Genomic DNA, 56,275 nt, shown 5'->3' on the forward strand with positions numbered 1-56,275 from the left:
TAGTTTAACTCTCAGAGGGAAAAGGTGTTTTAAAGTCTCAAAATTTTGATAGGTTGGAGAAAATATCTAACCATGTTCAAAAACTATAACGTCTTAGTTTAACTCTCAGAGGGAAAAGGTGTTTTAAAGTCTCAAAATTTTGATAGGTTGGAGAAAATATCTAACCATGTTCAAAAACTATAACGTCTTAGTTTATAGCTAATCTTTAAAACCGAAAGGTCTTGTAACTATTCGCTCAAAATTCTTGTTTGAGAATTTTAAAGACCAAGCTTTGGAATTATCTACCTTCTAATCTTGATAACTCCCGAGTTTGTTGAGCGTACATTTCTCGCAAAATCAAACCAGGGTCTACCCAACGTCCCCCATATTTCAAACCCCAATGCAGATGAGGACCACTGGTTCTACCAGTCATTCCTACTCTAGCTATTCTACTCCCGGCAGGCAACACTTGACCCTGTAGTAGCATAATCCCACCACCACGGTCTACTAAATAACGACGTCCGTTACGAGTTTCTACTTTTCCTTGAACGTGACAGTAGACGTGTTCCCAATAACCTGACTGAATTACAATGCCAGTACCACACCGACCATCTTCCCAAACCTCGACAACTTTGCCAGACCACCAATTTCGGATATAGCTTCCTAGGGGAGCTGCTAAGTCTAATCCATAATGAAACCCTCCACCACGAGGGCCAAAGGGTGATGTGTATCCTTGAAAGTTTTCTACAGGGAAGGAGGCGTTTTGCCAGTTGTTGACGTAGGCTATTTGTTGATTAGTAATTTTGGTTTCTTGTGCTTTGACTAATTCTTGCTTTATTCCTAAAGTTACTATACCAAGTGCTAGAAATCCTAGTAGTAATAATTTTTTTTGAGGGTGACGTAAAGTTTGTTTTAAGAGTGTAGATAATGTAGATAAGGAATTTTTTCTAGGAATTGACATATTTTTTTACTTTTAAATCATTGATAGTAATTGATAATTTGATGCACCTGAATATTATGGAAATATGGAAAGGAAATTTAGTAGTTTTGTTATTAGTAAATATGAGTGATGAATTGTCAATTGAAAATTATAGCATTCCTAAATATGTTGTGATCAATCAAAGAGTAAATAAAAAAACTGAAACTCCCACCTGTTGCCTGTTGCCTAAAAAGCAGTAAGATTTTTGACACGAATAAAATAGGATTCCTATATATTATTAGGTGGTATTGAGAAGAAAACATTAGGTGGATAGTAGTTATTTCATTTATCAGTTGTCAGTTGTCAAGACGAGAAAATTATTTAATACCGGGTGTATTATACAGTAAGAAGTAACTTTTTGATAAAAATGATAAATATTGTAGAATAGAGCGACTAGACTAAGAAAATAAAAATAAAAAAATAAAAAACATAAGGAATATATAAGCTCTTGAATATTGATAGTGCTTTTCAGGTAGATGAAGCAAACACTCAAAATCACAATACTTGTAGTAATGTTTTATAGAACATTTCTACTCTACTGTGTTCTACTAAAATTAAAATTGATAAATATTTTTATAGCATTTCTCAACATAAATGAAGTAGACAAGTTTTTGATTTTAGGAAACAGGAAACAGAGAGTAGTTAATGAAGTCAGAAGTCAGAATTCAGAAGTTATTTTTGTAACAGGGATTAGAGCAATGCTCCAAAAATATTGTGCCTTAAAAGGCGGGGTTTTAGACCCATATTATTTTTATAAAAGAGAAAAAATAGAAAATAAAGCAAAAATCTTGTATCTCATTAATATCAGAAACCCAATATTTAGATAACGAAAAAAATTAAATTGGTATTTCAATCGCAAATTCGGCTCCTTTTTCGGGAGAGGAAATACAATTAATTTTTCCTTTGTGCTGTTCAACAATAATTTGATAACTAACTGATCATCCTAAATCTGTACCTTTACCAACTGGTTTAGTAGTAAAAAAAGGGTCGAAGATTTTGGAGCAATTTTCCTCTTTTATACCAAAGCCATTATCAGAAATATAAATCCCAATCCAATCATTTTCTAATTTTTCTGTTCTAATACAAATTGTTGGTTGTTCTTCTACAAATTTGTTTTGACAAAATTTTGTTTCTAGTGCATCAATTGCATTATTGATAATATTCATTACAACTTGATTTAATGCACTAGGATAACAATGAGCTAGAGGTAGTTGAGCATAATCTTTAATAACTTTAATGTGAAAAGGTTGATTTTGTAAACGGGCTTGCAGAATTATTAAGGTATTGTCAATACCTGCATGAATATCTACAGTTTTTATGTTTGCTTCATCTAGGCGAGAAAAAATCCGTAATGATTTGACAATTTCACTAATTCGGTTTGTTCCTCCGGCAATTGAACCTAATAATTTTGGCAAATCTTCCTTTATATAATCTAATTCTATATCTTCAATTTTTGCTGCAACTTCATCAGGTAAGTTGGGGGAATTTTATTGAAAAATATCAACTAAATTTAATAAATATTTTGTATATGTATCAACATGATTTAAGTTACCTGAAATAAAGTTTACAGGATTATTAATTTCATGTGCAACTCCGGCAACCATTTGTCCTAAACTAGACATTTTTTCAGCATGAATGAGTTGAGATTGAGTCTTTTTTAGCTTTTCAATAGTTTCTTGTAAGTAAATATTTTGCTGTTTTAGTGCTTTTTCAGCTAATATCCTCTCAATTTCTGCAGCAGAACGAGCGAAAAATATTTTTAATATAGATTTTTGTTCTTCATAATTGTGTTTTAAAGGTTTAGTATCTAAAGCTGCAATATGACCAATATTTTTTCCATGACTATCTATAATGGGAATCCCTAAATAACCTTCAGCTTCCAAAGTTAATAAATCTCTATCTTCTGGAAAAAGTTGTTGAATTGAATGGGGATAAATTTTGATACCTGTTTCATAAACATTATCACAGGGAGTTCCACATAGCTCGTATTCAAAGTTAGGAATAAAATCATCTCCTGACCAAAAAGCTAATACCCTAGCTTGTGGCGGATCGGTGTCTAAAAATTCTGCAATTAGTGCATATTTTATTTGCAATACTTGAGCTAAGTATTCAACACAAGCTTGAAAAAATTCACGACCAATTTTCAATGCAATTCCTGCAACAATAAGTTTGAGATTATATTCCCAGTCAAAGTTATCAATTGTCATGAAATTTATTGAGGATATTTAGCTAAGAATGTACCTATAATAACTTATGTAATTTTATATTTTTGATAGAAAATATGTCTGTACATAATTTAGGGATTTCCTGATTCCTTAACTTAGCTAAAAGTCTTATTTTAGTTGGTGCATGAGGAATATTAAACCTCAGAGACCGTAAGTTTCCTAACCTAAGACAAGCAAAAGCTCTTCTTAATATTTACTTGATAAATTAACCATAACAATCTTTTTTTATCAGGTATAATTTACCAAAAATTCTATACTTTTCTGAAATCTGCTATAATTGAGAGATTTAAAATTTTGTTGAATAAAATAATTTAAGATTTTAAAAAATGATATTAGAAGAAATTTTTCCTTTTAGATTGGCCATAGATGCAACAGCGATCGCAGGTTCATCTTTGTGGTCTTTGGCCTTATATTGGGGTTTTTCCCCCCTGAGTGAGTGGGTGACGTTACAGCTTAACCGTTGGTTTAACTTTGCGGAAAGAGCGTTGTATACATCTGAGGAGGAATTTGAAAGAACGCGCAAAGCGAGAGAATCTCAAAATGCTTTTTATGCTTCTATCTTTAGTATTGTGCCTTTTTTAATTGTAGGAAGTTTATGCAATTGGGGTGTAGAATTTGGTTTAGGTAAAAGTTGGTCAATTAGTATTGGGATGATTACTTGTATAAGCTGTGGTGTTTATGAATTAGGAAGAAGAGATAGTCAATCTTCTTAAAGAAGGGAATAGGGAATAGGGAATAAGGAATAGGGAGTGTGGGGAGTAGGTAAATTATCAAGTTCTATAATGTTATGAAAATAGACCAAAAGTTTGATTTTCCGACTGATGTAGACAGGGCAATAAATATGCAAGAAAAACTCCGCCATAAAGTAATAGCTGAAGACCAATTTGGAGCTATTAAATATGTTGCTGGAGTCGATGTTGGTTATAGTAATGATGATAAGCTTACTCAAGCAGCAGTAGCAGTTTTAAACTTTCCAGAATTGGAATTGAAAGAACAAGCGATCGCTCAACGTCCTACTTCTTTTCCTTATCTTCCTGGTTTATTATCTTTTAGAGAAATACCTGCTATTTTAGATGCTTTAGAAAAGTTAAATATTATTCCCGACCTACTTCTTTGTGAGGGTCAAGGATTAATTCATCCCCGTCGATTTGGTGTAGCTTGTCATTTAGGAGTTTTAGTTAATATTCCTAGTATTGGTGTAGCTAAATCTCACTATATTGGGAAACATGATGTTGTTGGTTTAGAAAAAGGTAATTGGCAACCATTAATAGATGAAGAAGAAGTTATTGGTGCAGTTCTCAGAAGTCGTACAGGAGTTAAACAAATTTATGTTTCAACTGGTCATAAAATTAGCTTAATAACTGCTATAAATTATGTCTTGAAATGTACTCCTAAATATCGGTTGCCAGAAACAACTCGTTGGGCGGATAAATTAGCTTCTAATATTTTGATTGAGTAAACTAGAAAGTTATCAATTATCAATTTACTTAGCTGTATACTAAGGAGAATAAAGTTGTATTTTCTCTAGATATCTCTAGATAAATATATTTTGAGCGCCTTTTCTTCAATAATTAACAATTAATAATTACCTATTCTGTAATAGAAGGATTGCCTAAAAGGAATTTTTTTCTTCTCTTGATTGATTGGATATGGCGTTTTCGGCGCTTGAGCCGAAACGCCATCCCATCCTAACGGAATTCTCCGCAAACAACCGCTTTTTTCTCCATGAATGGAGAGGCTTTATACCTTGATTTTTCGGTAAAATAAAAAATTTATCAAAATGATTGTATTGAAAAATTACAAATGAGCAAAAAATCAGGTTTCAAGCCTATCCTATTAGGGGATTAAAAAATAAACTTCAGTATTTCAAGCTTCCTATTTCAGCCAGAATTACTGATAACTCAATACGGTTTAGTTAAGACGAAAACTCATAAGTGGCGAAGCAAAATTAACTAACTAATTTTCTTCCCTGTGATTTTGACAATACAGGTTTTTCAGAGCTAGAGTATGTGTAATTAATTTTGCACAACTACTTAAGATATAGAACCATTAGATAGGGTTTTCAAACTACATAAATACAAAAAAAATCCTTAACTGAACTGTATTGAATGATAACTGATAACTGATAACTGAAATGACTTATTACACAGTTGAAGAATTACTATCAATGATTGATGAACCTAATGCTTCTAAATGTTTGCAACTTTTAGAAGAAAACCGACAACTTTTTCAGAGAGTTAGAGGTTCTACTCATAATCATCAAACATGGGTTGGTGGATATATCGATCATATTCAAGAAATTATGAATATTGCTGATAGTCTTTATCATCATTTTAACGAACTACGAACTTTGCCTTTTTCCCATTCAGATGTTCTATTAGTAACATTTTTACATGATTTAGAAAAACCTTGGGCTTTTGAAAAAGATAATTCAGGGGAATGGGTAAGAGTTGAGTCTATGAGAACAAAAGAAACACAACAAAATTTTCGGAAAATTAAGTTAAAAGAGTATGAAATTGAATTAACTTCTGAACAAGAAAATGGGATTAAATATATTGAAGGAGAACATCAAGACTATACAAATAAACGACGAGTTATGAGTCCTTTGGCAGCTTTTTGCCATTTGGCAGATGTTACTAGCGCTCGCCTTTGCTACGATCATCCTATGGTAAATAATGACCCTTGGCAAGGCGCAAAACGGATTAGGAAATAATTACTAAAATTAATTATTAATAATTATTAATTACCTTTCATAATTTGTGAAAAAAACTGTAAGGGTTTGGTTGAAAAATACCTTTTTTATTGGGTACTGATAACTGATACAGCGCTACGCATTAAGGTTAGGAGATTTCTAAATCCTGTTTGCGCAGCATTCCGTAGGAAAACCCTTTATTAGCTACTCTTCCCTATTCCCTATTCCCTATTCCCTATTCCCTAGCGCGTAGCGCTATAACTGAAATGACTGTGGAAGTAAAATATGCTCTTGTTCACGAATGGTTAACTCCTAAAGCAACTGGTGGTTCAGAATTAGTTGTTAAGGAGATTCTCAAACATATTAATGCTGATTTATATGCTTTAATTGATTTTGAATCTAGCAATCCAGAAAGTTATCTTTATCAACGAAAAATAGGCAAAACATTTTTACAACATTTGCCTTTTGCTCGTAATGGAGTACAAAAATATTTACCTTTATTACCTATAGCAATTGAACAATTTGACTTACGAGAATATGATGTAATTCTCTCTTCTTCCCATGCAGTTGCTAAAGGTATTCTGACTACACCTTATCAACTACATATTTGTTATTGTCATACTCCTATGCGTTATGCTTGGGATTTAACTTTTGATTATCTAAATAGTAGTAAAGTTGGTAAAGGTATCCTTGGAATTTTTACTAGATATCTTTTACATAGACTGAGGGAATGGGATGTAATTTCTGCTAACCGAGTAGACTATTTTATTGCTAATTCTCAACATACCGCCCGTAGAATTTGGCGTTGTTATCGACGTAAAGCTGAGGTGATTTATCCGCCTGTAAATGTGGAAAAATTTCCTTTTAAATCTCAGAAACAAGATTTTTATCTAACAGTTTGTAGATTAGTGAGCTACAAAAAAATATCTTTAATTGTCAGAGCTTTTAATCAGTTAGGACGGGAATTAATAGTTATTGGCACTGGAAAAGAATTAGATAAATTACGTCAGCTTGCTAAGTCTAATGTCAAAATTATGGGTTGGCAACCTGAAGAAGTAGTCGCTCAATATATGTCAGAAGCAAAAGGTTTTATTTATGCTGCTTGTGAAGATTTTGGTATGGCTTTAGTAGAAGCTCAAGCTTGTGGAACTCCTGTTATTGCTTATGGTGTTGGTGGAGCTACTGAAACAGTTTTAGATATGAGAAAATATCCAGATTCGGCAACAGGTTTATTGTTTCCTGAACAAACAGAAAAAGCTTTGATTGATGCGGTGGAAAAATTTGAAAATTATCAGGAATATTTTCAGCCAGAAATTATTAGAAAGCACACCGATAAATTTTCTCAAACAGTATTTCAAAAGCGGTATTTAAGTTTTGTGGAAAAGTGTTATGAGGCAACAGAGTAATGAATAATGGATAATTGATAATTCATAATTAATCTGTAGAGGTTTACAGCACTTTTCAAATTGATGAACCACATCACCATAATCAAAACCTTGTAGGGATATTCCATGGAACGTCCCTACTGTGGTCTACCCAAATTAAAATCGTTGTAAAGCCTCCCCTTTTGAGGAGTAAAAAAGTGCTAGGAGATTTCCTTATATTCAATCCAATGTTTTTCACCAGAGGTAATTTTCCATTATTCATTATCCATAATTAAACCTCTTTGAAAAAAAGAAATATGAAACTATTGATTTCTCCTTTTTTTTTTAAAAGGCGATTTTAAAATGGATGAAATAACCAAGTATTACCAAATTATTTATCCAATTTTAAAATGAAGATGCAGACATTTTTAACATTCGGCAAATTCTGTATATTTTCTCAAATTAGGTGGGTGATATGCCAAAACAATATCTTTTTTAGGTACTCCTTTTTCAATTAATTGGTCGGCGATCGCTTCTTCTGTACCGTCATGTTGGACCCAAATTTTACTATCAATAATATCGACATGAATAGAACAACCATAAATTCGAGTATTGTTATTTTTCCATATACCATTTCACATAATTTAAAATTAAAAATTCAAAAGTAAGATTTTATCGGCTCAAAACTTTGACTGATAACTAATAACTGATTTGTTGGGTTGTGCTGGTGCTTAACCCAACCTACAATATAATAAATAGGGTTGGTAATTAGGTAATGCTATTCAATATTTATTAACTGTACAACTATAGTTTTTTCATAGATATTTAAGATCAAAGTATTACTCATTTACCAACGCCGAATAAATCATTAAATTAATAATAACTATGTCAGTACCAAACCAATCAAAATTAAATCAATTATCATTATAAAACCATCTCAAAAATTACAATTACTTGAGTTATGACTACTTTTTTTCAGAAAAAAAGAAATTATTACCACATAATTTATTTAAAATTTAAAGGTCAAAAGTAAGATTTTATCGGCTCAAAACTTTGACTGATAACTGATAACTAATAACTGATAAATTATTTGTTGGGTTGCGCTGGCGCTTAACCCAACCTACAATAAAATCAATCATTAAATTAATAATAATAACTATGTCAGTACCAAACCAATCAAAATTAAATCAAATATCATTAGAAAAACATCTCAAAAATTACTTTGGTTATGACTCATTCCGTCCTGGTCAAAAAGAAATTATTGCCACAGCACTTCAACAAAAAGACCTATTAATTATTATGCCTACTGGTGGAGGAAAATCTTTATGTTTCCAATTACCAGCATTACTAAAACCTGGCTTAACAATAGTAGTTTCTCCCCTCATTTCTTTAATGCAAGACCAAGTAGAATCTTTACAAGATAATGGTATTGCTGCCACATTTTTAAATAGCACTTTAGGCTTAACTGAAACTCGTAGGCGAGAAACAGATATTATACAGGGTAAAATTAAGCTTTTATATGTAGCACCTGAGAGATTATTATCAGAGAAATTTTTACCATTTTTAGAGTTAATTAATTCCCAACAAGGTATCTCTACTTTTGCCATAGATGAAGCTCATTGTGTTTCCGAATGGGGTCACGATTTTCGCCCAGAATATCGACAGTTACAACTACTAAGAGAAACCTATCCAGATGTGCCAATGATGGCTTTAACTGCCACGGCAACAAAACGAGTTAGAACAGATATTATTACTCAATTAAATTTACAACAACCCTATATTCATGTCGCCAGTTTTTTCCGTTCCAACTTATATTATGAAGTGCGTCAAAAAAGTAGTGCTAAAAATACTTTTGCGGAAACATTGCAAATAATTAGAACAATTGGTGGCTCAGGAATAATCTATTGTAATAGTCGAAAAAAAGTTGATGAAATTGCTTATAAGTTAAGAGAAAATAATGTATCTGCTTTGCCTTATCATGCGAAAATGGATGACAAAGAAAGAACTATTAATCAAACTAAATTTATTAGAGATGATATTGACGTAATTGTGGCAACTGTTGCTTTTGGTATGGGAATTAATAAACCAGATGTGAGGTTTGTAATTCATTATGACCTGCCTAAAAATATAGAAGGTTATTATCAGGAAACTGGTAGGTCTGGTCGAGATGGAGAAGCTGCTAAATGTATTCTATTTTTTAGTTATAGTGATAAAAAAAGTATTGAATATTTTATCGATCAAAAAGATGATGAGCAAGAAAAAAGAATTGCCGAACAACAGTTAAGAAGAATTATTAGTTATGCTGAGGCTACTGAATGTCGTCACCGAATTTTATTAGGCTATTTTGGAGAAGATTTTCCCGGAAATTGTGGAAATTGTGATAATTGTAAATATCCCAAACCAATCGAAGATTGGACGATTGAAGCAATGAAGTTTTTGTCTTGTGTGGCGAGAACTAAAGAAAGGTTTGGCATGAATTATATTATTGATGTTTTAAGAGGTTCTAAAAGTCAAAAAGTTTTGGATAGAAAACATGACAAACTTTCTACTTATGGTATTGGTAAAGAGAGGAGTTCTGACGAATGGAAAAATTTAGCAAAATCTCTTTTACATCAAGGTTTAATGGAGGAAACAACTGATGGTTATTCCGTGTTGAAACTTAATCAAAATAGTTGGGAGGTAATGGGTAGAAAAATCAAGGTAGAAATTGCTATAGAAAAGAAACATCAGATTGAGAAAACAACTACTTCTTTAGCAGCAGATGAACAAAGATTATTAGAAGAGTTACGAGCATTGCGGAAAAGAATTGCTGATGAACAAAATGTTCCTCCTACTGTAGTTTTTCAAGATACAACATTACAACAAATGGCAAAGAAACGCCCCCAAACTTTGGAGAAATTTATTAATATTTCTGGAGTAGGCAATTGGAAGCGAGATAAGTATGGCAAGCAGTTTATTGAGGCAATTAGAAATTATTGTGTAGAGTATGGTTTACCTGCTAATTCGGAACCTATTCGAGAGTTAGCAAAAGTTGTTGATAATAGTCTTTCTATGACACAAATAGAAACATTTGAGTTATATAAAAAAGGATTAACTATTAATGCTATTGCTAATGAAAGAGGGCTAAAATCTAGCACTATTGCTAGTCATTTAGCTGAGTTGATAGAAAAGGAACAACCAGTAGATATTGATAGGTTGGTAAAACCGGAAATTCAGACAGAAATTATGGCAGCAATAGAAGAAGTAGGTGATGAAAAATTGACGCCTATTTATGAGTATTTACAAGAGCGTTATAGTTACGGTGAAATTAAATTAGTTAGGGCATTTTGGCGGAGCGAACAGTTATATTTTTAATGGAAAAAGTGACTCGTCTAGTAGATTAGCGATCGCTCTTGTTATGAGAAAGGCGATCGCCTGTTAGAATAATTGTAGCGTCAATATTATCATAATAAAAATAGCCAAAATAGCAGACGAAAGTAGTATCTAATACCGTCAGAAACCGGGTTTGTTTTAGATTCCCCAGTCTATAACATCTACCTCTCACAAACCCGGTTTCTTATAACACTTCCATTACAAGCGGATTTGATCTAAAAAGAGCGATCGCGACAGCGGAATGTCGTTCTATCGCCTATTTTATCTATGTCAATATTGACCGAATTTTTGGTGTAGGTATTTCTGGAAATTATGCAACTTGCTATATTTTATAAATAGGGTTATAATTTTAATAATTTGACAATTATTTAGGTCGTTTTTATGAACATATCTTTAAGTCTAGAAGCGCGAAAATTTATTGAGGAACAAGTTAATAGTGGTAGGTATTCATCCGCTACAGAAGTAGTAGGAGAAGCATTACGACTTTTATCAGAAAAAGAGAGTATTCGCGCCAAATATTTTGTTGAGTTAAAAGAAAAAATCAGAATGGGAATAGAAGAACTAGATCGTGGTGAAGGAATTGATGGAGAAGAAGTTTTTGCAGAATTGGAGGCAGATATTAACCGGATTGAAACTGAAATGAAACAAGGGATAATTTAATAATGAGTCGATTTATTATATCTCCTTTAGCAAAACAGGAATTAAAGGAAATTAACCGCTATATTGCTAAATTTAATTCTAATGCTGCTAGAAGACTTATTAATAGAATTAAACAGCAGTGTAAACTGTTAGCTGATTTTCCCGAAATGGGGCAAAAATGTGATGAGTTAGAACCTGGTCTCAGAAGTTTTCCAGTAGAAAATTACATCATTTTCTATCGCCCAATAGATGATGGGGTGCAAATAGTGCGAGTAATTAGCGGTTATCGAGATTTGGAGATGATTTTCTCTCAGGATATTGATGGATAATTTAGGTTAGCGATCGCTTAAACAAAAGTCAATTTAATCAACAAAATTTTTTGGAGAAATGGGATGAGTATTTCAAAACCTCAAGCTGATGAGCGAGTTAAAAATGTACAAATACAAGAGGATACTTTCAGTGTTGAACTGATGGATGGACGTACTATTACTGTTCCTTTAGCTTGGTATCCTCGTCTATTAAAAGCAACTGCTGAACAACTACAAGCATGGGAAATATGTGGTGGTGGTTATGGTATTCATTGGGAAGAAATAGATGAAGATATTAGCACTGAAGGATTATTAAGAGGTGCCCCCGCTCCTGGTAGGTAGGGACGTTGCATGCAACGTCCCTACACGTTCTTTAGTATAAAAGTAGCAGGTATTTTTGGTTTGGTTATGGTGGCGATCGCTCTTTTTATTAGGAAGGCGATCGCGAAGCGGAACGGAGTTCTATCGCTTGCTTTATCTATGTCAATATTGACCGAATTTTTGGTGTAGGAATTTCTCGTCCTAATTCTTGAGCAGTTTCTCCATTATTTTAAATTATTCATCAACTTCAAATAGAGAACGAGGTAATCTTGAAAACTTCAGTATTTACACTGTTTTTGAAAAAAAAATAAAGTGAGATAATAAATTAAGAAGGAGCAAATAGGACTTAAAAACTATGATTTTTATTATACCTTTTATCTTGGGTGCTGCAGCATTAGGTACTGCTGCTGTTGGTGTATTTACAGGAGCTAGCGGTGTTTCCCAGATGAAAGAAGCCAAGAAAATTGGCCAGGATGCTCAAAGGCGACATGAGGAAGCAGTCAAAGCTTTAAAAAAGGAGTGGGAAACTACTCAGAAATTAGCAGAAGAATACGGTCAACTACAGATCGGGGTTAAAACTAAGACAATTGGTCGTTTTATTGCCTTTTTAGAGCGTATTGGTCAAAAATCTTCTACTGATAAACGATTTTTGGAAGGATTAGATGGTATTTCCACTGAAGAAATCAAGGAATATAAAGCTGCTGCTTTAGAAGCCGAAAAATTTGCCAAAGGAGGTTTTGGGGCGGCAGCAGCAGGAGCAGCAGGAGGTTATGGAGCAACTACTATGGCAACATCTGTAGGAGTCGCTAGTACAGGCACAGCAATTTCTGGACTGAGTGGTGCAGCAGCTTGGAATGCTAGTTTGGCATGGCTTGGAGGTGGATCTTTGGCAGCAGGTGGGGGCGGTATGGCACTGGGTACTCTTGTGCTTGGTGGGATTACGGTAGGTCCGGCGTTGGCAGTTGCCGGATTTGTAATTGGCGGTCAAGGTGAGAAGGCTTTAACTAAAGCGGAGGAATATAAGGCTAAGGCTAACGTTGAGATTGCCACGCTGAATGAAGCGCGAGATTTCCTTAAGCAAGTTAAACGTCGGATAAATGAGCTTGGTTACTTGCTAAAAGATATAGACGACCGCGCTTGTTTGGCTATGAACGAATTGGAATCTCGCCCATTTAACAAAGACCGCGATGCTGCAAAGTTTCAACAGGTGGTACTTTTTATCAAAGCTCTGGCAGAAATTATGAAGACTCCCGTTCTTGATGATGAGGGCAAAAAGCTAAATCCTGTAACCGAAAATATTATCGAAAAATATAGCACTATCTAAAGATAAGAAATATGTCAGCACAGAAAATTTTCAATAATCTTGATCAGTTTGTTACCCCTACTGAGTCTTTAGAACGTATTGTCGAAGCTTATAGCCACTATATGAAAATAGCAGAAGAAGAACAAACAAAACGTCGGGGAATACAAGCTTGGGAGAAAACTACCATCACGAAAATTCACGCACAACGGGATTTATTGATGGAATATCTGGAGCGGTCTTTTGACGAGCGTGCAAATAATTTTAGTCAGATGTTCGATGTAGTAGATCGAGCGATCGCTACTGGGAATAATGAACAGTTGGCTTTAATACTCGATTCAATAACACGGTTAGCACAGTCGAGTCCCTTCAAAGATTTAGCAAATTTAAGTTCGGTTCGTGCTGCTCTTGACGATCCAGACCACGAGTGGCAGTTTTGATGGTAGATTGTTTATATATTTCTCTTTTGAGCGCTCGTAGGGACGTTGCATGCAACGTCCCTACAGGTTGGGAATACAACATCCTTACGGGTTAGGGGAATTTACATTAATAAACCGACTGTATTATTTCGATCATTTTCCCATTTGATAGGGTTATTAATAATATATCTTCTTATATTTTCTAGAGATTCATCATCACGAATAATATTTTCATAAAATCTTTTTTGCCAACCAAAGAATGAATAGTTATTTGAGTTACACCAATTAGTAACGGCAGATTTATATGACCGAATAATTGCACTTAAACTCCCTGCTTTGGGAGACATTTCTGACATTATGTTGGAAATATCATATTCCTTTGAGACGTCAGACTTAACTTCTGTACTACTATCAATAATTATAATTCCATGTAGATGATTTGGCATAATTACATATCGATCTAAATATACATCTTTTTTTTTAGAGTGAATGGGAATATCTTGCCAAAATTTTTGTGCTATTTTACCAATATTTGATAGTTGCATTTGACCTTGAGTAATATTGCCAAAAAAGTTTTCTCGGTTGGAGGTACAAATTGTTACGAAATACCAGCCATTTTCGGCATAATTCCAATGTGGTAAACGGGTAGATTTTCTGCCTCTTTTTCCTTCATAATATTCGGTATTCATTATATTTTTTATTGGTTAAAATTTTTTGTCAAATTCTTACCGTCAACCCGTAGGGACGTTGCATGCAACGTCCCTACAGATTGTTTATTCGATTCCCTCTATCCTATCCTCCACTTGCTGATACAATTCCCGCAACCGATCCAAGTTACTCTCACTTGTCTCCCAATAACCGCGACCGTTCACTTCCAACAATGTAGTCACCATCTTCCGGAACGAATGCGGATTCAAATTCAACAACCGCTGCTGCATCTGCTCATCTTTAATAAAGGTCTCGTTCACATCTTCATAAACCCAATTATCAACGGCACCAGCAGTCGCACTCCATCCCATGGTATTCACGAGACGCTTTGACAACTCCCGCACTCCTTCATAACCATGAGATAACATTCCCTCATACCATTTCGGATTCAACATTTTTGTCCGCGCATCTAAACGTACTGTCTCTGACAAAGACCGTACCTGAGCATTCGCAGTTGTCGTATCCGCAATATAAGAAGATGGTTTTTTACCATCATCCCGGAGAGTCGCTACAATTTTTGTCGGATCGGAATCAAAATAATGACTCACATCTGTCAAACTAATTTCCGATGAATCTAAATTCTGGAAAGTCGCATCCGCAGTTTTCAACGCTGACTCAAATACTTTCCGGTTATCCTCCATCATTCCTGGGTTATCAGAATTAAATGCAAACGACTTGCGCTTCAAATACATTTCCTGTAATTCTGACTCATCTTCCCAGGTACTATTCTCTACTGCCAAGTTAACGTTTGCAGCATAAGAACCCGAAGCATTGGAAAATACCCGCGTTGCAGCTTGACGTAAATTTACTCCTAAATCTTCCGCTTGCTTGAGAGCGTGCTTCCGGACAAAGTTCATCTCTTCCGGTTCCTCTGCTTCTGCTGCCATTTTCACAGCTTTATCCAAAAGGTTCATTTGATTGATAAATAAATCTCGGAATACACCGGAACAGTTAATCACGACGTCAACACGGGGACGACCTAATTCTTCCAATGGAATTAATTCCAACTTATTCACCCGACCCAAAGCATCAGGAATAGGTTTCACACCTACCATCCACATTACCTGAGCAAGAGATTCGCCGTAAGTCTTAATATTGTCAGTTCCCCACAACACAACAGCAATAGTTTCTGGATACTGCCCACCATTTTCTTGCATCTGTCGCGCCAATAAACGGTCAACTACAATTTTTGCCGACTTAACCGCAGCAGCAGTAGGAATAGACTGGGGGTCGAGGGCGTGCATATTCTTACCAGTCGGTAACACATCGGGGTTCCGAATAGGGTCGCCACCAGGTCCGGGTAAAATATATTCCCCTTCCAACGCTCGCAACAGAGAACCCAACTCGTTATCAGCACAAACCTGCTCTAAGCAAAATTCCAAATATTCAAACAGAGGTTTAATAAGTTCGGCATCAACATCAGGAAAACCTGCCGTTTCCAGAGCTTCTATCCAAGGCACTTTTTTCATCATGTTGAAGAAATTAAGTTTGCTCACCATAGAAACTCGACCTTCAGCATCAGTTTGTTGTTGTACCAAAGCAGCAACAGCAGCACGAGTCGCTTCCGTAATATTCTGAACTAACTCCACATCTGCCAAAATACCCAGATTATTATTTTGGTAAAGTTCCTCAATATCGCGGTTGAGACTGTTAGCAATGATTCGAGGCAACCCAGTTATTCCTTCCTCTTCTCTGTCGAGACTAGCAATATTTACCAAAGTAGCGATCGCCTCTTCTGAACTAGGAGGTTTACCAATAATGTGCAAACCACAAGGCAACAACCGAGACTCAATTTCCATCAGTCGGCGATAAACATCACCTACAATTTTATCCCGTTCCTCAGCAGTCAACTCCTGAGCATCCTTTTCTGGCAGCGTCACATCCTGGTCTAAATTCACCATCCGACACTTATCCATAATAGTGTTCACAATGGGAATACCGCGACCGCTATCTTTCAAAGTTTGATAGGAACCGATCAATTCGTTCAACTCCTGTAAACCTTTATATAAACCAGCATTTTCGGCAGGGGGAGTCAAATAAGAAATAGTCTCAGCATAACTGCGACGTTTAGCAATAGTCGCCTCACTAGGATTATTCGCTGCATAATAATAGATGTTGGGAATGCTACCAATGAGATTATCTGGATAACAATCTCCAGACATTCCAATTTGCTTACCAGGCATAAATTCGAGAGAACCGTGAGTACCGAAATGCAGCACTGCATCAGCTTTCCAGATTTGTTCTAAATAAGTATAGTAAGCAGCAAAACCATGATGAGGACTTGCGGAACGGGAGAACAACAACCGCATGGGGTCTCCCTCATAACCGAATGTTGGTTGTACTCCGATGAAAACGTTGCCGAAACTCTTACCGAAAATCAATAAATTTTCGCCGTCGCTATTCAGGTTTCCTGGAGGCGGACCCCAGTTTTCATGCAAGCGCTCGGAATATGGAGTCAGACGTTCATATTCTGCAACTGACATCCTGTGAGCAATATTCAACTCCGGACTTTGATATTGAGCAGTCGCATCGTGAATAACTTCCTTCATCAATTCTTCTGCGGAGTCTGGCAAGTCTTGAATATCGTAACCGTTGCCTTTTAGTCCTTTTACAACTTCATAGATAGAACCGAAAACATCTAAATATGCAGCAGTACCAACATTTCCTTTATCTGGTGGGAAACTGAAAATAGTAATAGCAACCTTTTTATTCAGTTTAGGTTTACGTCTAAGAGTTGCCCACTTCAGAGCGCGTTGAGCTACAGCTTCGATCCGGTCTTGGAGAGCGATCGCTTTTCCAGTAGCTCCATCTCGCCCAGACATAATAATAGGTTCGATCGCTCCGTCTAGTTCGGGAATAGCTATTTGCAAAGCGACTTGTATCGGATGCAAACCAAGTTCGCTTTCTTCCCATTCTTCGGTAGTTTGGAAAACCAGAGGCAAAGCAACCATATATGGTCGGTTTAAGCGTTTAAGAGATTCAATCGCTTTCGGATGGTCTTGTCTTGCAGGTCCGCCAACCAGTGCAAAACCAGTCAAAGAAATAACTGCATCTACTAATGGTGTAGGTTCAACTCCCTTAGCAGCACTTTCCCAGAAATAAGCATCGACTGGTTTGGAAAAATCTAATCCTCCAGCAAATACAGGTACAACTCGCGCTCCCATTGCTTCCAATTCTTGCAACATAGCAACGTAGTGAGCGTCATCTCCCGTAACTAAGTGGGTACGCTGCAAAACTAAACCAACACAAGGAGCGAGGGGGTCTTTCAAATCTTCGGAAATATCTTTGCGGTCGTTGTACCAGGTGAGATATTCTTTAACATCCTCAAACATTTTAGGTGCGAGAGGATGCCAAACACCCATATCAGGGTAAACCACTGGTTCCACATATTGAAGAGAACTGTTTTTCTGATCCTTGAAAACATATTTGTCTGCCAACATCAACAGGAAGTTTTGCAAGTTTTCAGAGGAACCCCCTAACCAATACTGGAAACTGAGCATAAAGTTTCTAGCATCCTGCGCCTTATCAATAGGCATATATTTCAACACCTTCGGCAGAGTTTGCAGCAACTTCAACATTCCATCTTGGAAAGAAGAGCCAGATTTTTCCTTACGCTTCCGCATAAATTGAGCGATCGCGCTCTTACTCTGACCTAATTGGGCCATTGAAAAGCTGCCCATTTTATTCAGGCGCATTACTTGAGGCATGGAAGGAAAGACAACTGCAACGTCCAGTTTGTCACGGTGGGGGGTAACAGCCTCCACTACTTTTTCGGCCAAGTCTTCAATGAAAATTAGGGAAGCGATAAAGATGTTAGCTTCAGAAACTTCTTTTTTAAAATTTTCGTAATTTTGAGGGTCTCTTAATTCTTCTATTAAATAGCCACTTATTTCTATGGCCATATTAGGATTTTTTTCGTTTATGGAACGTACTGCTCCTGAGAGGGCACTTTGATATTGTGCCTCTAAAACGATATATACGACTTTTAAGAGCGATCGCCCTTTCAAGTCTTCTGGGACAATGTGGCGAACGGCGGGTTTAACAGATGTGAACATTAAGTATTGCTCCTTGAGCATAATTGCTGATACTTAATGAGTATATTTACCAGAAAATGTGAAAAAAAGGTAGGGTAAGTTTTTGTTTTGATACAATTCTATAAGAAATTTGAAATTTTCCGTTACATTTATTGACAAAATGCCGAGTTTATAATCTAAATTTTGTCATAAAAATTAACTTGACTTTTTGATATAAATATGTACATCAAGAGAAGTAGATTATATAGCAACAGCCAGGGCGATTAGGACATAGACTGATGATGAATCAAAGACCACGGAAACACTTTTCCCACTGTTCCCTGTTCCCTGTTCCCTGTTCCGTGCTATATAAGTAGTGATACAAAATAAATTTCCTAGCGGAGAAAAGGAACAGCGAAGAGGAAGTTTACTAGGATGTTTCAATAATGGATAATGGATAATTGATAATTGATAATTACCTCTCCCTAAAAACGGATAGGATTGAATAAAAGGAAATATTTTCTTGTTTCTCCTTGATCATGAGAGGCTTTAAACCTTAATTATTCGGTAATTAGGGTTTGCTGAATAAACTCTTTTAGTAGGGGTAGGAGTCAGGAGTCATATCATGTCCGCTGGTATCGGAGCGTGTCAACCTAACTGTCAATATCTATGGGAAATTTAGGTTTTTTTGTGCTTTTAAGCCTTCTCTCCTATGAACTTAGCAGAAGACAAGAAGAAACAATCTGATCCCGTCTGAATTTTAGGCTTTTTGATATGTTCTGACATTAATAGCAACTGAGAGTTATTTACTACTGACTACTATTTTTAGGTGGTTGTGTATTGTAGCTGATAGCTGAATGCTTACCTTAAAGAGGCAAACTAATTACAAACTCAGTTCCTGTTCCTAATTCTGAATTACAAATAATTTTACCTCCATGTTTTTCTTCTATTATTTTTCGAGAAATTGATAAACCTAAACCTGTTCCTTTTCCTACTGCTTTTGTGGTAAATAAATGACCGAATATTTTGTCTTTAAATTCCTCACTGATACCCATACCATTATCTCCTATTTTGATAATTGCCTGTTGTTTTTCTGAGTCAATTTCTGTAGTAATAGTAATCTGATTCGGTGCTGCCTTAATATCGGTAAAAGTTTTCCCGGAATTACTTTCGTCTAAAGCATCAATAGCATTAGAAATTAAATTTATAAACACTTGATTTAGTTGTCCGGGATAACAGTTTATTTCTAGTAAATATCCATAGTTTTTTACTACTTTTATTTCTGGGCGTTTCTTGTTAGCTTTTAGTCGGTGCTTGAGAATTAATAAGGTGCTATCTAGACCATCATGGATGTTAAATGGAACTTTCGCTATTGTATCAGCACGGGAGAAAATTCTCATTGATTTACTAATTTCAATAATCCGCTTTGTTCCTTCTTTCATAGACTGGATTGATTCTGGCAAATCTTCTTTCAAATAATCTAGTTCTATCTCTTCTATTTTCTGTTGAATTTTTTGACTTTTATGTTCAAATTCTTGTTCATAAAGTTGTAACAAATCCATTAAATCTTGAATAGATTCAGTGGCATAATCTAAGTTCCCAGAAATAAATCCAATAGGATTATTAATTTCGTGAGCAATACCGGAAACTAACTGACCAATAGAGGCCATTTTTTCACTTTGAACAAGTTGTAGTTGTGTTTCTTCTAATGTTTGGGCATAATTCTGAGATTCTTGATATAATCTGGCGTTTTCTAGGGAAATTGCAGCTTGGGAGCAAAGTAAACTTAATACTTCTACTCGCTCCTTTGTAAATGCTCCTGCTAGTTTATTGTTTTCTAGGTAGAGAATGCCGATCGCGTGACCACGATCTATTAAGGGTAGACATAAAACAGACTTAGGTTGGTGTTTTTGAATATAAGTATCTCCTGCATAAGCATTTTTGTTACTAGCGTTATCAATAACTAAAGGCTTTTGGTTGCGCTTGACTTTATTGACAACACTCAAAGGTACTGCATGACTGGTTGCCACAGTTACAGACCTAGGAGTGAAAATTTCTTGGCCAGTAACCACAGATTTCAGGATTAACTTTTGGTCTTGAAAAAGCATCAAGACTGCAGTTTCAGCTCCAGCATTTTCTCTGACTACTTCCATTAAGTTAGCGATCGCTCCGTTTAAGGATATATCTTCTGAAAGGGTACGCGATGCTTTCATTAGAGTGGCTAAGTCTAATATTTGTTCTATTCCTATTGTTGTTTGGGAAATTGTTCCTTGAGTTAAATTAATGAAAGTGGCACTGGATAGGGAGCCAAGTTTTTGCCTTTCGAGAATAGGTTTGAGGAGTTGAGGATAGTGTTTTTCTAAGTCGTCAGTTTTGGCTTTTGCACCCCAACGGGCATAACAATAATAGGCTTCTTGCATATAAATACAGGCAATTTTTTCTTTGCTCCAGTCTAGGTATAATTTGGCAAGGAGTTCTTGAGCTAGTGCTTCTTCATAGTCATATTGGTTAGTTTGAGCTGTAGTTATGGCTTGTTCATATAAATCAATTGCTTCGGTTTTTTGTCCGTTTAATCGTGCTTTTTCTGCTTGTATAATTAGACATTTATGGAGAATATTTTCAGGACAATAATTTTGCCAGGTATTTAATTTTTCTTCCAGAGAAATAAGTTTTTCTAAATGGAATTGATAGTCTTTTTCTTCCTTTGTAGTTTCAGCTAAAGTTATGTGCATTAATGCTACATAAAATACACTGGAAGGAACTTTAGCGTGGCTAGCAATAGTATTTTCAATTATGTCTAATTTGGTAATTAAATCTGGATAAGCTGCTTGGTTATTAAATAAATAAGCATGGCGAATTTTAACAGAATATAACCAAGAAAGATGGTAAGGAGTATTGCTATATTTTTGTAAATACTTAGATTCGCTGAAATCATCGTCATCAAAGGTGAAAATTGTTTTAGTTAAACCCAAAAGATTGCGAATTGGTTGCACAACTCCCACAATTAAAGCATCCAAATTTTCTAAGCTTTTAACCTGACGCAAAAAATCAGCGTGGGTTTTGGCAATAGTATATAGTTCACTTAAATTTTTACCATAAGTAAGGCGATCTGAGCCACTTTGCATCATCATAAATCCTACTGTGAGCCAGTTTCCTGCTTCCATTCCATACTTATAAGCATTTTCGTAGTAAGTATCTGCTTCTCGAATTGGGCGACTCCAGCTATGTACATCTGCAGCAAACAGAAAATTCGTCATCCCCCGCACATCAGCATTATCAAATTGTTCGCACAGTTGCACAGCCATGTCTCCAAATTTATAAGCTGTGGTAGCATCTTTGAGCATGGCATTTACAACTAAACCATAACCTACATAACCGAAGGGAGACATATCACTATTACCATTTTCTAAAGATAAAGTTGTCATCTTTGCCAGAGCTAGAAATGCTAGGGTTGGTTGACCATCAAGCCATGCAGCGTAGAAGAGAATTTGTGAAATTCGCAGCATTTCTGCCATGTTTTCATCTTTCATTTTGGGAAGCTTAAGAATTGATGCCACTGTCTGCTGCTGTATAAATCTCTTAACTTTGGCAATTTCTTCATCTAGACTAACTTGAATCACTTTTTCCTCTATAGGAATTTCCCAACCAAGTAGAAGTAGACTTTGGCGTTGAATGGCGATCGCTTCACTATTTCTCCCCTGAAGTTGATACTGAGTCATTTGTATCCGATAAATTACCGCTTTATCCAAAGCAGTTTGAGCATGGTTGAGTGCCTCGGTATAGAGAAGTTCAGCTTGAGCAAAATTTCCACAAAGATATGCTGCCTCTGAGCCATAATGGTGTAAACTGTAAATTAATTCATAGTCATTTTGCCAAGCAGTTATGGGTAATAAATTAATGCCAATAGTAAAATAATTTTCAGCTACTTGGTAAGCTGCGGATAGTTTTGCTTTCTTGCCCGCTTCTAAATTCAAATCAGCTAATTTTTGTTTTTCTTCTAGGCTAAATATGGCTGCTCTGCCAAGATTTAACTGATTTACTAAGGCAAAAATTTGCTCTGATTTTTCATCAGGTGATAATTTTTGTAATAACAATTGACCGATTTTTAAGTGTGTTAATTGCTTTTGATTTTCTGGAATTAATGTATAGGCAGCTTGTTGAACTCGATCGTGTAAAAAACGATATTGTACATCTTGATTAACTTTAGTATGCTCCTTTTCTCTCTCCCTACCCAGATAGAATTTATAAACCTCAGTTTGTGGCAAAATTAATCCTAATTGTAAAGCTTTCCACAAATTATCTGCTGTATCTGCTTCTGACTGCTCACAAACTACTGCCAAAGTTTGCAAATTAAACTGATTCCCAATACAAGCAGCTAATTTCAACACCTGTTGAGTTTCTTTTGGTAACTTTTGCAACCGCCCAGCCATAAATTCCACTACATCGTCAGTAAGTGTCATTTGCCTAACTTGAGCAATATCGCACTCCCAATACCCCACTGCCGTATTAAATTGAATTAACCCTTCTCCATGCAAACCGAGCATAAACTGAGTGGTAAAAAACGGATTGCCTTTGGTTTTCTGATATATCAACTCTGTTAAAGGTTGAGCAACTTCTGGAGTACAACTTAAGGTCTCAGATACCAATAAGTTAATGTGATTCTGAGATAAAGGGGATAAGGTAATAGTGTTAATTATTCCGTCTTCTTTGGCAATTTCTTCTAAAGTCAGCATCAAGGGATGAGCGGGAAATACTTCATTATCCCGATATGCTCCAATGAATAGTAAATAACTCTTTTCTCCTTTACTCATCAATAGTTGCAACAAATTCAGAGAAGCAGAGTCTGCCCACTGCAAGTCATCAATGAATATAACTAAAGGATGATTTTGTGTGGCAAATACCTGAATAAATTTACCAAACAGCAAATTAAAACGATTTTGCCTCGCACTTCCTGATAACTCCGCTACAGCAGGTTGCTTACCTATGATTTTTTCTAACTTCGGAATTACTTCAATGATTACTTGCCCATTTTCTCCCACTGCCTCCAAGATTTTACTTTTCCATTCCTGTAGTTGAGCATCACTTTCACTCAAGATTTGCTCCATTAAATCTCGCAGGGCTTGCACTAATGCAGAAAAGGGAATATTACGATTAAACTGGTCAAATTTCCCTTTGATGAAATAACCCCTTCGTCTGACAATAGGTTTGTGAACTTCATTTACAACCACTGTTTTTCCAATGCCAGAGAAACCTGCCACCAATATTATTTCTGAACCTCCCCCTTTTCCAAGGGATGATTGAGGGGGGGCTGCTACTCTGTCAAATGCTGCTAATAACTGTTCAACTTCTGCTTCTCTACCGTAGAGTTTTTCTGGAATGAGGAAGCGATCGCTTATATCTCGCTCTCCCAACTCAAAATTCTCTATTTCTCCCTTTTCCTCCCATTCCTGCCGGCATTTTTCCAAATCATATTTTAAACCCAAAGCACTTTGATATCTATCTTCGGCGTTTTTCGCCATCAACTTCATTACAATTTCCATTAGCATTTCGGGTATTTGTGTTTCCCCTTCCCTACTCCCTAATACTGGCATTTTAGCTAAATGACAATGCACTAATTCCATGGGGTCTTTTGTTTCAAATGGTAAGACTCCATTTAACATCTCAAAAAATGTTACACCTAACGAATAAAAGTCGCTGCGATAGTCTATTCCTCGGTTCATTCTACCAGTTTGCTCTGGGGAAATATAGGCTAAAGTTCCTTCTAAAATTTTGTAATTTTGAATAGTTTGAGTTTCTTTTGGCAACAGAGTAGAAATGCTAAAGTCAATAATTTTTACTTCCTTAGTTTGAGGATTAATTAATATATTTGCTGGTTTAATATCTTTATGAATAATGCGATTTTGGTGTAATTGATAGACAATTTCTGCTATCTGAATAGCTATGTCTAAAAATTGGGATATATCTTTTTTATCGTGAGACAAATTTTGATAATTTTGAGCTAAAGAAATACCGCCAAAATCTTCCATAATTAGAGCATAGCTATTCTGATAACGCTCTAGAGCTAATGGCTTGACAATACCTTCTATGTGGAGATTACTAGCAATAGTATATTGGTTGCGAAACTTGACTAATTCATTAAAGGAAGGATAGTCATTTCGGAGTAGTTTAATTACTACTGGTTGAGAGTCTGCTTTAGTCACTGCGCGATAGACTACCGTACCCTCGCTCTCATATATTAAGTCGCCGATTTTGTAATTGCTTAAGGATGTTATAGTTAAGTTCATGGCCAGTTAATCAAAACGCTTTTTTATAACTTTATTTTCATAGCAATTTTAAAGTTATAATTTGAATAATTTATCAATTATATCACGATATTTACTTAAATAATATTATAATTTTAGAGCTGATGAAGGTATAGGGTATAGAGGATATGGAGAGAGGATTTAATCTTAAAAAGCGGTCACCAGTCAGCAATCAGCAGTCAGCACTAAATGTGCGTGTTTGCGGAACATATCGAAAAATTACTTCAAGGAGAGTAAAATGCAACTAGCTAAAAATTTATTATTTTCAATTAGAAAACTGGGGATTTATGTAACTATAATTACTGGATTAGTTATTAATTTAACCACTGAAATAGCATTAGCAGGGACTTCATGGCAAAAGCGAGAAATTACCAGGATTGAATGGGAAAAAGGGAAAACAATGAATTGCAATGGTGAAGGAGTAGAATTTTTGATTACTGGCTCGAATATGCATCGGACATTTTATAGTCTAGCTGTTGCTTGTTTAAATCCAACTGGACAAAACCAGGCAGATTGGGTGATTTTAAGTGGAGTTGATTTTGTTTACAAAAATGGTCGCCAAGATGCTTTTATTCATAGGTTTCCTCCCAAAACTCAAAATTCCGGAGGAGAACCAAATTTATATTCATTTGCCAAATTTGTCATCGGTTATAACTGTAGTTTCAACAGTCGTCAGTGGCAATGTGAAGAGTATAGTTCGACTATTGAAAATAACGTTCTCAAAACTTTTGGTTCCCAACAGTTGAAATCGACAATAGATGAGTTCTCTTTCCTGTTTAGCGATCTAGACTCGTCAAAATATCAGACAACTAATGCTCAATAATAGAATCCAGTAGTAGACTGTTTCATCTTAAATGGTGCATTACTTTTTGGTTGTGTCTAGACAAGGAAGACAAGGGAGACAAGGGAGACAAGGGAGACAAGGGAGACAAGGGAGACAAGTTGAGGAACCGAAACCCAACAACAATCTTTCTCCCCTACTCCCCTACTCCCCTACTCCCCTACTCCCCTACTTCCTAATGCACAGTTTTAGCTGTGTCAGTCCAGTAGTGGATTGTTTCATCTTAAATGTTGCAATAGATGTAGGTTGGGGTGTTTGCGTTAGCATTGCGCAGCATGGAACCGTTTGCGGAGCATTTCCAACGGAAAAACCCAACAACAATCTTTCTCCGCTACTCCGCTACTCCCCTACTCCGCTACTCCCCTACTTCCTAATGCACTATTTTAGCTGAAACAGTCCAGTAGGGTGCGTTAGCGAAGTGTAACGCACCGTTCCAGTTTAGCCACCTAAAGTCGTAAAATATCAGACAACTAATGCTCAATTCGGGTTACAGTGGTTTTCATTTGGGTAAACCACAGTAGTAGGGACGTTCCATGGAACGTCCCTACAATGTTTTGCTTGTGAAGATGTGGTTCATCAATTTGAAAAGCGCTGTAAATAGTTACAATTAAAGTTTGTAGTATAGCTCTCAAACCGAACTACAGATATTGCTCAAGCGCTACTACGAACAAAAAATTTTTTATCGCTGGCTAATTTTTGCTAATCAGATGATTTCTATCTAATTTATAAGCTTTACCTACTTTAGCATCAAACGCCCAAGCGGAAATTTTCCACTTACCTTTTGGTAATAATTTACCAGCAATTGTTTGTTCCCAACCAGCATTCACATAAGCAGGATTGTTAAATAGTTGAACTAAACTTTCTCTGGTAGTTTGAGCAGACATTAAAATATCGAATATAATCCAATCATCTGCTTGATTTTTATAAGTTAAAATAATTGCATCAGCAGGTTCGTTGCGCTCTGGTAAAAATGCCCAACCATTAACAAAATACCAATTATTTAAAGGTATGATTCCATCTAAGGAACCATAACTTTTATCTTTCTCTTTTTTAGCAGCTATTAGTTCAATATTATCACTAATAACTAAACCTGGTTTTAACATTCCAAGATTATTCAGTTGATTTGCTAAATATTTAACATAATCATAACTACTTAAAACATTTTCTTCAACGCAATACTTATTCTCCATGAGATTAATAAATGACAAACAAGTTTTTCCTGTCATTCTTAATTGAGATATACCTTGAATTTGTTTAACACTATAAGTAAATGATTGAAAATTTAAAATAAGTAATCCCAAAATAGCAATAATTACAGTAATTTTCTGGAGTAATACTTGGGTTTTTGGCAGATATCGTTGACTATAAATCTGGTTAAATACTATCGGTAATAAGTGAATAATAGCAACAATTAAATAGATAGAAAAAGTTGTATATTTTGAAGATAAAGCACTTTCAACTCCAAACTCTACTCTGCCAACAGAAGTTATTAAAGCACTCACTATTGCATAGAAACCAATCATTATCCAACCAATCATTCTCTCTAACAGAGAATTGTCTTGAATATGTTTGATTAGGTAAAGACATAAACATAAAAATATTCCTATTTCTACCCCTCCGATAAATGTCGAATAAATCAGAGGAGATATTTGAGCACCAGAACCCAAGGGAGAACCAAGAAAGGCTAATAAAAATTGTAAAGTTTGTTCTGGATTTTGAAAAGCTGGTATGATGCTAGGGGCAAGTTCTGGTTTCTGATAATCATAAAAATAGATAATTATATTGGTAGTAAAAACTGCTATCCAACTTAAGAATAACCATTTTTGTTTGAGTAAATCTGACCTTGATTTTGCTGAAACTAATATTAGTACAGGTAAAACAATTACCCAAGCTATCATCCCATTAGAATAAGAAAAGGTGCTGATGATGCAAAGCATCATACAAATTAAGAATTTATATCTAATATTGAGGCGTGAATAAATAGCTGAAATTGCAGTAGTAATACAAACAATAGGCATGAAAACTACTAATTGAATTCCCCAAAACCAGTTATCATATTGAATTGCAGAAAATATCAGAATATTTGCTAAAAAAGCTAGGAGTAAAGTTGGGAAGAGATTTAATCTTAAGGTTAATCTATTGAGGCGATAAATATTAACGGAAACTAGACAAGCTAACAAAAATATTGCTAGCATTTCATATCTCACATCCCAATTAGTTAAATATCCTAGTCCGAGGAAAATTAAGCGTGGAAATAATTTTCTACTTTCATTATGTTGAGCAATTAAGTCTTGCCATGACAAAGAATTTTGGGAGATTTTTATAAATAATTGAGGCATGAGATTCCATTGGTCCCAATATGGAATATTAACGCTGTAGGTAATAATTAATATTCCCATCAAAACTGCTGGCAGTATTACTAAACATAATCCTATAGAATGTAAAATAGAGAAGTTGTTGTTTAGGATTTTTTTGGCTATATGATTAATATTTTTTCTTTTAACTATCTGGGCGAAATTCATTTTTGAAATTTATATCAAAGAGATTTTGTGGTTTATTTTTAACTTCCCTAATGTATAGCAATCAGGAATGAGATGTGAGAAAAAGTGTAGGGGTTTGGTTTCCAAATCCCATTATGTTGATTAGGATTTAGAGACCAAACCCCTAGGATAAAATTTTACAACATAAGCGCGGATTTATATAGCTAATAGCGAATGTCTAAATGTTATTTTTACCGAAATATTGTGGTTTAAAGCCTCCCCTTTTAAGGGGATAATAAATAAAAATTTTCCTGTTCGTCAATCCTCTTCTTTTCAAGGAGAGGTAATTCGCACATTCGCACATTCTAAATTTTTGAACCGATTCCCTAGGAAATACTGACAAATTAATTTTCTTCTTCAAAGCCGATTTTTTCGTTAATAATATAGTAAGGTCTTTGGCGAACTTCGTCGTAAATTCGACCGATATATTCTCCAATAATTCCTAAAGAAAGAAGTTGCACTCCTCCCATAAAAAATGTAGTAGTTAAACCATAAGCCCAGGAGAGAAATTCTTGCCCTAAAACAAATTTAACGTAAAGACCAATTAAGCCAATAATAAAAGATACAATTGCCGATACTAAACCTAGAATAGTTGCCATTTTTAGAGGAATTGTTGAAAAAGAAAATATCCCATCAAAAGCAAGTTTAAATAACTTAGAAACTGACACTTTAGGCTCACCTCTATATCGAGGACCCCGTTCTACATAAACTCCGATTTGTTTAAATCCAGCATAAGCTCTTAAACCACTTAAATATTTATTTCGTTCTGGCATTTGCCGTAAAGTTAGAATAACTTTTCTATCCATTAATGAAAAAATTCCTGCATCCATAGGAGTGACAATTCCTGACAACTTTCTTTGGATGTAATAAAAGCTTTTAAATGCTAATCTTTTTAACCATTTTTCTTTACGATTTTTTCTAATAGCATAAACCACATCATATCCCTGTTGCCATAATCGTGAAAAACTGATAATTGCTTCAGGAGAATCTTGTAAATCTCCATCCATCAGAATAACTGCTTTACCATTAGCATGATCTATTCCAGCAGATAAAGCACATTGATGACCGAAGTTTCTCGAAAAGTTAATAATTTTTACTTCTTGATTTTTCTGACTTATTTCTTTTAGCAGTTCAAAAGAATTATCTACACTCCCATCATTGATAAAAATTACTTCACTACTGCCATCAAGTTTGTCTAAAACATCTGATAATCTACGCCAGAGTTCAGGGATAATTTCTGATTCATTGAAAATGGGAATAATTATAGAATAATCAATATTTTTCATAGTGATTTTTAATGCTTCGTACAAATCATATATATCTAGTTTATGGTTGTCAAGTCTATGAGTTTTTGACTTATATCAAGTCACCGAGAATGCCTACAATAAAGTTGATATCTAAACAATTCTCCCAGTATAATTTTGAGCCTCTTTGCAATACCACTTATATTATGTGCATTCAAATTATAGCGGTTTTCACTTCATGACTTGCATTACTTCTTCCTTCTTCCTTCTCTCCTAGATAATATGAGCCTTCTTCCTTTAAACCCAAATCTCTGTACTCTAAAAAACATGAAAACTGCTGTAAAATGATATTATATAAATCCGGTTGTTTTTTTATCAAAAAACCTCCTCATACAATACAGTAGGGACGTTCCATGGAACGTCCCTACTTATGATAACTGTTTGAAGCCCAAGTTTAGCAACCCAACTATATTTTTAAAATTAGTGGTGTGCGGATTTTGAGGGGATATAATTATTCCTCATTTTCTCCAAAATTTACAGCATATTTTAAGATGGTGAGGTACAGTTTAAAATTAATCTCTGTTCCCTGTTCCCTGTTCCCTAAAATCTAAAAACTTTGTACCTCCAAGACTCCAAAACTGCTGTAAGATATACAGTTTAAATGCTAAACATTTATATCATACTTTACCTCTGCTATTGAGTTTCCTTAATGTTATGTAAATAACGATCCCTACTACGATGAGGCCGACTAACAGGACTAAAACCCTTTTCAATAGACCTTGATAGACAAATAAAGCTAGCCGAATATTGCTGAGAAAATTTGCTTCTCCCATTGACTCAGAATTTTGAATAGCTAAAGTTTCCTTAGTCTTTCCATTATCTGTTGTTAACTTGAATATTTCCAAACTAGCTGAACCAAAGCTGTAGATCGTCCTGTCATTAACATAGTTTGGTGAAAAAACAATCGGCTTTCCTGATGAAGGCACAGTATTTATTCTTGATATGGGTAATGAAGCATCTGCAATTTGTTGGAATGATTGCCCTCCATCTTCACTTTTGTATAACCCAAGACCTAGCACACCTAACACAAGTGTTTTATCGTTCTCATAGTTTGGTGAAATAGCAATAGCTTCTAACTCAGGCGAGTCAGTACCTAATCCAGGTATATTGAGCCGCTGGTTCCAAGTTTTTCCTCCGTCCCGTGATTCAAAAAGACCTCGACCTCTGGTACTAACAAATAAAGTTTGATCCCGTGCAAAGTCTGGAGAAATAGCTATCTGCATTTTTCCGGCTTCAGCTAAAGCTGTATTTTCACTTATTGCTTCCCAGTTTTTTCCAGCATCGGTACTCTTGTAGATTCCCTTCTCTCCAGTTACATAGATAGTACGATCGCTAGCAAAATTAGGGGATATGGCAATAGAGGAACCAGTGTTGCCTTGAAGAGCTGGAACCTGACCAATTTTCTCAAAGTCTTTACCTCCATTTTGAGACCGATAGATATTACCCTTTTGAGGTAGGATGTAAACAGTATTATCATTTGAGAAGTCTGGAGAAACACCTATTGTCAGTCCACGTTCTTCCTTCGGCATAGAAGCAATTGACCAGGAAATACCCCCATCCTGACTTGTTGCTACTTTAGTCCAGAGTAGTGATGCCCATAGTGTTTTATCTTGATCGTAGTTGGGAGAAAAAGCAACATCAAAGTAGCGACGAGGATCGTAGTTGGGTGGTAGTGATTCCCACTTTCTAGTAAACCAAGGTTCTTCGAGACCTCTTTGAGCAATCTTCCAAGTTTGACCGCCATCGCTACTGATATTAATGTTGCCAACGTAATCTACAGTTGCCAAAGTTGAATCATTAGAAGCTGCCATTGCAACAACCGTACTCCTAAGTATGGTTTCTAAGTCTTGCCATTTTTGCCCCTGATCTTCAGACTTGAAGAGACCATCAAAACCTGCTAGGAAAGTCACGCTACCATCTAGAGAGAACTCCAGTTCAGTAAAGCTAGGTTGCTCCATCTCTTCAGCTTGGCTATCGATTATCAGTCCCTGAGTTCTGGGTTGCCATTCTTGGCCATCCCAGTAAAATAACCCAGTATTTGCCGTAGAAACAAACAGTTGTGGTTCATTTTGGGAACCTGGAATAATTTTGATATCTTTAACAAGCTCATTGGCAATTGGAATTGCCTGTTTTGTCCATGTTTTACCTTGGTCAGAGGTTTGAAAAATACCCTGGGTTTGAGTTCCAAGCCACATTGAACCGACTGGTCCACCTAGCATAGGCTCAATAGCAACAATTGGACTATCAAGTGGTAAGCCAGATGCTGCGCGATCGCTAGCTTGCCAAGTTGCTCCGCTGTCGCCAGAGACCAATAGTTCTTTTGTATTGGCAACAATCACTAATTTGCCATCATTAGAAAAACCTAGAGCTTCAATAGGACTTTTACTTTGGAATACTTGTTTCCAACTCTCCCCAGAATTTTGAGTTAAGTAGAGTCGATCGGATATACTTGCTAAGACAATCTTTGATGAAGTTGGTGAAATAATTATATCGTCTATAGCCAGTTCATCTAAACCTTTACTGGTATTTTGCCAAGTCAGTCCTTTGTCTGATGAGCGGTAAATTCCATCTCCACTTGTTCCCAGAAATGCCACACCATCATTTTGCTGACTCAACTCCAGAGCTGGGATCAACAAACTAGAATAATCTAAACCCTGAGTAATACGCTGCCATGAAACGCCTCCATCAGATGAACGATACAGGTTATTTCTAACAACAATTAATACTGTTTGATCTTGTTGATAATTTGGTGAGACTTCAACGTGTGTGACAACATCATGTGGACGATGTGCCACTGAGATACCCATATTCACAAGTATTGCCATTAGGAAGGCAACTAATACTAATCTAAGAAATCGCATGATTCGGGAAAGGCTTTGATTCATAAAAATTATCTGCTCAAAAATACAGTTATTTTAAGAAATTATCTTAACATACTATGGATAATACAATTTTCATCAAAGACTCTTATATGCTAACAGGCAAATGGCATAAGTCGGAAGTAGGGAAGCGTGGTAATTCTGCTCGTTACAATTCCCTATTCCCTACTCCGGATATGTAGCCCACTTTTTTCCAATTGGTATAACTGGTGATTTGCATCCCTACTGGACTATTGACTCCTGCCTCCTGAATTCTGTCTCAATCAATAAGGACTTTTGCTTTGTTAGTTGCTCGAAAATATTACTTGAGTTTTGTTCAATAAAAAAGCTTTGCCAGTCTCAGTATCAAAAGCCCAAGCTTTAAGTTTAACTGTTCCTTGAGGAATTTCCCGAACAGAAAAATACTTTTGCCAACCGGAATATAAATAAGTTGAATTATTAAAATATTCCCTGACACTAGGTCTCGGCATTCTCTGATTAATTAACTTAAATATTATTGCTTCTCCCTCGGCATTTTCATAAGTCAAAATTACTCCATCAGCAACTTCGCCTCTTTCTGGTAATATTGCCCAACCATTAGCAATATAAGTCTGATTATCAATTTGATTTACTGTATCAAAATAACCGTAAACTAAATCTGATTTTGACTCTTGTGCAATATCTTGAATATTTTTACTTTTGATTAAACCTGGTTGTAAAAAACCTAATTTATCTAAAATATTAGCTGTCTCTATTAAAGGTTCAGGACTTCTTTTCATTACCAAACATTCATCTTGATGGATAACATTTATCATCAATAAGCAAGCTTTACTTTGCAGTAAGATAACTCGGCGATCGCTCATCCTATTTACAGCATTAATCGTAGTATTAATATGTAAAACTAAAAAAACACTAATAAGTAATAAGGAATTATATCTAATTAACTTTTTCTGAGTATTGTTTTGAGTAGCTACCTGCAAAAAAATAGCCAGTAGATAAATCAAAGATATCATCAAATATAATGAAAAAGCTGTATATCTTGGAGCCAAAGCTTGACCAACGCCAAAACCAACTCTACCTACAGCAGTTACAGATCCACTAATAATTGCATAAATTCCAATTATTAGCCAAACAATGAGACGATGTAATAACAAAAAATCTGTTTTAACTAATCGAAAAAGTTGCCAACAGAGAAAGATCCACGAACTAAATACTAAAGCTCCAACTATTGTTGCCACAGTTAAATTTTCAAATCCTAAAGGAGCGCCTAAAAAAACCAAAAAATAATGAAATGTATCAACTGGATGACTTATCGCTGACAAGAAACTCGGATGTTTATCAGGTTTTTGGTAATCATAAAAATACAGAACTACGTTACCGACAAAACCCAATAAACCACCAATAATTATCCAAATATTTTTAGTGAAAATTTCCTGCCATTTTCCTGAAGCTAAAATTCCTAACGCTGGAAACACTAATACCCAAGTCAACATTCCATTGGCATAAGAAAAAGTGCTAACCGTACAAAAACAAAAACAAATTATAAACTTTGTTCTTAAACTCAAATTTTTTTGAGCAATAACTAAACAGCCAGTTAGACAAGCAATCGGAATATAAACTACAACCTGAATTCCCCAAAGCCAATTTTCATATTGGGCAGGAGAAAAAATTAGTAAGTTAGAAATTGCTAAGAGAAAAAATTGAGTAACAAAACCACCTTTTACAGTTAACCTACTTAACCAATAGATATTCAGAGAAACAATGCAAGTCAACAAAAATATTACCAACATTTCATATCTGACATCCCAATTTGTCAAATAAGCTAAACCTATAAAAATTAGCCTGGGAAAAAATTTCCTACTTTCGTGGAACTGGGCAAATAAGTCACTAAAAGAAAGATTACCAGTGTAGATTTTCTCAAACATAATTGCCAGATGCCATTGGTCTGAAAAAGGAAAATTTACGCTATACTTCAGGATACAAATTCCCATGAATAAAACAGGCAAAAAAATCAGACAGAAAATCGGAATTTGTTGGCGGTTTAATTGCTGCATAAATTATTTAGTTGAAAATTATTTATTTTTACCGAAAAATTAAGGTTTAAACCCTCTACTTGGCTGCGCCATAGGCTGTCGCTCTACAGGAATAAAAAAGAAAAAAATATGTCCATCCAATCCTCTTTTTCCAAAGAAGAGGTAATTGTTAATTATTAATTGTTGAATGTATGTTGAGAAAAAAATTAAAGCCTTTCTCAAGCTTATGAGGTACACAAGCTCTTTAATTTCTTTTCTATTCCTTATTCCCTGTTCCCTAAAACAAACGAATTTTGTACCTCACGCTTCTTGGGAATTGCTATAATATCATTTGCTATCGCGCACCTGCTTCAGTAACTCCACCACATCCTTATGACCTTCCGAATTTGCCCAGACTAAGGCCGTCCATTTATTATTATCTTTCGCCCTAATGTCTGCTCCCCTGTCTAGTAAAGTTTGCACTACACTAATATGACCACTACCAGCAGCAGTCATCAAAGCAGTCAAGCCAAAATTAGTAGTAGCATCAACATTAGCACCAGCATCTAACAACAGTTGCAAAATGTCCTGGTTGCCACTAGCAACAGCACCCATCAAAGGGACCCAACCATCATTATCATTGCCATTGACATCCGCACCAGCAGCCAATAATTTTTTCACTATCTCTAGATGGCCTGCTTCTACTGCAGCAATTAAAGGAGTCGAATTCTCTGAGTCTTTGGCATTGACATCTGCACCCCCACTCAGCAAAGTTTCAACTTGAGAAATATCTCCAACTTTAGCAGCGTTAATTAATTCTGTCATTGAATTTTCTCCTATAATTTAGTTTCATTTAGTTAGTATATTAGGTTATATCAAATCCTGTACTAAAAAAGTATAGAAACCGGGTTTATATTAAAGACCCCAATATAAAAATCTATCTCCCATAAACCCTGTTTCTTCGGGATTTGATATTATAGGTTGTAGATAAGAAAAGTTTGCTAGTACCTAATACTTTAGTAAAAGCTACTGTTAATTGATAACTCAAATAACCCCTATGCAGAAAGTTGATATTGTTATCCTCTCAAATGGTCCGGGAGAATTAATTACCTGGGTAAGACCTGTTGTACAACAGTTACGGCAACAGGCAAATATTGATATAAGAATTTCTGTTATTCTTTCACCTTGTCCTCATGCTACCGGAAAAGAAGTAGCGATCGCTCGTTCTTATCCAGAAGTAGATCGGGTACAACCAGCAGAATATTTTTGGCAGTTTTTGCTCATGGGTAAGACGGCAGAAAATTGGCATTGGTATCCCCAAGGAGTAGTTTTATTTTTGGGAGGCGACCAATTTTTTACTGTTATGGTGGGAAAACGTTTGGGTTATCGCACTGTTATTTATGCTGAGTGGGATGCTAGATGGTGGCGTTGGATAGATAAATTTGGTGTGATGAAGCAGGAAGTAGTTGCTCAGGTGCCTCCAAAATATGCTGATAAATTTACGGTAGTGGGAGACTTGATGAATGAAGTCAGAAATCAGGAGTCAGGAGTCGTAGGGACGTTGCATGCAACGTCCGTACAGGAGTCAGGAGTTGGAAGTTGTTTTTCTGGAGGTTCAGAACAGAATAATAGTATAGAGTTAATTGGTTTATTGCCTGGGTCGAAACCTACTAAGTTGTCTTTGGGTGTACCTTTAACTTTGGCGATCGCTCAACATATCCACAAAATTCGTCCGCAAACTAGATTTATTATTCCAGTTGCTCCAACTCTTGAGTTAGAAACTTTAGCTAATTTCGCCGACCCGCAAAAAAATCCAGCAATTGCAAAAATGGGTGGTGTAGGAGCAAAATTATTGATACCTTCTTTGGATAAAAAGAAAACAGAAAGTAGGGAAGAGGGAGCAGCAGGTTTGGAGACAGCACTAACGCAGAAACCGGGTTTATTGAGAACTCATTTTAAAGACAACGATCGGGGGAATAAACCCAGTGTATTAGTTGCTTCAGGTAACTCCTATGAAATCAAAAATCCTAAATTGGTGACAACTGAGGGAGTAGAAATAGAATTGATAACCCGCACTCCTGCTTACGATCTACTTTCCCAATGTCGTCTTTGTCTAACTACTGTTGGTGCTAACACTGCTGAACTAGGTTCTTTAGCAGTACCGATGATAGTTTTATTACCTACTCAACAATTAGATATTATGAGAGCGTGGGATGGTTTACCAGGGTTACTGGCAAATTTACCAGGAGTCGGCGCTGCTTTTGCTACCATAATTAATTGGTTAGTAGTGCGTAAAGGGCAACTGTTTGCTTGGCCGAATATTTGGGCAAAAGAGGAAATAGTTCCAGAATTAATGGGAAAACTTAAACCAGAAACCGTAGCAGAGTTAGTGTTAGAATTTTTGAGTCATCCGGAAAAGTTGGTAAAAATGAGCGATCGCCTCCGCAGTTTACGAGGTCAACCAGGAGCAGCAGAAAAATTGGCAGAAATTGTATTATCATCGTAAAATTTCGGTAAGTGGGAAACCACCGTCTTTTAAGCGGTGGATGGAAACGACTCGAGGGATTTTAATCCGTAGTCAAAACAATGTGTCATAATTAACTAATAACTGAAAAAAGTAGGCTCAATGGTCTTTTGGCCGGAGAGAGTAGTGGCAATTGGCACCGCCTTGTAGGGGCGAACGGCCGTTCGCCCCTACTGCTGCTGTATGCGTACTACGGTACGGTACTGGCAATGTGGCTGTTTCGATTTTTCGGGAACCGTGCAATGTGAAAATCGTGGTTTTAACCCGATTTACAGCTCCTCTGAAGAATCCACGCGACTTTAGTCCGTGGAGTGTCAATAACCTAAACTAGAAAAAATCTAACTTTTGACTTTTGTAGGGGCGAATGGCCATTCGCCCCTACGAATTTTGAATTTTGACTTGATAAACTATGGCATTAACAATAAACGAAGTATTTGACGAACAATTCTATTTAGAAACCTACCCAGGAGTAGCTGAAGCAGTTGCCAATGGTACTATTAGCGATGGTCTTTTCCACTTTATTAGATTTGGTCAATTTGAACAACGAGACCCAAGTGCGATTTTCAATACCAACTTTTATCTCGCTGCTAACCCCGGTGTTGCAACTGTTGTCGAACAAAATATTCTCACCCCAACAGAACACTTTATCAACTTTGGTCAGTTTGAACCACGAGATCCCAGTGCTTTACTCAACACCAGTTTTTACCTAGATCGTTATCCAGGTGTCGCCGAAGCAGTAGCAACGACACCACTTACCACCACAGAACACTTTCTCAATTTTGGTCAATTTGAAGGTCGTTTGCCACGTCTATTATTTAGCAATATTTATGTATTTGGTGATAGTCTGTCTGATACAGGGAATGCTTTTGCACTTACTGGCGGTCTATTGCCACCAAGTCCTCCCTATTTTCAGGGGCGTTTCAGCAACGGCCCTGTATGGGTAGAAAGCCTCGCGCCTCAGTTAGAATTAACATTTAACCCTAACTTCAATTTTGCTTTTGCAGGTGCAACTACAGGAACTGATATTGCTACCAGCTTATTACCAGAGGGTACACCTCCTGTTTTGATAGGTTTACAAACACAAATTGATGAATTTATTGCAGAAACTCCCGCCACCGATCCAAACGCTTTATATGTAGTGTGGGCAGGATCTAATGATTATTTAGGTGGTGAAAATTTGGATGTGCAGTCAACTATTGGTAATTTATCAGTGGCAGTAAATAAACTTGCCAGCATCGGAGCCAGAAATTTTGTTTTACCAAATATACCAGACTTGGGAGCAATTCCACTCGCACAAAGTCTTCCTCCTGAACAACAACAGGGATTAACTTTATTAACTGAAGGTCATAATAGTGCCTTAGCAGCAGTTTCCCCAATATTGGAACAAGACCCAAATATTAATATTATTAATGTTGATGTTGGAACTTTATTTGATAATATAATTGCTAATCCTGGTGATTTTGGCTTTACAAATGTCACAGATAATTTCTTAGCTTCTGGTCCGAATAACCCTGATGATTTTCTATTCTTTGATTCAATACATCCTACTAATAATGCTCATAATTTTGTAGCAGATGAAGCGATAAAATCAATTACAGAAATTAACGAATTGCTGAGTATTGTGGAAACTTCTGCTAGTTTTTAACTGAAAAATATTAGAGGGAATGGTGTTGCACAATCAAGAATGATGAAATCCGAACATTTGAGATTTTTGGATAACTCTTTTCTCAGTATATATACAGTTGAAAATCTATTATCATTCTTTAATGTGCAACCCCAGATTTTTTTCATTAAAAATTTCCTCTCTGCTCACCTATCACCTATTTTCCAACTGATAAATACTTTAACGTTGCTATCAATCCAATTTTTTTTACCACAGGGAACCTGCTGCTATAGTTATATCTTCCATTGTAATACCCAATGCCTCATCACGACATAGGAAAGCAGCCAGTGTCCCAATTTCTTGTGGTTGTATGATTCTCTTCTGAGGATAACTCTGCTTGATTTCCTCTAAGTATTCAGCAGCAGTTCGACCTTCAACTTGAGCAAGTCGTCCGATCATCCCTTCAGCTAACTTAGTTTCTACCCACCCTGGACTAATTGAGTTACAAGATACCCCATAAGGTGCGCCTTCCAAAGCGACACAGCGAGTCAGTCCAAGAATTGCTGCTTTTGAAGTGCAGTAGGCAGCGTGAAGCGGAGCACCTACTGAAGCAGATGTCGAGGCAATATTAATAATACGACCCCATTTCCGTTCTATCATTCCTGGAAAACATAGCTTAGTAGTGCGATAGATACCATTGAGATTAATATCAATGACCTTATACCACTCTTCATCAGGATGATTGCACATTTGATGCTCATAAGCAATTCCAGCAGCATTGACAAGAATATCAACTTTGTCAAATGTCTTTATTGTAGCATCATAAAAAGCCTCAACTGATTCAGTTGAGGATACATCCAGATTCATCACTAGAGCTTTGACACCTTGTGACTCAATTTCACTATGGCATGAACTCGTGCTAGCAGAACGAGAACCTACTGCTACATTAGCACCACTTTGAGCTAAAGCAATAGCAATAGCTTTACCGATACCAGATGTACCACCTGTTACTATTGCTATGCGATTTTGAAGAAATTTTGCTTGACTCATATTCCTCACCAATTATAAGCTTAAGAAGCTAATTTTACAGAACTTTTGACGATAATTAGGTACACTTTAAGACTAATCTTAGCGTTGCTGATTTTAGGTATGAAATTCCTATATTTAAGTGTAAATCAGAGATTTTTCTGTGCCTTAAAGAGGGGAAACAGCTCCTTTATAGCTCTTTAAATCTACATATATTCAGCAACGCCCTAATCTTCTATTACCTATTCCTTAAAGTCTTAAAACTTTGTACCTCATTAACTCGAAAACTGCTGTAATAATACAGAAGGAAAATCAATTGGTTAGTGTATAGAGCGAAAAATTGTTATTCAATTCGCAGTCGAGCTTCGTAAAGTTTTTGGTAGTAAGGTAAACAAAATTCATAGGCTTTCTTTAAATGTTCGTTATCTTCAATCTTGACATAATCCTTTTTTTCTCTTTCTTTAAATCCTTGACTAGATAATACATGATTATGCCATCCGCCTTCCCATTGATTGATTGCCGGTTGAGGTTCAGCTTTCCATTCTAGAGCTTCTTCAATAAATGGTATACCTATAGCATTACAATAGGCTTTAACAGTTGCTTGAGGTTTTTTAACTAAATCATCTGAATCAATTACTACTGGTATTTTTCCAGTAATTTCTTTAGCCATTTCAAACAGCTTATCAAGTTGAGCATATCCAGTTTCTTCTAAGGTAAAATCAGACCAATTTTTAAAGAGAGATGGCAACATTTTTTCTGGATTTCTAATCAGAAAACTATTATTAAAATTAGACAAAAACTCTTGATTAGCTACAGGTTCAACTTGATAACCCATGTCTTTAATAAAGACTGGTTGCTTTTCATTTTCTTGCTTTAATTTTTCCAAAATACAACTAAAATTGTATTGGGCATCTGGTTCTATATCTGGATAACGAGTTGTATCACAACGCTCTTCGGAGTAGTAAAAAGATTTTCCAAAAGGTTCGTCATGTACGCAAAAATCTCCTCTTTCCCGCATCATACGCTCAAATGCAGTGGATGTTGAGCGTGGTACTGCCCATAAAGCTAATATTTTTTTCATTTTTTAATATCCTGCTTAGTTTACTTTAGTTTAAAATCTCTCAATTTTGTCATTTATGAAATCCCTTGTAACTGAGATATCTTAAGTTTAGCCTTTTTATGGGCAACAGTTACTAGCCCTAATTTTAAGAGTTTAAAAATCATGGGTCGTCCCATATCACCTGTTCCAATATAAGCAACTGTAGCTTTGTTTTTCATCTCAAATCTTTTCTTTACAAAATAAAAAATATTTGCTAACTTTCAAACTATTTGTTAAGTAAATCAATATCTATCTCATCATTAAAAAACTATTTATACACAGCCATCGCTTCACCTAAGAAGCTGTTTGTAAAGAATTATGAATATTAAGCTGTCCCTAGACGGAGCCAACGCTAACTGTTTTAACATTAAACGAATCATGGAAATATAAACGAAAGCTTCGCGCTTTGTCAGGATGTTATTCATAATCTTTAGAAAGTCTGTGATTACGGCCTAATCAAGCAGTTGTATACTTAGGATTTTATGCACAAAAAAGTTATCAATCCTAGTCTAGCATTTATTATCTCTATTTGAGAAAAACCAGTTGTTGTTAATAACTCTAGATTTTGTATTACAGAAAAGGGATTTAATACACCTTCTAATTGTTGTTTCTTGCGTTCAATTTATTCATTACTTAATCCTTTATTTTGTTTAAAAAGTATATATTTATTTTCTGTGATTTTACTTTGTAATGTTTTTTCTGTCAAAATAAGTAATCCCTGACTAATTAGAGAATCAAAAATAGCTTTTAAGTATTCTTGTCTTTCTTGGATAAAATGAAGAGTCCAATTACAAATAATAGCATTACAACTCATATTTTGAACAAATTTTTTTGAGTGAAAGAGCCTGGAAGGAAAATCTTTGTCAACTTTACTCAAATTTTTACTAGCTACTTTTAACATTTCTTGAGAATAATCTATCCCAAACAAATTTTTGAAACCTTGTTTGGATAAATACAATAATGTATTACCGCTAGCACATCCCACATCAATGATATACCCATCTTTAGGTTCTTGTCTTTAAGTATATTAATTGTTAGCTCTATTACTTTCCAGTAGTCAGGTATATGCTTTTCTGCTTCATCAGTAAACCTATTAGCTATTTCAGCACCAAAAACCCAGTCTGCTAAATCGTTATAATTTTTTCCTGGATATTCTTTGTTTTCATACATATAACAAAAATATTAAACCTATAAATTTCAGCTTATTATACCATTTATAAATAAGAATATTATATTTTATTGCCATTCTATTCTCTGACTATCTTTCCTAGAACTGGATTAATTTTTTGCCATAACCATTCTGGCATAGTATGATGATCTTCATAAACTTGACCGAATTAATTCTGAATTTCCTGAAAATAATTTTCTACAGACTTACCACTATTTTGTAATGGTGTCAAAATTTCCTTTTCAAACAGAGAGATAGCCTGATTTCTCACACCTTTTTGATAAAGCTTGTAAAAATAAAAAATCTCATCTTTGATTTCCTTTGTCGGTATGTTTTCCCGCTTTGCCAAAACCAGGCGGATAATAAACCGTCCGGTGGATTAATGTTGGATCTATAAAATATTTATCAAACCAATTTGCTTCTAATCCTAAAGCTAAGGCTAATCCCTTTAATAATTTAGGAACTACCTTTGTCAGAATTTCATTTTTTAGCTGAGAATGAGAGCTACTAAAACCTGGAGCCACACTATCATTTGGCATGATATTTTCACCCGTAAAGGGAGTCTTCAATGGATCGTCCGGTTGTTTTTTATCTATACCTAAATCAAAAAGTTCTTTGGGGTCTTGTCCTGCGTCTTGATTTAGAGCTTCACCAAACAAAGGAACGTAACCCCTTGAGGTTTTGGGATAAACTTTTTGGATGTTATGACCATAGTTTTGTTTGACATCTTCAGGTAGTTCAAAAAACTTCCGGGATGCCTCAATAGTTTGATTAATTATTTCTGAGGAAACACCATGTTCTTTTAGATATAAAAAACCATGTTCGTAACAAACATCGTACAATTTTTTAATTTCTTGTTGACTAGCTTTTTCTAATTCTGATCAGGAGATAATTGGCAGACTTCTCACAGCATCAATACCTAAATATAGTTTAATTTCCCAGTTGAAAACTACTTTTTTGGTTTTTTGTTGCCACCGCTTTTTCCTAGCTTATATTGTTTTCAACAACATTTTGCCAGAAGCTTTGTTTACTATGATATTTATTTTTCTTCACACTTTACTCTCACTTAATTACCATCATTTTGGTCAGTTTGCAAAGATATTCCTACCATATCTTCTAGGAGTCTCACTACGGACATTTCTCCCTGGTCTTGACCATATTTTGCCTGGGCAGCATGGAAAATATTCCTTGCTTGATTTCCCATCATTAAAGGTACATTTGATTTTTGAGCGAGCTCATCAATAAGCCGTAAATCTTTAACGCACAATTTGATAGTAAAAGACGGATCATAATGTCCTGCAAAAATAGAAGAAATATCATGATGTGCCACCCAACTACTACCGGCACTAGATTTAATCATTTCTGCTAAATTAGTCAGGGGAATGCCAGCTTTTGCTCCAAGAACAAGTCCTTCTCCAATTGCACAAGCATTTATAAACCATAGCATATTAGTAATTAGCTTAGTTATATTTCCTGTCCCTAAATCTCCTGCATAAAATATTTTTTCTGCCATAGGTTCAAGGATAGGTTTTGCTTGTTCAAATACCTCTAACTCACCACCAGCAAAAAAGATTAATTCTCCCCTTTCTGCCCCATCCACTGCATTAGTTACAGGTGCTTCTAGCACTTTAATTCCTGCGGAAATAACTTTTTGAGCTATTTCTTGGCATAAGGTTGGAGAATTCGTTGTGCAATCAATCCAGATGGAACCGGGACTAAAACTTTTCAAAATACCTTTTTCTCCTAGCACAACACTTTCCACTGCTGCAGGATTGGGTAACATGGTAATAATGGTATCTGTTTGACTGGCAACTATTTCCGGAGATTCTGCCCACTTTGCTCCTTTTTCAAGCAGATTTTTTGCTGCTTCTAGGCGTAAATCATGGACAACCACAGGAAAACCTGCTTCAAGTAAGTTTCGCGCCATGGGATTTCCCATGTTGCCAACACCGATAAAACCTATCTTATTCATACTTTATTTCCTTAATTTGTCCCTCTCCATGACATCATCCCGACGCTGCTCTACTAGACAGGACGGGATTCCCGCTCCATCACTGGTAGGGTCTTTCTGCATTAATTTTGACTTTTAGGTTTGAGCAAGACGGGATTACTTAATTTTCTGATAGACATGATATTGCTTGCAGGGAGTTATATTTTGAAATTTAAAACCACATTCATCCAATAAGAGTTTAGCAAAGGTTTCTGGTAGAAGTTGATAAGTGCAAGTTTGCTTTGCTAAGATAACTTGATCCTGAGAAAATATATAATGTTTCTCAAATTTATCATGGGGAATTGGTAAGATTTGTTGACTGTAAGTTATCCCATTAGATAGAGTTTCTTCATAATCTTTGTGAACACCTTGAACACTAAAAATTAAGTATCCTGCATCGTTTAAATGATTTGCCACATTCTGGAAACTTTTAATAATATTTTCTACTTTTGGCAAATGGCTACAAAAGGTATATTCTGTTTGGCTGTCGTCGATAAAATACCAAATTCCTCCATTAGAAAAAGCTGCATCAAACTTCCTTTCCAAATCCATAGTTAATACATTTTTATGGTGCAAAGCCACGTTTTCACCAAGGCGCTCTCGTGCTTTCACCAACATACTTTCAGTGAAATCAATTCCCAAAAAATCAATTTCAGGTAATTTTTTGATTAATTTTTCTGCAACTAATCCTGTGCCAACTCCTAATTCCAAAACAGAGTCACTTGATTTAAGAATATCCGCCAGAGCATCTGTTTGAGAATCGTAATCATAATAACCTGCGGTCATCAAAAGATCGTAATATTTCGTAATGCCAGTATATTGATTGATTTGTTCTTTGATTTTCATTAGTTTTTCAGTTTCATTAACATGACTTAGATAAAACAGTGTCCGACAATAAGCTTAAATTATACACAACACAGGCTAGAAGCTTTGACGTCAAAAAGGAGCTTTGTTGCACGAATATCCTGAAATCCTTGCAGCATAATACTCGAACATTATTCTATGCAAACAGCTATTTTTTCTCTTAGAAAATGTTTAAGTAACATTCATTATATGAGTGCATTAGAAGCATATTTGAGAACTGGGGTCAAATCTTGGAGCATTAATTAAAAGGCTGCTATACCACTCACATTTACCGAAAAATTAATTAAGGTATAAAGCCTCTCGATTCATGGAGAAGAAAGAAAAAAAATTCCTTGAGCGCCAATCCTATCCGTTATAATAATTAATTATTAATTATTAATTATTAATAATTAATAATTGTTTAAAGGACTTCCTACTGTTATAAGGTACAGATTTAGCAACTAACTCCGGCATCACAAGAGTTTTAATGTTCACGCCTTGTACATCATTTCTCCTAAATATGCTGTATATTTAAGCTGACGCTTGAATTCATCAAAGCCACAAATAGTTAAAAAGTTTTTAAATGCCTTCTCTAAATCTGTTAAAGCTTCTTGAAGAGGGCATTTAGACACCTAACAATACCATGGGTTTTGAGATTTTACTTCAGCTACCAAGGGCTTATAAAAAGTTATTGCACTAGGGCGTTTTTGAGTTTGCTCGTACTCACTGATACAAACTGCTAATCCATTTGATACCTCCTTACCTAATCATCAGTTGTACATCTTAGTTTAATCATTAATAGTTCCTACTCGGCCATTACAAGCGCCCGAAATTGCTCGATATACTAGCTACTTCAGAAGCTAATTTAGCTTGAAAAAGATACCAAATGGGTTCTATATATTCAAGATTAGTTGAGAAGATGACTACAGTCAACACTTAACTTTTAACTTAATCCCTGAGAAATGGGAAGAAACTCTAGGATTACGCCAATTGAGTTTCTATCCCTAACATTTTTGGTATTATAGGTCGGTTTTTGCTAGTTTTATGCTAACTTCTACCTTTTGGCCCTAAACCTATTGCACCTGCATAGACGGCGCGATCGCCCAATTCATCTTCAATGCGTAACAGTCGATTATATTTGGCCACCCGTTCGCTACGACAGAGAGAACCAGTTTTAATCTGACCTGCGCGAGTTCCTACAGCTAAATCGGCAATAGTTGTGTCTTCTGTTTCTCCCGAGCGGTGACTGATAACTGAGCGATAACCATTACGAGTAGCTAAGTCAATGGTTTCTAGAGTTTCTGTCAAGGAACCTATTTGGTTGAGTTTAATTAAAATTGAGTTACCGCCACCCATATCAATACCTTTTTGGAGGCGAGAAGCATTGGTAACAAATAAGTCATCTCCTACTAATTGGATTTTGCTACCTAACTTTTGAGTTAGCTGCACCCAACTTTCCCAATCTTCTTCATGTAAACCATCTTCTATGGACACAATAGGATATTGCTCGACTAAACTAGCTAAATAATCAATCAACTCACTAGGAGAATGAGTTGATCCGTCATAAGTATAATTACCATCTTTGTAAAATTCGCTGGCAGCTACGTCTAACGCTAAGGCAATTTGTTCTCCAGGTTTGTAACCAGCTTTTTCAATAGCTGCAATTAATATATCTAATGCTTCTTGGTTTGACCCTAAGTTGGGAGCGTAACCGCCTTCGTCTCCTACCCCACCTAATAAATCTTTCTCTTTTAAAACTCCACTGAGAGTGGCGAATACTTCTGCTCCCCAACGCAATGCTTCTTTAAATGAAGCAGCACCTATAGGTACGATCATAAATTCTTGAATATCTACGTTATTGGCAGCGTGAGCACCGCCGTTAATGACGTTCATTAGGGGTACTGGTAGTAGACTAGCTTGGGGTCCACCTAAATAGCGATATAATGGCATACCAACAGAGTTAGCTGCTGCTTTAGCTGTTGCTAGGGAGACAGCTAGGATAGCGTTTGCTCCTAGGTTGCTTTTGTTGGGGGAGCCGTCTATTTCGATCATTTTGCTGTCAACTAAGGTTTGGTTGAGAGCATTGATTTTGACTAGGGTGGGGGTAATTTGTTCTTCTACATTTTTGACTGCTGTGAGTACCCCTTTGCCTCCATAACGTCCTTTGTCTCCATCCCTGAGTTCGTGGGCTTCAAAGCTGCCTGTTGATGCGCCACTGGGTACTTGGGCTAATCCCATCATCCCATTTACTAGGTGGACTTCTGCTTCCACCGTTGGACGACCACGAGAATCAAGAATTTCTCTAGCGTGGATTGATTCAATAGCTGTGTCCATACTTTTAATTCCTTATATTGTCAAGTTTAGTGGCATTGGCTAAATTTAAGTGCTATTTATGGTTGACTAGAAGTCCAGAATTTTTATCGTTTCTGGAGTTATCAAACAGGATTGGCTCTGAAATCGTCCCTTTTAAGGCGAAATGTTTTTGCAGGGTTGCTCTAAATTCCTGTTACAAAAACAACTTCTGACTTCTGACTTCGTTCAAGGGAGTTGTATTATTGGACCATAATTAGCAATCTTTAGCTATTCCACTGACAGAATAAGGGTTAATTTTGCTTTTTAGCTAGAGATCAAAAATGTTTAATAATTTTATTAGTTATTTTTCTGGGATGCTTATACCACTGACAAGAAGTAAATCTTAAAAATTTTATATTTTTTTTATAATTAAGTTATTGTTTAAATTTTACAAATTATTAAAATCTGTCCTAATATCTTTAATAATTTGGCATCAAATTTAGCTATCCTTAATCTAGCTCTTTCATAACGTTTAGACTCTAAGGTTTTCGGCCATGCTTCAGAGTCATTTTTTTTGTGATTAATTTTCGGTTTAAGCATATTTAGGCTCAAAGCTAATTCCTGATGATGCCCAACTTTGTAAATCAGGAGCTAAACGAATTAATTTTTTATGAATTTCATCTGTCACCCACAAGACTAAGGGAAAGTGAAAGTTTAGAAAGTTATTTCTAACTAAGTTAGCTGTAGTTAGCACTTTATCTAAGGTATTAACTGACTCTAAACTCTTAACCATTAAAGCTTTGGGGAAACGATTATTTAGATTTTGATTAATACTGGAGTAAAGTGTATCTGTAAAATTTTCTAATGCTAATTCTTGGTATTCTACAGGGTATTCTGCTTTGAATTTTTGGAGGATTTCTTCTCTTAATTCTGGAGAATTACAACGGACTAAAATTAGGGAAAAATCACCCTCAGATAGAGTTATCGCTCTAGCTAAGGTTTGTAGAGAGCGATCGTATGGATTATTATGTTCAACTTTACTTTTCTTCATTTTAATGATTTTTTATTATATATTTTTATTATCAGGTATTAGCAATCGTTCAAAAGTTAATATTTTTAAACTTATGGTTGAATAGTTTCACTATATTTTGTCAACAATGTAGTGCGGATTTCGGGCAAAGTACCTATCCCTGACTACTACATAATTTTATTCTCTAAAAAGAATGTATCTGTAATTATACAGTATAAATTTAGGGTTTAGATTGGTCTTAGAAGTAAGTATTATCACGGTTATTTTTGATGATTATACTTATATTTTATAACCTAGATGTTCCCAAAATTCATTATTTTTGTAATACCAAGCGTAAAAAAATAATGTTACAAATAATAAGCACTATTAAAATACTTTCTAGGAAATATCTATTTGACGACAAAGATCAACTAATACATGAAAAATGGTATCAAAACTATTCATCCTTAATAAGCATTTCCTGCGGAATGCGGAGCAAACAGCAATAATATCCCGCCCTTAAGGATGGAGTTTAATGAATATATACTTTAAGCTCAAGGGAGCAGACTTTTGTAATAAGATTAGGACTTACGCAGAAACGCTATATATAGCGTTTAAAACTATTACGCAATAGTTTTTTAACTCTATACATAGTACCTTTGCGTAAGTCCTGAAGATTTAATTCTGGTTCAATCAATAAAGCTTTTATCGTCTACCAAAAGCAATAGCTAATAAGCTAATAGCTGATAGCTGACGGCTGAATGCTGACGGCTGAATGCTTACAGAGAGACTCCTGTCTCCTAAGCAGTAACCTAAATATTTGTAGTAAAGATTTATCAAACTGGTATCACATATATATCTATATATATCTATAAATTATGACTTATATCATGTCCGGTTGAATAGTTATAAATAAATGAGGGAGGAGTCAGGAGTCGTAGGGGCGATTCTACGGAATACTTAGTAAACGCGTAATTAGGAGCATTCCGGCACGGAAATCGCCCCTACAGGAGTCAGGAGCGAAGAGAGGAGAAAGAAAGTATAAAAAGAAGAAAGTTTTTTTGATCACGCTCTTATCCGGACATGATATTACGCAAAGGTACTATGTATTTCTAGTTATATTTATTTATTTATTTTCTTGATTAAATTTACATCTAAATATCTACAAAAATACTTGTAACCTTTGTGATAAATATCAAGTTAGACCAGAGATTTAATAATTATTTAAGGTTTGCTGAATAAGTCTTTTAGTAGAGGGAAGGGTCAGGAGTCGTAGGGGCGATAAATACAGCAGTTTCCGAAGCTATGAGGTACAGTTGTTTTTATTCTTTTCTATTCCCTATTCCCTATTCCCTATTCCCTGTTCCCTGTTCCCTGTTCCCTCAAACCTAAAATTTTGTACCTCATAACAACGGGAAACCCTCTATTATTTGGGGACAAATCAAAAGATCCCTAAGCTTTAAATACGATCGCTGGATCGATGCGAGTTACTTTTTGAATTGCGAAGAAAGCTGAACCGACACACATTATAACGGTTACACCCAATACTCCTAGTGCAGACCAAGGTGTAATCAAAATAATAATTCCCTTACTGGCCACCCAACCACTCAATCCTAAACAAACCAGCATTCCAGGAATATAACCCAAAACTGCCATCCAGATTGCCTGCTCGACAATTACTGCGTATAATTCTTTATCTGATGCGCCCATTGCTTTAAGGGTGCCAAACTCTTTTATATGGTCAGATACAGAAGAATATAAAATCTGAGCTACCACAACTATGCCCACAATTACACCTACTACTGCTCCCATTCCCAAAACTAAACCAATATTTGTCCTTGCTAACCAAAAAAATCTAGTTTTCTCAGATAATTCCTCTTTAGTATAAGCATTAGTACCCTTTATTTCCTCTTCTATTCTTTGTTTTAATGCTTGTAAATCTTCACCTGGTTTAGCTTTAATTAATATATAAGCGATCGGGTCTGCTATTTCTAACTTTTTGGGTGTGGGTATTTCCTCTAACTTTTGAGTGGGGTCTTTTTTGTCCACTACTTTTGTACATTGGAGATTACCTGCTCCTACTACTTTGCAGTTAACTTCAGCGTTAATACCTGCACTTATGTAGGTATTGGCATTTTCCAGGGATGTAAATAATAGGGTACTTGATACAATTGATTGAGTACCTTTTGTCACTGCAACTAATTTTGCTGGTAAGGAACCGGCGATCGCTGTTGTTCCTATTCCTTCTGAGAGCATACTGGATAACCTGCTTTGGTCGGCCATTACTGCAAAAGGTTCTTTCAGGTCTTTGACATTTCCCTCAATGACATTTCCCGGATTAAATAATTGTCCATCTGGGTTAAATCCAATTACCATTAATGGACTCATTTCTCCATTTTGAGGTCGCCATCTGACCCCTCCTAAAATTAAAGCTTCTGCTTGCTGGACACCATCTATTGTTTTTGCCTGGCTCAATTGGCCATAAAGTAGGGGGTCTGTCAGCTCAAAGTTAACCATTTCATCAGAGGCAATCCAAATATCTGCATTGGATTTATCTATTAATAAGGTTGTGGAACGAGCAAAACCGTTTAATATACCTGTTTGGATTGTTACTAAGCTAACTGCAAATAATATTCCAGCTTGGGCTACTATAAACCGAGGAATATCTTCTAATAAATTTTTACGAGCTATAGAAGCCATGTTATGAATTTAGGATTTAGAATTTATAAATTTAGAATTAAAATGAATATCTTCTAATAAATTTTTACCGAATAATTAAGGTTTAAAGCCTCTCTTTTAAAGGAGAAACAAGAAAAAATTTTCCTTTTATTCAATCCTATCCGTTTTTAGGGAGAGGTAATTATCAATTATCCATTATGAATTATCAATTATTGAAAAGCTATAGAAACTATGTTATGAATTTAGAATTTATGAATTTAGAATTAAAATGAGGAATATCTTCACCATAAATTTTGGCGAGCTATAGAAGCCATGTTATAGCAATCCTCCGCATATTCGTGGCAAAAATCTTAGTGCTTTTTAGGGAAAACTTAACTGCCAAAACTTAACTGGTGGGAGTTTCAACTCTTTTATCTATTTTTTGATTTGTCACGACCTATTTAGGATTGCTATATGAATTTAGAATTTATGAATTTAGAATTAAAATGAGGAATATCTTCATCATAAATTTTGGCGAGCTATAGAAGCCATATTGTTTGAGTTGAAAGTTATATAGAAATTCAGAAATGAGCATTCTGAATTGATAATTGAAATACAAAATTTAATAATTCTAAATTCTAAATTCTAAATTCTAAATTTTAAATTCTAAAGCTTAGTTTCTACAATCAGATAACTATTACGAAAGTAGGGAAATTGGGTTAAAAACTTCAGAAGGGATTTCCAGTACCAAGGCCAACGTTCTTGGTATAACTGATACATAGACCAAGAATTAACTACTTGTAATCCCATAGCTGTTAAGTCTTCTTCATCATTAATGAACCACTTGAGGGGCGCTCCAATTTGATCGAATATTGTATATAGTTGTTTAGCAGAATTTCCTATAACTTCCATATCTAATGTAGCTCCTGGGAAACGAGAGCGCATTACAGATATGAGCTGTTGGACTTCATTTATATCCAAGTACATTAGTAAGCCTTCTGCAATAAATAAGATATTTTCTGGTGATACTTTGGGCAAAGCATCCATCCAGTCAAAATCCATGACTGATGCACTAATAAATTGGTGTTGCTGTGTCTCTGTATCTAACTTAGAGCGTAATTTCGTTACTACAGGTAAGTCCAGCTCTAACCAACGATAAGTATTTTGTCCTACTCGATGAAAACGACTAGATAATCCAGCTCCTAATTCCACAACAACAGGATGGGAATGGTTAGCAATATGAGAAGATGCTATTTGGTCATGGTGATAAGTTCGGATAGCAGCCACAATAGTAGAAGCTTCACCAGCTTTACCGTAAAGTGGGTCTAGTTCTGTATCCCAACCCACGAGTTTTAACCACTCAACAGATAGTGGATCTTGAAAGAGAGGATAAGGATGAGCTTGTGCTTCAGCTCGTCCCCTGAGTGGTAAAAGTAGGGTACGAGGTACACCAGTTAGTTCATTGACAATTTTAGGCAAAGAGATTAAGTCCTATTTATCAAGTTGGGATAATTTAATTATTATAAGAGTTAGTAGTTAGTAGTAGGGTAGAGGTTTAGTGTACAAGTTGTTTGTTAAACCATTGACTCAGTTCGTTCAAACTTCTTTCCACAATTCCTTGGGATTGAATCATCACCTAAAACCTACACAACACATTTTTTAATTATTCTTTTTTACCGAATTATTAATTATTAATTTTTAATTATTAATTATTAAATAATTCTGGTTTAAAGCCTCCCCTTGGATAGCAGGGCCGTTTCATTCTTCCTTAAGGCTCCTGGCGAGCAGGGGAGAATTTTCCACGCTTTACCCACAGGGCATCCCCAATATTCATCAATTATTCTTAAAGGTTAAAAATACGAATAGTTTTGATTTGAGGCCATTGAACCAGATATTTAGACAGAGTTTAATGACACTTATCCACTGAAAAATCGGCACTGATATGGCTAATTTCTCTATTTTCTGCTCCTAAACATCTCCCGTTCTCCTTAAATTGTTAACTCACGATACTTTTGAAACGGCCCTCCCCTTGGATAGGCGAAAAAGCGGTCGTTTGCGGAGCATGACCTTAGGATGGGATGGCGTTTCGGCTGTCGCCGACATGTTTGCGGAGCATTCCGTCAGGAAAAAGCGGAGCGGCTCTGCATTCTTCGGGTTTCCGTTCCATCCGGGACGCTACGCGTTACATGTCGCTCCGCGTTAACGTTTGCGGAGCATTCCGTCAGGAAAGTTGTGCGGAACGCTAAACGCCATATCCAATCGACCAAGAGAAAAGTGTTAGGATATTTCCTGATCTTCAATTCCGTAAAGGTTTTAACCAGAGGTAATTATCAATTATCAATTAATGAATTTTTACTTTGTTGTTTTGCTAACTCTTGCTGATGTAGTTCTCTATCTTTAATTGTTAGAAGTTCTGGTATTGTCACAAATTCATAACCTTGCTTTTTCAAACCAGCAATAATATTGGGTAAAGCTTCAACAACATGACCTCTTGGGCCACCACCATCATGTAGCAATACAATTCCACCGTTGCTGGATCTATTCAAAACTTTTTTGGTAATTTCTTTAGCGGATCTATAGTACCAGTCAACAGAATCAGCAGACCATAAGACTACTGTCTGTTTTCGTTCTTTTGCATAGTCCGCTAAACCATTCTCTAGGACACCACCAGGAGGGCGAAATAGGTTAGTAGTCCTACCCGTTATTCTATATATAAGGTCTGCTGTACGTCCAATTTCACTTTTGATGCGGTCTGAATTCATTTTACTCTTTGGAGTAGGATGGTTCCATGTGTGATTGGCAATAACGTGACCTCCTTCTACAATTTTTTTGCCTATTTCTTGACGTGTGTTTAAATGTTGGCCAACCACAAAAAAAGTTGCTCTAATGTTATGTTTTTTCAGGATATCTAATATTTGTTCTGTAGTTTTGTTCCACGGACCATCATCAAAAGTTAAGGCAATAACTTTTTGTTCGTTGTTAAGAGTAATATTTTTAACAGTTTTTCCTTGAAATCTTTTTGGTACACTAAAGTTAAAAGTTTTTAGTTCTAATTCCCTTAGTTTCTGTCGAGTTGTATTAATGTTGTTGGCAAGGACAGAACTAATTTTAATTACTTCTAATTGGTTTTCTTTGTTATTTGCTGGTTGATTAATTCTATTTGTATTTACTGCTGTGCTTGCTTTTATGGTTACTTCTTGGTTCGCCCATATTTCTAGGGGGAGTAGAATTCCTATTAAAAAACTGCCACTAGCTCCGATGATTGTTGCTAAAGATTTTCCTTGTCTAGATAATACATTTAAGTTTGTCATTTTTTTCTACTTTATAGAGATATTTGAACTTTAGGGAATTATTCATAAATTTTGAAAAGTTAATTTTTTCATTTTTGGGATGATTTTAAGTAGAGTAAGCTCAAAAAAGACGTTGCATATTTAGCCATAAAATACCTGCAAGCACTGATATAACTGATTAGGTAATTTATATATGTATGATAAATAATGTACAAAATTTCTCACCTTCTACTTACTTACATTATTACTATTAAGTAATAGCTCCTTTGAGATTATTATGAATATATATAAGATTTTTATTTTTTTGTCATAAATTTTGTCTCCTAACTGGAATTTAATTAATCTTATTTACTCAGTGTTTTATAGAGTCAATCAAATATCTTGTATATCTTTTTGTTTGTAAATATTGACAATTTTTTGACTAACTTCAGATATGCTTAAACCATCTGTGCTAATTTCAATAGCATCTGAAGCTTTTCGTAAGGGAGAAATTTCTCGGTTACTATCTTTTTGGTCTCGAAGAATAATATCTTTTTCTAACTCTTCTAAACTTATGTTCGTTTCACCTTTCTGCTGTAACTCTAGTAGTCGCCGTCGCGATCGCTCTGTTACAGAAGCTGTTAAAAAAATCTTGACTTCAGCATTGGGAAATACATGAGTGCCAATATCTCGTCCTTCTGCTACTATGCCTCCTTTAGTTCCAAATTGTTGTTGTTGTTTTACCATAAAATACCTGACAGTAGGCTGGGCTGCAATAGTTGAAACATTATTTGTAACTTCCCTACTCCGAATTTCTACTGTGACATCCTGATCGTTGATTATGACATGACTATTTTCTGGCCCATTAAAGCTAATTTTGCATTGACTGACTAATTCTGCTACTTGGGCTTGATCATCAACTGGCACACCACTTTGTAATACCATCCATGTTACTGCCCGATACATTGCCCCTGTGTCCAAGTATAAAAGTCCTAGATTTTGTCCTACTAATTTGGTGACTGTGGATTTCCCAGCACCAGCAGGCCCATCAATGGCAATTATGGGTTTACGGTTTCTCAAGAGTATATTATCTATTAAACGGCAAGGTCCAAAATAAGCAGCGATCGCTAATAAGCCTATATTTTGAATATTTTCTAAAGGTTGTAAACTTTCAGGGTCAACTATTTCCAAATACTCTAGTTTTACTTTTGGTTGAGATGCTAATTTTTCTTTCACAGCATTTTTGACTTTTTTGAGAATATTTGGTGTATCTCGATGCTCTAAAAATATTTGTCTACTATGACAAAGAGAACTATAAAGTATGGAAGCTTGCTCCTTTTGTTCAGAAGTTAAATATTGATTGCGAGAACTAATAGCTAATCCTGAATTTTCGCGAATTATTGGGCAAGAAACAATATTAACTGGCAAACTCAGGTCTTTGACTAATTGCTTAATAATTGCTAACTGTTGAGCATCTTTCTGACCAAAATAAGCATTGTTTGGCTGAACTAAGTTCAATAATTTAGTTACAATTGTTGCTACTCCCTGAAAAAATTTAGGTCGAGAAACTCCACACATAATTGATGTCATTGTAGAGGGAGGAACAACTGTAGTTGTAGAGTTTTGAGCATTAGTTGATAGTTCATTTTCCATACCCATTGTTTCAGTAGTAGGAGCAAAAATTACATCTACTCCCTCTTTTTCACAAAATTTTCTATCTGCTTCTAACTGTCGAGGGTACTGTTTAAAATCTTCGGTAGGAGCAAACTGTAAAGGATTAATAAAAATACTGACAACCGTAATTTTATTCTCTTCTCTAGCACGTTTAATTAAGCTTAAATGTCCTTCGTGCAAAGCTCCCATTGTCGGAACTAAACCAATAGTATAGGGAGATTTTTGTGGTTCATTTTGCAGTAAATTTAAGTAGGAGCGTAAACCTGCAATAGTTGTAAATAAACGCATTTTGTTTGACAAATATAATAAGTAAGCAGATTCAATAAGTTATAAATCAGAAGTATGTTAGCTCTGTAAACTAGCCCAGGGATAAAACTGATTTATGTTTGTTGTTTTTTAATTGAAACATCGTATTTAGTATGATGTTCAGTTGAATAGTTATAAATAAATGGTGATAGGAAATATAAAAACATTAGCACTATTCAATAATTAATAATTACCTCTTCTGTAAGATAGCAATCCTAAATTGGTCGTGACGAACCAAAAAGTAGATAAAAAAACTGAAACTCTTGCCTGTTTGCTGTTCCCTGTTCCCTGTTCCCTAAAAGCAGTAAGACTTTTATACACAAATAAAATAGGATTGCTATAGAAGGATTGACTAATAGGAAACAGTAAAGTTTTTTGACCGCTAATTAGCGGATAGGTTAAAAGCCTTTTTCTCTTTTCTATCTCCTTTCCACATTATCTATTTTTTTATTCTCACAATCAAGGCATATTACCTTAACACATATAAATTTTTTATATTTTCGATTAAGAATGAAACATTTTTTCTGCTGAAACTTTTTCACAGAAATAAACTATCGTCTCAATCTAAACTTAAATGACTATAATTACCCAATTATTAATTATTAATAATTAAATAATTCGCGCCTTGAAGCCTCCCC

At 35.5% G+C, this 56,275-nt stretch carries 45 protein-coding genes and 1 pseudogene; 17 read left to right on the forward strand and 29 right to left on the reverse strand.

Annotated features, from left to right (window positions below; all coding sequences use genetic code 11):
• Window positions 1-277: 277 nt before the first annotated feature.
• The gene (locus ACP6PK_RS27080; RefSeq protein ID WP_426564308.1) at window positions 278-940 is read right to left on the reverse strand and encodes a M23 family metallopeptidase; all 663 of its coding nucleotides are present in this window, start codon (window positions 938-940) and stop codon (window positions 278-280) included.
• A 56-nt stretch (window positions 941-996) separates the two neighbouring features.
• On the opposite strand from ACP6PK_RS27080, the gene ACP6PK_RS27085 reads away from it, so the two are divergent.
• Complete coding sequence (locus tag ACP6PK_RS27085) at window positions 997-1,158, forward strand: hypothetical protein (protein ID WP_426564310.1); 162 nt, start codon at window positions 997-999, stop codon at window positions 1,156-1,158.
• Window positions 1,159-1,518: 360 nt separating this feature from the next.
• Entirely contained in the window at window positions 1,519-1,785 is a 267-nt protein-coding gene (locus ACP6PK_RS27090) for a hypothetical protein (RefSeq protein ID WP_426564312.1), read from the forward strand.
• A 111-nt stretch (window positions 1,786-1,896) separates the two neighbouring features.
• On the opposite strand, the gene ACP6PK_RS27095 is transcribed toward ACP6PK_RS27090, so the two are convergent.
• Window positions 1,897-2,373, reverse strand: coding sequence for a sensor histidine kinase (locus tag ACP6PK_RS27095; protein WP_426564314.1), 477 nt, complete (start codon window positions 2,371-2,373; stop codon window positions 1,897-1,899).
• 72 nt (window positions 2,374-2,445) lie between these two features.
• Window positions 2,446-3,165 (reverse strand): sensor histidine kinase, encoded by a 720-nt coding sequence (locus tag ACP6PK_RS27100; protein ID WP_426564316.1) that lies wholly within the window; start codon window positions 3,163-3,165, stop codon window positions 2,446-2,448.
• A gap of 347 nt (window positions 3,166-3,512) precedes the next feature.
• Here ACP6PK_RS27100 and ACP6PK_RS27105 point away from each other — a divergent pair, with 347 nt between their 5' ends.
• The 4 genes from ACP6PK_RS27105 (at window position 3,513) to ACP6PK_RS27120 (ending at window position 7,281) form a co-directional block, all read left to right on the forward strand.
• Window positions 3,513-3,896 carry a hypothetical protein gene (locus tag ACP6PK_RS27105; RefSeq protein ID WP_094672653.1) on the forward strand — a complete coding sequence of 128 codons (384 nt, stop codon included), beginning with the start codon at window positions 3,513-3,515 and terminating at the stop codon, window positions 3,894-3,896.
• A gap of 74 nt (window positions 3,897-3,970) precedes the next feature.
• Window positions 3,971-4,642 carry a deoxyribonuclease V gene (gene nfi / locus ACP6PK_RS27110; protein ID WP_426564318.1) on the forward strand — a complete coding sequence of 224 codons (672 nt, stop codon included), beginning with the start codon at window positions 3,971-3,973 and terminating at the stop codon, window positions 4,640-4,642.
• A 675-nt stretch (window positions 4,643-5,317) separates the two neighbouring features.
• On the forward strand, window positions 5,318-5,896 hold the full coding sequence (locus ACP6PK_RS27115; RefSeq protein WP_426564320.1) for a hypothetical protein: 579 nt from the start codon (window positions 5,318-5,320) through the stop codon (window positions 5,894-5,896).
• Window positions 5,897-6,141: 245 nt separating this feature from the next.
• Window positions 6,142-7,281, forward strand: coding sequence for a glycosyltransferase (locus ACP6PK_RS27120; protein ID WP_426564322.1), 1,140 nt, complete (start codon window positions 6,142-6,144; stop codon window positions 7,279-7,281).
• Window positions 7,282-7,667: 386 nt separating this feature from the next.
• Here the strand turns inward: ACP6PK_RS27120 and ACP6PK_RS27125 are convergent, their stop codons facing one another.
• Complete coding sequence (locus ACP6PK_RS27125; protein WP_426564390.1) at window positions 7,668-7,868, reverse strand: element excision factor XisI family protein; 201 nt, start codon at window positions 7,866-7,868, stop codon at window positions 7,668-7,670.
• 529 nt (window positions 7,869-8,397) lie between these two features.
• Here ACP6PK_RS27125 and recQ point away from each other — a divergent pair.
• Window positions 8,398-10,593: a DNA helicase RecQ gene (gene recQ / locus ACP6PK_RS27130; RefSeq protein WP_426564324.1), complete on the forward strand. Its 2,196-nt coding sequence runs from the start codon at window positions 8,398-8,400 to the stop codon at window positions 10,591-10,593.
• 25 nt (window positions 10,594-10,618) lie between these two features.
• On the opposite strand, the gene ACP6PK_RS27135 is transcribed toward recQ, so the two are convergent.
• Window positions 10,619-10,783: a hypothetical protein gene (locus tag ACP6PK_RS27135; protein ID WP_426564326.1), complete on the reverse strand. Its 165-nt coding sequence runs from the start codon at window positions 10,781-10,783 to the stop codon at window positions 10,619-10,621.
• A 209-nt stretch (window positions 10,784-10,992) separates the two neighbouring features.
• Here ACP6PK_RS27135 and ACP6PK_RS27140 point away from each other — a divergent pair, with 209 nt between their 5' ends.
• The 6 genes from ACP6PK_RS27140 (at window position 10,993) to ACP6PK_RS27165 (ending at window position 13,619) form a co-directional block, all read left to right on the forward strand.
• Window positions 10,993-11,271 carry a type II toxin-antitoxin system ParD family antitoxin gene (locus ACP6PK_RS27140; RefSeq protein ID WP_426564328.1) on the forward strand — a complete coding sequence of 93 codons (279 nt, stop codon included), beginning with the start codon at window positions 10,993-10,995 and terminating at the stop codon, window positions 11,269-11,271.
• A 2-nt stretch (window positions 11,272-11,273) separates the two neighbouring features.
• Entirely contained in the window at window positions 11,274-11,579 is a 306-nt protein-coding gene (locus tag ACP6PK_RS27145; protein WP_426564330.1) for a type II toxin-antitoxin system RelE/ParE family toxin, read from the forward strand.
• A 63-nt stretch (window positions 11,580-11,642) separates the two neighbouring features.
• Window positions 11,643-11,900: a DUF2442 domain-containing protein gene (locus tag ACP6PK_RS27150; RefSeq protein WP_426564332.1), complete on the forward strand. Its 258-nt coding sequence runs from the start codon at window positions 11,643-11,645 to the stop codon at window positions 11,898-11,900.
• Window positions 11,901-11,909: 9 nt separating this feature from the next.
• Complete coding sequence (locus ACP6PK_RS27155) at window positions 11,910-12,068, forward strand: hypothetical protein (RefSeq protein WP_426564334.1); 159 nt, start codon at window positions 11,910-11,912, stop codon at window positions 12,066-12,068.
• A 166-nt stretch (window positions 12,069-12,234) separates the two neighbouring features.
• On the forward strand, window positions 12,235-13,203 hold the full coding sequence (locus tag ACP6PK_RS27160) for a hypothetical protein (protein WP_426564336.1): 969 nt from the start codon (window positions 12,235-12,237) through the stop codon (window positions 13,201-13,203).
• 11 nt (window positions 13,204-13,214) lie between these two features.
• The gene (locus ACP6PK_RS27165; protein WP_426564338.1) at window positions 13,215-13,619 is read left to right on the forward strand and encodes a hypothetical protein; all 405 of its coding nucleotides are present in this window, start codon (window positions 13,215-13,217) and stop codon (window positions 13,617-13,619) included.
• 101 nt (window positions 13,620-13,720) lie between these two features.
• Here the strand turns inward: ACP6PK_RS27165 and ACP6PK_RS27170 are convergent, their stop codons facing one another.
• The 3 genes from ACP6PK_RS27170 to ACP6PK_RS27180 form a co-directional block, all read right to left on the reverse strand.
• Window positions 13,721-14,287 (reverse strand): transposase, encoded by a 567-nt coding sequence (locus tag ACP6PK_RS27170; protein ID WP_426564340.1) that lies wholly within the window; start codon window positions 14,285-14,287, stop codon window positions 13,721-13,723.
• An 84-nt stretch (window positions 14,288-14,371) separates the two neighbouring features.
• The gene (locus tag ACP6PK_RS27175) at window positions 14,372-18,361 is read right to left on the reverse strand and encodes a magnesium chelatase subunit H (RefSeq protein ID WP_426564342.1); all 3,990 of its coding nucleotides are present in this window, start codon (window positions 18,359-18,361) and stop codon (window positions 14,372-14,374) included.
• 824 nt (window positions 18,362-19,185) lie between these two features.
• Window positions 19,186-24,603, reverse strand: coding sequence for a trifunctional serine/threonine-protein kinase/ATP-binding protein/sensor histidine kinase (locus ACP6PK_RS27180; protein ID WP_426564344.1), 5,418 nt, complete (start codon window positions 24,601-24,603; stop codon window positions 19,186-19,188).
• 256 nt (window positions 24,604-24,859) lie between these two features.
• Here ACP6PK_RS27180 and ACP6PK_RS27185 point away from each other — a divergent pair, with 256 nt between their 5' ends.
• Window positions 24,860-25,444, forward strand: a complete 585-nt coding sequence (locus tag ACP6PK_RS27185; RefSeq protein WP_426564346.1) for a hypothetical protein — start codon at window positions 24,860-24,862, stop codon at window positions 25,442-25,444.
• A 707-nt stretch (window positions 25,445-26,151) separates the two neighbouring features.
• Here ACP6PK_RS27185 and ACP6PK_RS27190 read toward each other — a convergent pair.
• The 4 genes from ACP6PK_RS27190 to ACP6PK_RS27205 all read right to left on the reverse strand — a co-directional run bounded on the left by ACP6PK_RS27190 (window position 26,152) and on the right by ACP6PK_RS27205 (window position 32,191).
• On the reverse strand, window positions 26,152-27,984 hold the full coding sequence (locus tag ACP6PK_RS27190) for a hypothetical protein (protein ID WP_426564348.1): 1,833 nt from the start codon (window positions 27,982-27,984) through the stop codon (window positions 26,152-26,154).
• 362 nt (window positions 27,985-28,346) lie between these two features.
• Window positions 28,347-29,288: a glycosyltransferase family 2 protein gene (locus ACP6PK_RS27195; protein ID WP_426564350.1), complete on the reverse strand. Its 942-nt coding sequence runs from the start codon at window positions 29,286-29,288 to the stop codon at window positions 28,347-28,349.
• Between the two features lie 172 nt (window positions 29,289-29,460).
• Window positions 29,461-29,625 (reverse strand): hypothetical protein, encoded by a 165-nt coding sequence (locus ACP6PK_RS27200; protein WP_426564352.1) that lies wholly within the window; start codon window positions 29,623-29,625, stop codon window positions 29,461-29,463.
• A gap of 298 nt (window positions 29,626-29,923) precedes the next feature.
• Window positions 29,924-32,191: a WD40/YVTN/BNR-like repeat-containing protein gene (locus ACP6PK_RS27205; RefSeq protein WP_426564354.1), complete on the reverse strand. Its 2,268-nt coding sequence runs from the start codon at window positions 32,189-32,191 to the stop codon at window positions 29,924-29,926.
• Between the two features lie 53 nt (window positions 32,192-32,244).
• On the opposite strand from ACP6PK_RS27205, the gene ACP6PK_RS27210 reads away from it, so the two are divergent.
• The gene (locus ACP6PK_RS27210) at window positions 32,245-32,367 is read left to right on the forward strand and encodes a hypothetical protein (RefSeq protein WP_426564356.1); all 123 of its coding nucleotides are present in this window, start codon (window positions 32,245-32,247) and stop codon (window positions 32,365-32,367) included.
• A gap of 102 nt (window positions 32,368-32,469) precedes the next feature.
• On the opposite strand, the gene ACP6PK_RS27215 is transcribed toward ACP6PK_RS27210, so the two are convergent.
• Together ACP6PK_RS27215 and ACP6PK_RS27220 are read right to left on the reverse strand one after the other, a co-directional pair.
• Window positions 32,470-34,218, reverse strand: a complete 1,749-nt coding sequence (locus tag ACP6PK_RS27215) for a hypothetical protein (protein ID WP_426564358.1) — start codon at window positions 34,216-34,218, stop codon at window positions 32,470-32,472.
• Window positions 34,219-34,524: 306 nt separating this feature from the next.
• The gene (locus tag ACP6PK_RS27220) at window positions 34,525-35,001 is read right to left on the reverse strand and encodes an ankyrin repeat domain-containing protein (protein ID WP_094678053.1); all 477 of its coding nucleotides are present in this window, start codon (window positions 34,999-35,001) and stop codon (window positions 34,525-34,527) included.
• Window positions 35,002-35,233: 232 nt separating this feature from the next.
• Here ACP6PK_RS27220 and ACP6PK_RS27225 point away from each other — a divergent pair, with 232 nt between their 5' ends.
• The gene (locus tag ACP6PK_RS27225; protein ID WP_426564360.1) at window positions 35,234-36,682 is read left to right on the forward strand and encodes a glycosyltransferase family protein; all 1,449 of its coding nucleotides are present in this window, start codon (window positions 35,234-35,236) and stop codon (window positions 36,680-36,682) included.
• Window positions 36,683-37,109: 427 nt separating this feature from the next.
• Entirely contained in the window at window positions 37,110-38,345 is a 1,236-nt protein-coding gene (locus ACP6PK_RS27230; protein ID WP_426564362.1) for an SGNH/GDSL hydrolase family protein, read from the forward strand.
• Between the two features lie 225 nt (window positions 38,346-38,570).
• Here the strand turns inward: ACP6PK_RS27230 and ACP6PK_RS27235 are convergent, their stop codons facing one another.
• From ACP6PK_RS27235 to ACP6PK_RS27305, 15 genes and pseudogenes are all read right to left on the reverse strand, one after another.
• Window positions 38,571-39,353 carry an SDR family NAD(P)-dependent oxidoreductase gene (locus tag ACP6PK_RS27235; RefSeq protein WP_426564364.1) on the reverse strand — a complete coding sequence of 261 codons (783 nt, stop codon included), beginning with the start codon at window positions 39,351-39,353 and terminating at the stop codon, window positions 38,571-38,573.
• Between the two features lie 319 nt (window positions 39,354-39,672).
• Window positions 39,673-40,410 carry a sulfotransferase-like domain-containing protein gene (locus ACP6PK_RS27240; RefSeq protein ID WP_426564366.1) on the reverse strand — a complete coding sequence of 246 codons (738 nt, stop codon included), beginning with the start codon at window positions 40,408-40,410 and terminating at the stop codon, window positions 39,673-39,675.
• A gap of 640 nt (window positions 40,411-41,050) precedes the next feature.
• Window positions 41,051-41,413, reverse strand: a complete 363-nt coding sequence (locus ACP6PK_RS27245) for a methyltransferase domain-containing protein (RefSeq protein WP_426564368.1) — start codon at window positions 41,411-41,413, stop codon at window positions 41,051-41,053.
• A complete protein-coding gene (locus tag ACP6PK_RS27250) occupies window positions 41,344-41,598 on the reverse strand; it encodes a hypothetical protein (RefSeq protein WP_426564392.1) in 255 nt (84 codons plus the stop codon). The genes ACP6PK_RS27245 and ACP6PK_RS27250 overlap by 70 nt, the downstream gene beginning before the upstream one ends.
• A gap of 303 nt (window positions 41,599-41,901) precedes the next feature.
• Window positions 41,902-42,453 (reverse strand): annotated as a pseudogene (locus ACP6PK_RS27255) (2-oxoglutarate and iron-dependent oxygenase domain-containing protein); the annotation flags it as partial.
• Between the two features lie 209 nt (window positions 42,454-42,662).
• Window positions 42,663-43,568 carry an NAD(P)-dependent oxidoreductase gene (locus ACP6PK_RS27260; protein WP_426564370.1) on the reverse strand — a complete coding sequence of 302 codons (906 nt, stop codon included), beginning with the start codon at window positions 43,566-43,568 and terminating at the stop codon, window positions 42,663-42,665.
• Window positions 43,569-43,703: 135 nt separating this feature from the next.
• Complete coding sequence (locus ACP6PK_RS27265; RefSeq protein WP_426564372.1) at window positions 43,704-44,432, reverse strand: class I SAM-dependent DNA methyltransferase; 729 nt, start codon at window positions 44,430-44,432, stop codon at window positions 43,704-43,706.
• Between the two features lie 488 nt (window positions 44,433-44,920).
• A complete protein-coding gene (locus ACP6PK_RS27270) occupies window positions 44,921-45,061 on the reverse strand; it encodes a hypothetical protein (protein WP_426564374.1) in 141 nt (46 codons plus the stop codon).
• 415 nt (window positions 45,062-45,476) lie between these two features.
• Window positions 45,477-46,763: a phosphopyruvate hydratase gene (gene eno / locus ACP6PK_RS27275; RefSeq protein WP_426564376.1), complete on the reverse strand. Its 1,287-nt coding sequence runs from the start codon at window positions 46,761-46,763 to the stop codon at window positions 45,477-45,479.
• A gap of 399 nt (window positions 46,764-47,162) precedes the next feature.
• Entirely contained in the window at window positions 47,163-47,321 is a 159-nt protein-coding gene (locus ACP6PK_RS27280) for a hypothetical protein (protein ID WP_426564378.1), read from the reverse strand.
• Window positions 47,314-47,772, reverse strand: a complete 459-nt coding sequence (locus ACP6PK_RS27285; protein ID WP_426564380.1) for a hypothetical protein — start codon at window positions 47,770-47,772, stop codon at window positions 47,314-47,316. Before ACP6PK_RS27285 ends, ACP6PK_RS27280 begins: the two co-directional genes overlap by 8 nt.
• Before the next feature lie 1,410 nt (window positions 47,773-49,182).
• Entirely contained in the window at window positions 49,183-50,430 is a 1,248-nt protein-coding gene (locus ACP6PK_RS27290) for an FtsX-like permease family protein (protein WP_426564382.1), read from the reverse strand.
• Between the two features lie 624 nt (window positions 50,431-51,054).
• Window positions 51,055-51,867, reverse strand: coding sequence for a class I SAM-dependent methyltransferase (locus tag ACP6PK_RS27295; protein WP_426564384.1), 813 nt, complete (start codon window positions 51,865-51,867; stop codon window positions 51,055-51,057).
• 851 nt (window positions 51,868-52,718) lie between these two features.
• Complete coding sequence (locus ACP6PK_RS27300; RefSeq protein ID WP_426564386.1) at window positions 52,719-53,699, reverse strand: polysaccharide deacetylase family protein; 981 nt, start codon at window positions 53,697-53,699, stop codon at window positions 52,719-52,721.
• Between the two features lie 351 nt (window positions 53,700-54,050).
• The gene (locus ACP6PK_RS27305; protein WP_426564388.1) at window positions 54,051-55,619 is read right to left on the reverse strand and encodes a bifunctional pantoate--beta-alanine ligase/(d)CMP kinase; all 1,569 of its coding nucleotides are present in this window, start codon (window positions 55,617-55,619) and stop codon (window positions 54,051-54,053) included.
• Between the last annotated feature and the right edge of the window lie 656 nt (window positions 55,620-56,275).

It is taken from the genome of Dapis hubbardiae BLCC-M172, from assembly GCF_050016015.1.
Classification (GTDB): Bacteria; Cyanobacteriota; Cyanobacteriia; order Cyanobacteriales; family Microcoleaceae; genus Trichodesmium.

Bases quoted from the DNA above. Each gene is read 5' to 3' on its own strand.
- ACP6PK_RS27080 (WP_426564308.1), bottom strand. From the start codon at position 940: ATGTCAATTCCTAGAAAAAATTCCTTATCTACATTATCTACACTCTTA.
- ACP6PK_RS27085 (WP_426564310.1), top strand. From the start codon at position 997: ATGGAAATATGGAAAGGAAATTTAGTAGTTTTGTTATTAGTAAATATG.
- ACP6PK_RS27100 (WP_426564316.1), bottom strand. From the start codon at position 3,165: ATGACAATTGATAACTTTGACTGGGAATATAATCTCAAACTTATTGTT.
- nfi (WP_426564318.1), top strand. From the start codon at position 3,971: ATGAAAATAGACCAAAAGTTTGATTTTCCGACTGATGTAGACAGGGCA.
- ACP6PK_RS27115 (WP_426564320.1), top strand. From the start codon at position 5,318: ATGACTTATTACACAGTTGAAGAATTACTATCAATGATTGATGAACCT.
- ACP6PK_RS27120 (WP_426564322.1), top strand. From the start codon at position 6,142: ATGACTGTGGAAGTAAAATATGCTCTTGTTCACGAATGGTTAACTCCT.
- recQ (WP_426564324.1), top strand. From the start codon at position 8,398: ATGTCAGTACCAAACCAATCAAAATTAAATCAAATATCATTAGAAAAA.
- ACP6PK_RS27140 (WP_426564328.1), top strand. From the start codon at position 10,993: ATGAACATATCTTTAAGTCTAGAAGCGCGAAAATTTATTGAGGAACAA.
- ACP6PK_RS27145 (WP_426564330.1), top strand. From the start codon at position 11,274: ATGAGTCGATTTATTATATCTCCTTTAGCAAAACAGGAATTAAAGGAA.
- ACP6PK_RS27150 (WP_426564332.1), top strand. From the start codon at position 11,643: ATGAGTATTTCAAAACCTCAAGCTGATGAGCGAGTTAAAAATGTACAA.
- ACP6PK_RS27155 (WP_426564334.1), top strand. From the start codon at position 11,910: ATGCAACGTCCCTACACGTTCTTTAGTATAAAAGTAGCAGGTATTTTT.
- ACP6PK_RS27160 (WP_426564336.1), top strand. From the start codon at position 12,235: ATGATTTTTATTATACCTTTTATCTTGGGTGCTGCAGCATTAGGTACT.
- ACP6PK_RS27165 (WP_426564338.1), top strand. From the start codon at position 13,215: ATGTCAGCACAGAAAATTTTCAATAATCTTGATCAGTTTGTTACCCCT.
- ACP6PK_RS27170 (WP_426564340.1), bottom strand. From the start codon at position 14,287: ATGAATACCGAATATTATGAAGGAAAAAGAGGCAGAAAATCTACCCGT.
- ACP6PK_RS27175 (WP_426564342.1), bottom strand. From the start codon at position 18,361: ATGTTCACATCTGTTAAACCCGCCGTTCGCCACATTGTCCCAGAAGAC.
- ACP6PK_RS27180 (WP_426564344.1), bottom strand. From the start codon at position 24,603: ATGAACTTAACTATAACATCCTTAAGCAATTACAAAATCGGCGACTTA.
- ACP6PK_RS27185 (WP_426564346.1), top strand. From the start codon at position 24,860: ATGCAACTAGCTAAAAATTTATTATTTTCAATTAGAAAACTGGGGATT.
- ACP6PK_RS27190 (WP_426564348.1), bottom strand. From the start codon at position 27,984: ATGAATTTCGCCCAGATAGTTAAAAGAAAAAATATTAATCATATAGCC.
- ACP6PK_RS27195 (WP_426564350.1), bottom strand. From the start codon at position 29,288: ATGAAAAATATTGATTATTCTATAATTATTCCCATTTTCAATGAATCA.
- ACP6PK_RS27205 (WP_426564354.1), bottom strand. From the start codon at position 32,191: ATGAATCAAAGCCTTTCCCGAATCATGCGATTTCTTAGATTAGTATTA.
- ACP6PK_RS27210 (WP_426564356.1), top strand. From the start codon at position 32,245: ATGGATAATACAATTTTCATCAAAGACTCTTATATGCTAACAGGCAAA.
- ACP6PK_RS27215 (WP_426564358.1), bottom strand. From the start codon at position 34,218: ATGCAGCAATTAAACCGCCAACAAATTCCGATTTTCTGTCTGATTTTT.
- ACP6PK_RS27220 (WP_094678053.1), bottom strand. From the start codon at position 35,001: ATGACAGAATTAATTAACGCTGCTAAAGTTGGAGATATTTCTCAAGTT.
- ACP6PK_RS27225 (WP_426564360.1), top strand. From the start codon at position 35,234: ATGCAGAAAGTTGATATTGTTATCCTCTCAAATGGTCCGGGAGAATTA.
- ACP6PK_RS27230 (WP_426564362.1), top strand. From the start codon at position 37,110: ATGGCATTAACAATAAACGAAGTATTTGACGAACAATTCTATTTAGAA.
- ACP6PK_RS27235 (WP_426564364.1), bottom strand. From the start codon at position 39,353: ATGAGTCAAGCAAAATTTCTTCAAAATCGCATAGCAATAGTAACAGGT.
- ACP6PK_RS27240 (WP_426564366.1), bottom strand. From the start codon at position 40,410: ATGAAAAAAATATTAGCTTTATGGGCAGTACCACGCTCAACATCCACT.
- ACP6PK_RS27250 (WP_426564392.1), bottom strand. From the start codon at position 41,598: ATGTATGAAAACAAAGAATATCCAGGAAAAAATTATAACGATTTAGCA.
- ACP6PK_RS27260 (WP_426564370.1), bottom strand. From the start codon at position 43,568: ATGAATAAGATAGGTTTTATCGGTGTTGGCAACATGGGAAATCCCATG.
- ACP6PK_RS27265 (WP_426564372.1), bottom strand. From the start codon at position 44,432: ATGAAAATCAAAGAACAAATCAATCAATATACTGGCATTACGAAATAT.
- eno (WP_426564376.1), bottom strand. From the start codon at position 46,763: ATGGACACAGCTATTGAATCAATCCACGCTAGAGAAATTCTTGATTCT.
- ACP6PK_RS27280 (WP_426564378.1), bottom strand. From the start codon at position 47,321: ATGCTTAAACCGAAAATTAATCACAAAAAAAATGACTCTGAAGCATGG.
- ACP6PK_RS27285 (WP_426564380.1), bottom strand. From the start codon at position 47,772: ATGAAGAAAAGTAAAGTTGAACATAATAATCCATACGATCGCTCTCTA.
- ACP6PK_RS27290 (WP_426564382.1), bottom strand. From the start codon at position 50,430: ATGGCTTCTATAGCTCGTAAAAATTTATTAGAAGATATTCCTCGGTTT.
- ACP6PK_RS27300 (WP_426564386.1), bottom strand. From the start codon at position 53,699: ATGACAAACTTAAATGTATTATCTAGACAAGGAAAATCTTTAGCAACA.
- ACP6PK_RS27305 (WP_426564388.1), bottom strand. From the start codon at position 55,619: ATGCGTTTATTTACAACTATTGCAGGTTTACGCTCCTACTTAAATTTA.